Raw genomic sequence first — 56,292 nt, forward strand, 5'->3', positions numbered from 1 at the left:
TGCTGCGCAGAGCCCGCCAGCGCCACCCCGGTTTCGAGGCCCTGGGGGTCACCGAGCAGTGGCAGATCCTCGCCAGGCTGACCCGCCAGCCGACCCGCACCATCAGCCTGGCCTTGCGGCCACCTTCGCCCCAGCGCTTGTCCAAGGCCGAATTCACCCGTCAGGTGGCCCACCTGCAAACCATCAGGAATGCCCTATGAGCGAGCAAGACAGCGAACCGCTGAACCCCACAGGAGAACTTGAGCCAGCGCAGGCAGAGCCCGACCGTACTCAGCGTCAGCGCCAGCGGGCCAGTGCCCTCGCTCAGAGCCTGCGTCAGGAACTGCAAAAGGCTCTGATCGGCCAGAACGCCGTGATCGACGATGTGCTCACCGCGTTGCTGGCCGGCGGCCACGTGCTGATCGAAGGCGTTCCGGGTCTGGGCAAGACCCTGCTGGTACGCGCCTTGGCGCGCTGCTTCGGCGGCGACTTCGCGCGTATCCAGTTCACCCCCGACCTGATGCCCAGCGACGTGACCGGGCATGCCGTTTACGACCCGCAGAACGAACAGTTCAAGCTGCGCAAGGGGCCGATCTTCACCCACCTGCTGCTCGCCGACGAGATCAACCGGGCCCCGGCCAAGACCCAGGCGGCGCTGCTCGAAGCCATGCAGGAGCGCCAGGTGACCCTTGAGGGGCGGGCATTGCCCATCGCCCAGCCGTTCATGGTCCTGGCCACCCAGAACCCCATCGAGCAGGAAGGCACCTACCCCCTGCCGGAGGCCGAACTCGACCGCTTCATGCTCAAGCTGCATATCGACTACCCGCAGCCCCAGGAAGAACTGGAGATGGTGCGTCAGGTCAGCCGCTCCACCCGCGCCGACATGCTCGACGTGCAGCCCCTGCGCGTGATCATGCAGCCCCGTGAGGTCCAGGCGCTGCAACGCATCGCCAGCGAACTGCCCATCGACGAGCAGGTGCTTGAATACGCCGTCAGGCTCGCCCGGGCGACGCGCAACTGGCCAGGACTGACCCTGGGCGCCGGGCCACGGGCCTCGATCGCCCTGGTGCGCGGCGGACGAGCCCGGGCCTTGCTGCGCGGTGGCGAATTCGTCCTGCCCGATGACATCCGCCACTGTGCCCTGGCCGTCCTGCGCCACCGCGTACGCCTGGCCCCGGAGCTGGACATGGAAGGTCTGTCGGTTGACCAGGTCCTGCGCCAGCTGTTCGACCAGGTTCCGGCACCGCGCCTATGAAACAGCACCTGCGCCCCTGCCGTGCATTGCTGCGCTGGATCGGCGCGCTGGCCGCCGTGGCCCTGGTGCCAGGCGTACTCGGCGCGCTCGGCCGGGGTGTCCCGCCAGAACTGACGATCATCTACTGGTCGGCCCTGCTGGCGCTCATCGGCGTGGCACTGGTCGACGCCGCGTGGGTGATGCGCCTGCCGTCTCCACGGCTGCAGCGGCAACTGTCCGGCAGCCTGTCGCTGGGGCGCTGGAGCGACGTACACCTGACCCTGCAACACGACGCTGCGATCCCTCTGCAATTGCGGGTGTTCGATCATGCAACCGATGGCCTGGCCTTCGAGCACCTGCCGCAGCAGCTCAAGCTGGAGCCTGAGGAGCATGCGCAGCTGACCTGGCGCGTGCGCCCGCTACGCCGAGGTCGCTTCACCCTGGAGCGTTGCGAGGTGTGGATCCGCAGCCCGATGGGCCTGTGGGAAACCCGCCGTCTGCTGGCGCTGCCCGACGCCTTCAAGGTCTATCCGGACTTCGCCCGCCCCTACGACAACCCGCTGCAAGGCCTCGACACCTGGCTGAGCCGGGCCGGCGTGCGACAGCAGCCGCGTCGCGGCCTGGGCATGGAATTTCATCAATTGCGCGAATTTCGCGAGGGCGACAGCCTGCGTCAGATCGACTGGAAGGCCACGGCGCGTCATCGCACGCCCATTGCCCGGGAATACCAGGACGAACGCGACCAGCAGATCCTGTTCATGCTCGATTGCGGACGGCGCATGCGCAGTCAGGATGGCGAACGCTCGCATTTCGACCACGCCCTCAATGCCTGCCTGCTGCTCAGCCATGTCGCCCTGCGCCAGGGCGATGCGGTCGGCCTGTCGAGCTTCGCCGGCGACGCCGACCGGCATCTGGCTCCCGCCAAGGGGACCCAGCACATGAACCTGCTGCTCGATGCCGTCTGCGAACTGGACAGCACCCGGCGTCCGTCCGACTACAGCACGGCGGTAAAGGCACTGCTGACCAGGCAGAAACGCCGGGCACTGGTGATCATGGTCACCAACCTGCGAGATGAAGATGACGAGGACCTGCTGGCGGCGCTCAGGCAACTGGGCCAGCGCCAACGTGTGCTGGTGGCGAGCCTGCGCGAGGATGTGCTGGATCGGCTGCGCGGTGAACGGGTCGAACGCTACGAGCAGGCATTGACCTATTGCGCGACGGTGGATTTTCTCAATCAGCGTGGCAGCCTGCACGAGCGCCTCGAAGCACTCGGCGTGCCGGTGATCGATGCACGCCCACAGGACCTGGGCGTGCGGATGGTCAACCTCTACCTGAGCTGGAAAAGCGCCGGCGCCCTGTAGGTCCAGCCGCGCTGGTCAGGCCGAGGCTTCAAGTGGATAGAAGCTGAAGTAATGCTGCAGGCTGTGCATCAGTTCGAGGTACTCGACCGGCGCTTCCTGGAGATGAAAGCCTGAATCGTAGCAACCTGGCGTCACGTCCTCATGACACCACTGGCACGTGGCACTGACGTCGACCATGCGAAAGTCATCGGGCCCCTGCGGGACCTTCAGACGCAGGTCGAAACGGCCGCCAACCAACATCGGCAGGTCGCTGATCAGCATCAGTCCATCTTCGGACACATTGCCCAGACACCCCATGGGTCGGTCGGTATACCGATTGAAGACCTGGAGGTAGTACTGCAACTCGTGCCGCTTGATTCTTCTTTCTCTAAGCATGGCAGCGCCTTCCCCTTCAATGACTGCAGGCGGCTGGTGCACAAACGCTTCATCACGCAAGGCGACCACCACAACCCGCCGCACGAAAATCCCTGGATGCAGGGCTTTTCCGCCCCTTTCATTCCGTTAACAGAGAGACTAGCGCAATTTATACGTACATCCACCCGAACACACTACCAATCATCCAATCGGGTGTAACTAGCGTGATGCAGGAAAAGTGCGGGCGGGCTCGCGCGGCGGAAAATGCCCCAGTTGCGCCAGAGTGTCGAGACGCGCACGGGCCCTGAAGGCGTATTCGTTGCCGGGGTACTGATTGATGATGTACAGGTAGGTCTGCGCCGCATCCACGTACAGTTTCTGTTTTTCCAGGCATTGCCCGCGCAGCATCGAAACCTCGGGCTGCACGTAGCGCCGCGAGCGGCTCTGACGGTCGACCTTGGATAGCGCCAGCATCGCCGTATCGCAATCGCCACGGTCGTAAGCGCGGTAGGCTTCGTTGAGGTTGGAATTCATCGCCCAGCGGGTGCAGCCGCTGGCGGCGGCCAGCAGCACGACAAGCATCAAGATACGCATGAGTCATCTCCTGTTCTGTGCCTGATATCGGCGGCCAGCGCCATTTCTTCAATCCAGCCTGCTCAACGGCGCTCGGCCGATTGCCCTGTCCGATCGAGGCGAGGTAGTGCAAAGGAACAATGACTACAGAGCCAGAGAGGAGTAGCCTCTGGCTGCGCTTCAATCTAGGAGTTTGTGCATGACCGTTCGCCGCACCAAAATCGTCGCCACACTGGGCCCTGCGAGTAATTCACCGGAAGTCATCGAGCGTCTGATCCTCTCGGGTCTGGACGTTGCCCGCCTGAACTTCTCCCATGGCACCCCGGACGAGCACAAGGCTCGCGCCCGGCTGATCCGCGAGATCGCCGCCAAGCATGGCCGTTTCGTTGCCCTGTTGGGCGACCTGCAAGGTCCGAAGATCCGTATCGCCAAATTCACCAACAAGCGTATCGAGCTCAAGGTTGGCGACAAGTTCACCTTCTCCACCGCTCATCCCCTGACCGAAGGTAACCAGGAAATCGTCGGCATCGACTATCCGGACCTGGTCAAGGATTGCGGCGTGGGCGACATCCTGCTGCTGGACGACGGGCGCGTGGTCATGCGTGTCGACACCCAGACCGCCCACGAACTGCACTGCACCGTACAGGTCGGCGGCCCGCTGTCCGACCACAAGGGCATCAACCGCCTGGGTGGCGGCCTCACTGCACCGGCCCTGACCGAGAAAGACAAGCACGACATCAAGCTGGCGGCCGAGATGGACCTGGACTATCTGGCCGTGTCCTTCCCGCGTGACGCTTCCGACATGGAATACGCCCGCCAGCTGCGCGACGAGGCCGGCGGTACCGCCTGGCTGGTCGCCAAGATCGAGCGTGCCGAAGCCGTGGCCGACGATGAAGTGCTCGATGCCCTGATCCGCGCCAGCGACGCGGTGATGGTTGCCCGTGGCGACCTGGGTGTGGAAATCGGCGACGCCGAGCTGGTCGGCGTGCAGAAGAAAATCATTGCCCATGCCCGTACCCACAACAAGGCCGTGATCGTCGCCACGCAAATGATGGAGTCGATGATCACCAGCCCGATGCCGACCCGTGCCGAGGTTTCCGACGTGGCCAACGCCGTGCTGGACTACACCGACGCCGTGATGCTCTCGGCCGAGAGCGCCGCCGGTTCTTATCCGGTCGAAGCGGTCCAGGCCATGGCACGTATCTGCCTGGGTGCCGAACGCCATCCGACCGGCAAGAGCTCCAAGCACCGTCTGGGTGAAAGCTTCACCCGCTGCGACGAAAGCATCGCGCTGGCGGCCATGTACACCGCCAACCACTTCCCTGGCGTGAAGGCAATCATCGCCCTGACCGAAAGCGGCTACACCCCGCTGATCATGTCGCGCATCCGTTCTTCGGTGCCGATCTTCGCCTTCTCTCCGCACCGCGAAACCCAAGCCCGTGCGGCGATGTTCCGTGGCGTGTACACCATCCCCTTCGACCCGGCATCGCTGCCACCAGGGCAAGTCAGCCAGGCCGCCGTGGACGAGCTGCTGCAACGCGGCCTGATCGAACAGGGCGACTGGGTGATCCTCACCAAGGGTGACAGCTACCACACCATTGGTGGCACCAACGGCATGAAGATCCTGCACGTGGGCGATCCGCTGGTCTGATCCCGCGGTTGCTACGGCAAAGCCCCGGCGCGCAAGCGACCGGGGCTTTTTTCATTCAGGCGCAACAGCGTCGGGTGGAACCGGCTTCAGCCGGCAAGCCTTGCGCAACTGAAGTCGTTCAGATGCCTGCCGGCCGGCTGCCGAGAAACATATCGGTCAACACCCGGTTGCGCGGCACACCGGCCAGGTACAGGCTCTTGGCGAAGGTCTCGACGCTGTCCGGGCTGCCGCAGGCCAGCGCCACAGCCTGGCGCGCCAGCAGACGCAGCTCGCCCAGCGCCTCGCGCAGCGCCGGCGGAGTAACCAGCCTGACGTGCAGCGCCGCATGCTCGCCTGACAGGCGTGCCAGCTCATCGGCCAGGTAATGACCGGCAGCCTCATGGGCCAGATGCAGGATATGGATCGGCCCCTGGTGGCCCTCATGCAGGGCTTGGCGCAGAACACCCCACAGCGGCCCCAGCCCCGTACCGGCGGCCAACAGCAACAGAGGGCGCGCCTGCCAGTCCGGGTCGTAGTGCAGTGCCCCGCCGCGCAACTCACCCAGGCGCAACCGGTCACCGGCCTGCAGATTCCGTGCGACATCGCAGAAGGCGCCTGGCAGACGGCAATCGATGTGGAATTCGAGAAAATCGTCGCAGCCCGGCAGGCTGGCCAGCGAATAGGGCCGCGCCACCCCGCTCTCGGTCCACAGCACCTGATGCTGGCCGGCCCGGTAACGCTGCGGGCGCTCGGCCTGCAGGCGCAGGCGCAACACCTGGGCACCCAGCCAGTCGGCCGCGACCACCTGTGCCGGCAGGCCATCGTGCAGCGGGTCGAAGACCTCCAGGTCGAGGTCTTCCACCACGCGGCACTGGCAGGCCAGGCGCCAGCCCTGCTGGCGGCGTTCGGCGGCCAGCGCCTCGGGCTGGGCGTCCTGCGCTTCGCCCCGGGTGCAGCGCACCAGGCAGGCATGGCAACTGCCGGCCCGACAGCTATAGGGGATGGAAATACCGGCCTGGATCAGGGCATCGAGCAGGCCGTCGCCGGCGCTCACCGGCCAGTGACGGGTACCGACTCGCAGATGGGGCATCGAGAACTTCCTGGCGCCGCCTGTAGAAAATGACGCCGATTGTACAGGCTGGGCGACCGGGCAGGTTATACTGCCGCGCCTTTTGCGCCCGCTACGGCCCTTTCTGGTGCGAATCCAAGCGCTTCGCCAGAGCTTCGCCGAGTAGCGTCAACAATGTTCCCGTCCCTAAAGAGGAGCGCGCTGCATGACCGTGATCAAGCAAGACGACCTGATTCAGAGCGTGGCCGACGCCCTGCAGTTCATTTCCTACTACCACCCCGTGGACTTCATCCAGGCGATGCACGAAGCCTACCTGCGTGAAGAATCCCCGGCTGCTCGCGACTCCATCGCCCAGATCCTGATCAACTCGCGCATGTGCGCCACCGGCCATCGTCCGATCTGCCAGGACACCGGCATCGTCACCGTCTTCGTGCGCGTCGGTATGGACGTACGCTGGGATGGCGCGACCATGAGCCTGGACGACATGATCAACGAAGGCGTGCGTCGCGCCTACAACCTGCCCGAGAACGTCCTGCGCGCGTCGATCCTGGCCGACCCGGCCGGCAGCCGCAAGAACACCAAGGACAACACCCCGGCGGTCATCCACTACTCCATCGTGCCGGGCAACACCGTCGAGGTGGATGTCGCGGCCAAGGGCGGCGGTTCGGAAAACAAGTCGAAGATGGCCATGCTCAACCCATCCGACTCCATCGTCGACTGGGTCCTCAAGACCGTACCGACCATGGGTGCTGGCTGGTGCCCACCCGGCATGCTCGGCATCGGCATCGGCGGTACCGCCGAAAAGGCCGCTGTGATGGCCAAGGAAGTGTTGATGGAGTCCATCGACATCCATGAACTCAAGGCCCGTGGCCCGCAGAACCGTATCGAGGAACTGCGCCTGGAGCTGTTCGAGAAGGTCAACCAGCTGGGCATCGGCGCCCAGGGCCTGGGCGGCCTGACCACCGTGCTCGACGTGAAGATCATGGACTACCCGACCCACGCCGCCTCGCTGCCGGTGTGCATGATCCCCAACTGCGCGGCCACCCGTCACGCGCACTTCGTGCTCGACGGCTCCGGCCCGGCCGAACTGGAAGCGCCATCGCTGGACGCCTACCCGGAGATCGTCTGGGAAGCCGGCCCGTCGGCCCGCCGTGTCGACCTCGACACCCTGACGCCGGAAGAAGTGCAGAGCTGGCAGCCGGGCGAGACCATCCTGCTCAACGGCAAGATGCTCACCGGCCGCGACGCCGCGCACAAACGCATGGTCGAGATGCTCAACAAAGGCGAAAGCCTGCCGGTGGACCTCAAGGGTCGCTTCATCTACTACGTCGGCCCGGTCGATCCGGTCGGCGACGAAGTGGTTGGCCCGGCAGGTCCGACCACCGCGACACGGATGGACAAATTCACTCGCCAGATCCTCGAACAGACCGGCCTGCTGGGCATGATCGGCAAGTCCGAGCGCGGCCCGACCGCCATCGACGCGATCAAGGACCACAAGGCCGTGTACCTGATGGCCGTGGGCGGCGCTGCCTATCTGGTGGCCCAGGCGATCCGCAAGTCGAAGGTCGTGGCTTTCGCCGAGCTGGGCATGGAAGCGATCTACGAGTTCGAGGTCAAGGACATGCCGGTCACCGTTGCAGTGGACAGCAAGGGTGAGTCGGTGCACATCACCGGCCCGGCGATCTGGCAGAAGAAGATCAGCGACAGCCTGGCGGTGGAAGTTCAGTAACCCCAGGCGCTACAGGAAAAGCCCGGCCCGCCATGGCCGGGCTTTTTCATGTCTGGCCGTTGGTCGAGGCCTGTCATTTCTGCCAGTGGACGCTAGCCCCCTGGCGTCGCAGACTGAACCCGCAGTCGAGCGAAACCTGCCAGGGACGACAAGACCTTCTCCCCATGGCCAGGCCCGTCAGGCTATCGGGCATGACCGAGCAACAGGAACGTGCTGGCGACACTGATGGTGTTGCCGCGCTGAACGATCGCACAGGCCGAGCGCAGGCCTTGCCGTATCGATCGGAGCACGCGTGGCCATTGGCAATGCCGAGGGGAGAAGGCGCGCTTGTCTGCACTGCCGGCAATGACGTCCGCCAGGAACGGCATTGACCACGGTCTGATCGAACGGTATTGCGGGTAAAGCCGCCGTCGAACCCAATAGTGCCCCTTCCATAGGCACAAGCCTCAGCCCCTGCGATCCAGCAGGTTGACCACCAGCCTGTCCAGCCAGCCCCAGACCCGTTGCTTGACCCGCCGCCACAACGGTCGAGACTTCCAGTCGGCCAGGGTCACCTCGCGGCTGTGCGCGAAATCCTTGTCGAAACTGGCCACCACCTGCCCGGTAAGCTGCGGGTCGATGGCCTCCAGGTTGGCTTCCAGATTGAAGCGCAGGTTCCAGTGGTCGAAATTGCACGAGCCGATGCTGGTCCAGTCATCGATCAGCACCATCTTCAGGTGCAGGAAGCACGGCTGGAATTCGAAGATCTTCACCCCGGCGCGCAGCAACCGGGGGTAATAGCGATGCCCGGCGTAACGCACCGAAGGGTGATCGGTGCGCGGCCCGGTGAGCAGCAGGCGCACGTCGACACCACGCAGCGCCGCCTTGCGCAACGAACGGCGCACACGCCAGGTCGGCAGAAAATAAGGCGTAGCCAGCCAGATCCGCCGCTGCCCGCTGTTCAGCGCACGCACCAGCGATTGCAGAATGTCACGGTGCTGACGGGCATCGGCATACGCCACCCGGCCCAGACCTGAGCCGGCCACCGGGACCTTGGGCAAGTGAGTCAGGCCGAAATTGTCCTGAGGCCGCCAGGCGGTGCGCTGCTCGTTGACGTGGAACTGGCGATCGAACAAGGCCTGCCAGTCGATCACCAGCGGCCCGCGAATTTCTACCATCACCTCATGCCACTGGCTGACCGGCTTGTGCGGCTCCCAGAATTCATCGGTCACGCCGGTGCCGCCCACCACTGCCAGACGCTTGTCGACCAGCAGCAGTTTGCGGTGGTCGCGATACAGATTGCGCAGCCCACGTCGCCAACGGATCGGGTTGTAGTGACGCAGGATCACGCCGCTGTCGGTCAGCCGCTGTCTCAGCCGGGAGCCCAGGGCCTGGCTGCCATAACCATCAAATAGACAGCGCACGATCACCCCGCGCCGCGCCGCCGCCACCAACGCCGCCACCACCGCTTCGGCACAGTGCCCGGCCTCGACCAGGTACAGCTCCAGGTCGACCTGCTGTTCGGCGCCCTCGATGGCGGCCAGCATGCGCGGAAAGAACGCCGGGCCGTCGATCAGCAGTTCGAAGTGATTGTCTTCACGCCAGGGGAATATGGTGCCAGCCATGTTCAGCGGGCCAGGCCAAGACGCAACGCGGATCGAGCTGCGCGAGCGAGCTGATCGACCGCAAGACGAGTGACGTCCTGTACGAGTGAAACCCGTGCGGGCCAAGACGCCGTTCGCGGCTGCAACCGCGCCCACAGGTCACAGACGGCCAGAGCGAACAGTGTGGGGCCAGGGCGTTTGAGCATGCGATCTCCGCAAGGGCAGTGGGACGGCAAATCTATCCGCCTGTCAGACCACTGGCAAATCGCCCGGTTCGCTCAGGAGGGCGGTGGCAGCAAGCGGCAACCCTGACGTTCGCCCTGCCAGGCCGCCCGATGGCTGCGGCCCAGACCGCTGGCGGTCACGGTGCGGGTCGCTTCATCGTCGACCAGGCTGCTGGGCACATACTGCTTCACGTAGCCACGACAGTACTGCGCCGGATTGCCAGTGACGTAGCGGCACGAGCAGTACTCCTTGGCGGTATAGGCGCTGATGATGTCGGGGAAGGCCTGCAAGGCGGCTCGATGCAACCAGCCCCATACCAGCAGCACGGCAAGCACCAGCAGCAACAGGCTGCCCAGCGGGCGGCGACGCAGAAAGCTGTGGCGGCTCATGGTCGCGCTCCCGGACCGAAAGCGGCCAATACGTGCTGCAAGAGGTCAGCGTGGCGGTAACTGCCGTCACGGTCGTCGCCGTAACGCACGATCACCAGCCCGGCGCTGGGAATCACGAACAGCGCCTGGCCCCAGTGGCCCAACGCCGCGAAGGTATCGGCCGGCGCCTGCGGCCAGGGCCCTGGCGCGCCCGACGCCGTGCGGTTGAGCCACCAGTGGCCGCCGACCGTCTCATCGGTGGCATCGGCGTTACGCCCCGCGAAGGGGGTCAGCACGAAGTCCATCCAGGCCACCGGCAACAGCTGGCGGTCCTGCCAGCGCCCGCCGCGCTGCATGAGCAGGCCGATGCGGGCCAGGTCGCGGGCATTCAGATACAGATAGGACGACCCGACGAAGGTGCCGCTGGCGTCCGTCTCCCAGGTTGCGCTGCGAATGCCCAGCGGCTCGAACAACGCGGACCACGGATAGTCAGGATAAGCCGCTGCGCCGACCATGCCCTTGAGGGCCGCCGCCAGCACGTTGCTGTCGCCGCTGGAATAGCGCCAGGCGCTGCCTGCTGCCCAGGCACGCCTGTGCTCGGCGGTAAAGCGCGCCATATCCTGGTGGCCACGGGTGTAGAGCATGGCCACCACCGAGGAATTCAGCGGCGCGTACTCGTAATCCTCCTGCCAGTCGAGTCCTGAAGACCAGTGCAGCAGGTCGGCCAGGGTCACGTCCGGATGCGCCTTGAAGGGCTCGTAGAAGCGCGCCACCGGATCCTTGAGGGCAAAGCGACCTTCAGCGAAGGCCACGCCCAGTACGGTCGCCAGCACGCTCTTGCTCACCGACCAGGTCAGGTGCGGGGTGTCGCCACGGGTCGGCTCGGCATAGCGTTCGTAGACGATACGCCCGTCATGCACCACCAGCAGGGCATCGGTGCGCACGCCATTGCGCTGCGTCTCGTCACGCGGCGCAAAGGCATAGGCGTCCAGTGCCTGCAACGCCGCGGAGGGTGCGGCAGGCGCCTCGCGCCATTGGCTGGCGGGCCATTCTTCGGCCTGCACCACAAGGCTGCCCAGGCAGCAGGCCAGCCACAGACAGAACCGGGCGAAACGACGAGTCATGAAGGTTTTCCACGGCAGAGGTCGCCCAGCTTAACCGCATTGGATGACAGAACGGCGTCGTCAAGAGCCGGAAACCGCTGGTAACACAACCATCACCAAAGCGTCACGGGCATGACACGGCACCTCCCTAGCCTGCAGGTACAGCAATGCGCTTGGACCCATCATTCGACCGGCCCTGCTCGGCTGGCACCCGGAGAGTTCGCATGACCCAGATCGCCCGTATCCGTGACAACAGTTCCGAACGCCGTCTGCAGGCCGAGCGCCTGACCGGGCCGCGTGCCCTGCAGGAAGCTCAGGCACTGCGTTTCAGTGTATTCAGCGCAGAATTCAACGCACGCCTCAAAGGCGCCGAACTGGGTCTGGATATCGACGACTACGACGTGCACTGCATGCACATTGGTGTGCGTGATCTGAACACCGGGCGCCTGGTCGCCACCACCCGCCTGCTCGACCACAAGGCTGCCACCAGCCTGGGGCGCTTCTACAGCGAAGAAGAATTCAGCCTGCACGGCCTGGCGCACCTGCAAGGCCCGATCCTGGAGCTGGGGCGCACCTGCGTCGACCCGGCCTACCGCAACGGTGGCACCATCGCCGTGCTGTGGAGCGAGCTGGCCGAAGTGCTCAACGAAGGCGGCTACAGCTACCTGATGGGCTGCGCCAGCATTCCCATGCAGGACGGCGGCATCCAGGCCCACGCGATCATGCAGCGCCTGCGCGAACGCTACCTGTGCACCGAACATCTGCGCGCCGAACCGCGCACGCCACTGCCCAGCCTCGACGTGCCCGGCAACGTGATCTGCGAGATGCCCCCCCTGCTCAAGGCCTACATGCGCCTGGGCGCGAAGATCTGTGGCGAGCCTTGCTGGGACCAGGACTTCCAGGTCGCCGACGTGTTCATCCTGCTCAAGCGTGACGAGCTGTGCCCGCGCTACGCGCGCCACTTCAAGGCGGCGGTGTGATGAGCCGGCTGCGCAGTGTGCTGCGCGTGGCCAGGGTACTGCTGGTGATCGTTGCCGGTCTGGCGCTGGGCAGCCTGGTCGCGACCCTGGAACGCCTGCGACTCGGCGGCTCGATCGGCCTGCGCCAGCGCTGCAGCCGCTGGTTCATGGCACGCCTGAGCAACGCCCTGCCGTTTCGGGTAACGGTGCACGGCGAACTGCCGCGCGAACCGATGCTGTGGGTCTGCAACCACGTGTCCTGGACCGATATCCCCTTGCTGGGCCAGCTCACGCCGCTGTCGTTCCTGTCCAAGGCCGAAGTGCGCACCTGGCCCATTGCAGGCTGGCTGGCGCACAAGGCTGGCACCCTGTTCATCCGCCGCGGTGCCGGCGACAGCCGCCTGGTGCAACGCCAGATGGGCAACCTGCTGCAGCAGGGTCGTGCACTGCTGATCTTCCCGGAAGGCACCACCACCGACGGCCGCGCACTGCGTACCTTCCACGGTCGCCTGTTGTCCAGCGCCATCGACGCCGGTGTCGCCCTGCAACCGGTCGCCATCGAATACCGCCGCGACGGCGCGCCGGACAGCATCGCGCCATTCATCGGTGAGGATGACCTGCTCTCGCACATTCGTCGGCTGTTCGCTCATGAGCAGGGCGAGGTGCACATCCACCTGTTGGCCCCCATCGCCAGCAGTGGCAAGGAACGCGCCGCCCTGGCCTTTGAAGCGCAGGCGGCGGTTCAGCAGGCGCTGTTCGGCGCACTGCCGGAAAGCCCTGCGGTGCCAGAACCAGCCACGGCGGCATCACCCGCCAAGGCGGCCTGAGCGAAGTCCTGCAACACCGGATAGAAGGCCGCGAAGTCCTCGCTCAGCGGTTGGTACAGGCCAGGCAATTCCTGCATGGCCTGGAACAGCCCCTCGGGGCGTGACAGGCGCCGGGCGATACCACCCAGCGCTGCTTCAACCACCGAATACTCCTGATAGGACCCCAACCAGTCCTGCGCGACCATGCGCGGCGCCACCGCCGCCAGACGCTCAGGCAAGTCAGCCTGCGCCCGCAGTACGCGGTAGAAACGCTCGGTGAAAGCCTCCAGCGGCACTTGCGCATAGCAGTGCCAGTCCCTGGCCAGGCAGTGATCGAAGAACACGTCCAGCACGATCCCCGCATAGCGTCGGTTGCCCTGAGAAAAGCGCCCCAGCGCGGCCCGGGTCAAGGGATGCCGGTCAGTGAAGGCGTCGATGCGCCGGTGCAAGTGGATAGACGCCTCGACCTCTGGCGTAAAGCGCCCGGCCAGCGGTCCTTTGACGAAGTCGCCGTAGAGGCTGCCAAGCAATTGCGCGGGGCGTTGCCCGCCGAGATGAAGATGTGCGAGGTAGTTCATGCCCCCAAGCCTACGCCGGGAACAGCGGCCATGAAACCCATATCGTTATAACCCGATATATCGATTCGCTCTGTGCTCAGCACTTCTGGATATTTGTACATCGCGATATAGCGATATATCGTCAACCGCTCATCGTCCTATCGCGCAGCCTCCATCGAGAACGCCATGAACATCGACCTCGACGAAGTCATGAAAGCCCTGGCCCATCCGGTTCGCCGCGAAATCCTCGTCTGGCTGAAGAACCCCGAGGCCTGTTTTCCGGACCAGGAGCACTCGCTGGAACACGGCGTGTGCGCCGGAAAGATCGACCAGCGTACCGGGCTGTCTCAGTCCACCGTCTCGGCGCACCTGGCCACGCTGCAGCGTGCCGGGCTGATCACCAGCAAAAAAGTCGGCCAGTGGCACTTCTTCAGGCGCAACGAAGCCTGCATCCAGGCCTTCGTGCAAGCTCTGGTCGCCGAGCTGGACAACCGCGCATGACCTATCCAACCGGCCAGGCCGCCCTTCCCGGCGGCCTGGTCTTGCGTACCTCATGGGGCGACACGCACGCCCCGAACCGTCTCATCATCGAGGGTTTGTGACATGACCACACTGTTTGACCCGATCACCGTGGGTGACCTGGAACTGCCCAACCGCATCATCATGGCGCCGCTGACCCGCTGCCGCGCCGACGAAGGCCGGGTGCCCAACGCCATGATGGCCGAGTACTACGTACAGCGCGCCTCGGCGGGCCTGATCATCAGCGAAGCGACCTCGGTGACCCCGATGGGCGTCGGCTACCCGGACACCCCGGGCATCTGGTCCACCGACCAGGTGCGTGGCTGGAGCAACGTGACCAAGGCCGTGCATGGCGCCGGCGGACGTATCGTGCTGCAGCTTTGGCATGTCGGGCGCATCTCGCACCCCTCCTACCTCAACGGCGAGACCCCGGTAGCGCCAAGCGCGGTGAAGCCGGCCGGGCACGTCAGCCTGGTGCGCCCGCAGGCGGAGTTCCCGACCCCGCGAGCCCTGGAGCTGGCAGAGATCGGTGATGTCATCGAGGCCTACCGCAGCGGCGCCGAGAATGCCAAGGCAGCCGGTTTCGACGGCGTGGAAATCCACGCGGCCAACGGTTACCTGCTCGACCAGTTCTTGCAGACCAAGACCAACCAGCGCACCGACCGCTATGGCGGCTCGTTGGAAAACCGCGCCCGCCTGCTGCTGGAAGTGACCGACGCGGTCATCGACGTGTGGGGTGCCGGCCGGGTCGGTGTACACCTGGCACCACGCGCCGATGCCCATGACATGGGCGACGACAACCGAGCGGAGACCTTTGGCTACGTGGCCAGCGAGCTGGGCAAGCGCGGCATCGCCTTCATCTGCGCCCGCGAGCGGGAAGCCGATGACAGCCTCGGTCCGCAGTTGAAAAAGGCTTTCGGCGGCGTGTACATCGCCAACGAGAAATTCACCAAGGCCACGGCCAACGCCTGGCTGTCCAGCGGCAAGGCCGATGCGGTGGCCTTCGGTGTGCCTTACATCGCCAACCCGGACCTGCCCGAGCGGCTGGCCCAGGATGCACCGCTGAACGAGGCCGACCCGCAGACCTTCTATGGCAAAGGCCCGGTTGGCTACATCGACTATCCTCGGCTCTGATCCACGGCCAGCGGGCAGCCAACTCCAAGGCGCTGCCCGCCCTCTCAAGCGCTTGGCTTGCCCAGCGTCCCCAGTACATTGCCATCAGCATCGGTCACAGTGCCGTAGGCCATGACCCAGCGCCCATCCGGGTACTTGACCGTGCCGTCCGCCAGCCTCCAGGTTCCGTCTGGAAGCAGGCAACTGCCATCCGGGTATTCCACCGTTCCATCGGCACGCACATTGGTGCCGTCGGCCTGCTGCACGCTGCCATCAGGACGCTTCACTTCGGTTCCCTTGGCATTCGCCACGCTGCCATCCGGCCAGGTCACGGTACCGTCGGGATTGAAGACGCTGTGTAACGGGTGGATAAGGCTCAGTATGCCCGTAGCCGTGTTGACGATCGAAAGCACCTTTTCCAGACGCGACGGCGGCGGCACCGCTGGCAAACTGGCTGCGTCGATGAGTCGAGGCGTACCGGTAGCAATTGGCTTGGGTGGAACAGGGGCCAAGGAGGACCGCTTGGTTGGAACCGGCGGCACTGGCCGGCTTGGGACGACCGGCTTGTCCGGCCCCACCTTGGGCGGTTTGATTGGCCCCTTGCCGTTCTTCGGAGGCTTGCTGGCGATGCCGAGCGGGGCGGACGCCAGCCTGCTATCGAGCTCATCGACCGGGTGAAGGTCGGCTTTTGGGTCCTTGATTCCGTTCATGGTGACTCCTTCTGAGTGAATGAAGGAGTCCAGCCTAAACAACGCTCGAAGAGCCCATGAGCTACATATGTATCACAACGCACTTCACGAGGTGCTGCCGGGCCAGATCACTGCCCGGCGCCGACACGCTGCGACAGGGTCTGCATCTGGTTGGCAAGTGCATTGAGGTTGCGCGTCACCTGGCTGCGGAACGCGTCGAACTCGGCAGTGTTGGTCCCGGAAGGGGCCGCCGCCGGACGGTTTTCCTGCTCGCTCCTGAGCACCAGCAGGTCCTGTTGCAGGCGCTCGATATCGGCCGCCGGATTACCCTGCTTCTTCAGCGCGGCAACGTCGGCAGCCAGGCTCTTGAGCTGCGCATCGAACTTGCCCTGCTCGCCCTGTGCAGCCTTGATCTGCTCCGGCAATGCCGCCTTGAGCGCGGCCAGTTCAGCCTGCACGGCCTTGAGCTGCTCCTGGGTCTGGGCCAGCCCCGTGCGCTGTTCAGTGGCCTGTCCGCCCAGCTGCTCCAGGCGCTTGTCGAGGCTGCCCTGCTCGCCCTGGGCATTCTCCCGATGTTTTTCCTGCTCCTGCAGCTGCGCGTCGAGCAGGTCCAGGCGCTGCTTGAGGGCCTCGCCTTCGCGGCTCATGGCCTCGTTGGCGGTGACCTTGCCGGAAATGTCCTGCAGCCGGCCAGCGGCGTCCTCACTGATGCGCGCGAAGCTTTCCTGGGTCGCAACCAGTTGCTGTTCCATCAGCGAGATCTGCTGGAAGCTCCACCAGCCCAGGCCGCAAAAGGCGATGAACAAGGCACCGATCAAGGCCCACAGCGGTGCGGTGGTCGGGGCCTTGACCTTGACCACCGGCGTCTCGCGTGAGTACACCGTGGTGCGTTCCCGTGCCCCCCTGGTCGGCACCAGGTCGTCATCGTCGTCATCCCGGGCACTGAGGCTGGGGATGTCATCGATGTCGTCTTGTGGTTCGTTACGCATAAGCCATCCTTCAAAGAGGTTTTGTAAGAAACCTGGCAACCCGGCGCAGTGTAAAAGCCGGACATGACGCCAATGCCTGCGCCCAGGCTCGGTACTCGCGGATGTCGACCGCTGAGGACTACCGCGCCTGGTACATGTGCCCGGCCTTCCACCAGGCACAGAACTCGTCCAGCGCCGCCCACAGGCTGACCTGCGGCTCATAGCCCAGATAGTGCCGCGCCCGGGCGATATCGAGGGTGAAATCCTTGTTAAGCACCTGCACGCCGAGCCTCGACAGCGTCGGTTCGGGACGACCCGGCCAAAGCAGGCAGGCGGCCTCGTTGAGCATGGCCATGCCGTAGGTCAGGCCGAACGGTCTGTAACGCCTGACCTGCGGCAACTGCATCTGGCGCATCACGTAGTTGATCGCATCCCAGATCGGCACTGGCTGGCCATTGCTGATGTTGTAGACCTGCCCCAACGCCTCGTCACCCACCTGAACGCTGCGCAGCAAGGCCTGATTCAGGTTGGCCATGCTGGTGAAATCGACACGGTTCAAGCCGTTGCCCACGATCGCCAGGCGGCGCTTTTCCTGCAGCCTGAGCAAGCGGGGGAAGATACTGCGATCCCCCGCGCCCGTCACCATTTGCGGACGCAACGCAATGACCTCCAGGCCGAACTCCTGCGCGCCGAACACTTTCTGCTCGGCCAGGTACTTGGTCTGCGCGTAGGCATTGGCAAAACGCCGGGGTACCTGGTCTTCGCGCACGTCGAGCCGCGAACGACCGTCGAAATACACCGACGGCGACGACAGATAGACCAGCCGCCGGACCTTCTGTTTCAGACAGGCTTCGACGACGTTTTCGGTGAGCTGCACATTGGCTTGCAGGAAATCCTGGCGACGCCCCCAGAATCCCACCGCGCCGGCGCAATGCACCACGGTATCGACATCGCTGCACAAGGCACGAACCCGATCGGCGTCGGCCAGGTCGGCCGCCATGCACTGCGCACCGCGCAGGGCCAGGGGCTCCAGCGCTTCGCCGCGCCGGGCAGTGACCCGCACGTCGAATCCGCGCTCCAGGGCGTAGCGCGCGAAGCGCCCGCCAATGAAGCCGCTCGCGCCAGTGACCAGAATCTTCATTTACTCATCCTTCAACACAGACCACGACACAGCCTGAAGACGCTTGGTTCTATCCTCAGGGCACCAGCCACTGCGCGGCCTGCTGGGCCAAGTGACTGGTCAGGCGGTTCAACAGCTGGCCACCATTGCGCCAATGATGCCAGTACAGGGGCACCTCGATGCAGTGCCCCGGCAAAAGATCGCGCAGGGTACCGTTGTGCAGTTGATCGCGCACCTGCAGATCCGGTACCAGCCCCCAGCCCAGACCGGCCTCCAGCATACGCACGAAGCCCTCGGAAGACGGGCACAGGTGGTGCTCGAAACTTTCGTGCAGGCCGAGTGACGCCAGGTAGCGATGCTGCAAGGTGTCATCCGGGCCGAACACCAGCACCGGTACGCGATTGAGCCGCGTCGCGTCCACTCCCTGCGGAAAATGCCGGGCGATGAATGTCGGGCTGGCCAGGGCGAGGTAGCGCATCGCCCCCAGGCGCAGGCTGCGCGCTCCGGACACCGGCCGTTCGCTGGCACACACGCAGGCGGCGACCTCACCGGCACGCATGCGCCGCAAGCCGACTTCCTGGTCTTCCACCACCAGGTCCAGCAGCAGGCGATGGTCGATGCAGAAGTCTCCAACCGCGCCCGCCCACCAGGTGGCCAGGCTGTCGGCGTTGAGCGCGATACGCAGCCGGTCAGGCAGCCCCTCTTCATCCAGGCTCGGCACCTGGCCCTGCAGGTCGCGTTCGAGCAGACGCACCTGCTGCACATGGTTGAGCAGCCGCTGGCCGATCTCGGTCGGGCCTGGCGGCGTGGAGCGCACCAGCACCGGCTGGCCCACGCGCGCTTCGAGCAGCTTGATGCGCTGCGACACCGCCGACTGGGAAATGCCCAGCACTTGGGCGGCACGTTCGAAGCCGACCTGTTCGACGACGGCCGCCAGCGCGGAAAGCAGCTTGTAATCGAACATCAGTTTTCCTAATGAGCAATGAGTAAGATTGATTTTTCTTATACAGGCAAGCAGCCCAGAATCGCTAGCCATTACTTCGACGCGGATGTTCCTCTCATGTGGCAAAGCTATGTAAACGGTCTGTTGGTGGCCTTCGGCCTGATCATGGCCATCGGTGCGCAAAACGCCTTCGTGTTGTCCCAGGGGCTGCGCCGCGAACACCATGTCTCGGTGGCCGCGCTGTGCATTCTCTGTGACGCGGTGCTGGTGGCCCTGGGTGTGTTCGGCCTGGCCAGCCTGCTGCTGCAGAACCCGACCCTGCTGGCCATCGCACGCTGGGGCGGCGTGCTGTTTCTGAGCTGGTACGGCATCCAGGCACTGCGCCGCGCCTGCGCCCGGCAGAGCCTGGAAAACAGCGCCACCCAGGGCGCACGCTCGCGCCGCGCGGTGCTGCTCAGTGCCCTGGCGGTGACCCTGCTCAACCCGCACGTGTACCTCGACACCGTGCTGCTGATCGGCTCACTGGGCGCCCAGCAGAGCATGCCGGGCGCCTATGTGGCAGGGGCCGCCAGCGCCTCGATGCTGTGGTTCTGTCTGCTGGCCTTCGGCGCGGCCTGGCTGGCCCCGTGGCTGGCCCGACCGACCACCTGGCGGCTGGTCGACCTGATGGTCGCGGTGATGATGTTCAGCATCGCGGTGCAACTGATGCGCGGCGTCTGATTACGTCATGCCACGTTCATCCAGCGCCGCGGAACCTCTATTCCATACAGTTGTTACGTGGTTAACCCGCAGACCCGGTGCTATGATCCGGGACCTGTGCCGCATAGAGAGTGGAAAACTCCCGGCGCACTGCTGTTTTGGATGGCCGCACCGTGAGCGGCCCCGCGACGAACGCATAGACCTGAAAGGAGATGAACCATGGCTTTTGAATTGCCGCCACTGCCCTACGCCAAAGATGCACTGGTACCGCACATTTCCCCGGAAACCCTGGAATACCATCACGACAAGCACCACAACACCTACGTCGTGAACCTGAACAACCTGGTGCCGGGTACCGAGTTCGAAGGCAAGTCCCTGGAAGAAATCATCAAGACCTCTTCGGGCGGCATCTTCAACAACGCAGCTCAGGTCTGGAACCACACCTTCTACTGGAACTGCCTGTCGCCAAACGGTGGCGGCCAGCCAACCGGTGCCCTGGCCGATGCCATCAACGCTGCGTTCGGTTCCTTCGACAAGTTCAAGGAAGAGTTCAGCAAGGTCACCATCGCCACCTTCGGTTCCGGCTGGGGCTGGCTGGTCAAGAAAGCTGACGGCTCCCTGGCCCTGGCCAGCACCATCGGCGCCGGCAACCCGCTGACCAGCGGCGACACCCCGCTGCTGACCTGCGACGTCTGGGAACACGCCTACTACATCGACTACCGCAACCTGCGTCCGAAGTACGTCGAGGCGTTCTGGAACCTGGTCAACTGGGACTTCGTGGCTCAGCAATACGCAGCCTGATCCCCGTTTCCAACAAGAAACCCGGCCATTGCCGGGTTTTTTGTTGCCTGCCAAAACCCTCGGGGCGGTGCAGCAACCCCGGGGCCTGGCTGAAAGTCCCCGGCTTGAGCGGCCGGGCAAAACGCCCGGCAAACCCGCGCAAAGTTTCGCATTGCCCGGCCACAAATGAGCTTCAATAAAGCGATAGCGAAGCAATATCGCTTTTTGTATCGTGCAGGTTCCTGCTCAAGTTCCTCCCCTGTGCGTCCGACACAGTGACATGCACCTGCCTGCGCAGGCAGGCAGCAACGGCCTGGCATATCAGGCCGGCACAGGGAGGCAGGCGATTCGAAGGGTTGTCGATGACGTCAAGGTTCCCGAAACGGATTAAGGAATGACCTCTTGAAGCTGGAACTCAGAAACAGTCTGTCGGTGAAACTGCTGCGCGTCGTCCTGCTCTGCGCGCTGGTCGTCGGCGTGGCATTGAGTTGCGCGCAGATCATCTTCGATGCCTACAAGACCCGCCAGGCCGTGGCCGCCGATGCCGGTCGTATCCTCGACATGTTCCGCGACCCGTCCACCCAGGCGGTGTACAGCCTTGACCGGGAAATGGGCATGCAGGTCATCGAGGGGCTGTTCCAGGACGCCTCGGTACGCCAGGCCTCCATTGGCCATCCCAACGAGACCGTGCTGGCGGAAAAGGAACGCCCACTGGAAACCTCCGGCAGTCGCTGGCTGACTGACCTGATTCTGGGCCAGGAACGCAGCTTCACCACACAACTGACCGGCCGCCCCCCCTACAACGAATATTACGGCGACCTGCGCATCACTCTGGACACCGCGCATTATGGCGAAAGCTTCCTGATGAGCGCGCTGATCATTTTCATTTCCGGCACCCTGCGCGCCCTGGCCATGGGCCTGGTGCTGTACCTGGTGTATCACTGGATGCTCACCAAGCCGCTGTCGAAGATCATCGAGTCGCTGACCGAGATCAACCCCGACCGCCCTAGCGAACATCAGTTGCCGCGCCTGAAGGGTCATGAGAAGAACGAGCTGGGTCTGTGGATCGATACCGCCAACCAGTTACTGGCGTCCATCGAGCGCAACACCCACCTGCGCCACGAAGCCGAAAGCAGCCTGCAGCGCATGGCCCAGTACGACTTCCTCACCGGCCTGCCCAACCGCCAGCAATTGCAGGAACAGCTGGACAAGATTCTCGACGAGGCCGGACGCCTGCAGCGGCGAGTCGCCGTACTGTGCGTGGGCCTGGATGACTTCAAGGGCATCAACGAGCAGTTCAGCTACCAGGCGGGTGACCAACTGCTGCTGGCCCTGGCCGACCGCTTGCGGGTCCACAGTGGCCGGCTCGGTGCCCTGGCGCGCCTGGGCGGCGATCAGTTCGCACTGGTGCAGGCCGACATCGAGCAGCCCTACGAAACCGCCGAACTGGCGCAGAACATCCTCGACGACCTGGAAGCCCCCTTCGCCCTGGAGCAGCATGAGATCCGTCTGCGCGCCACCATCGGCATCACCCTGTTCCCCGAAGATGGCGACAGCACCGAGAAGCTGCTGCAAAAGGCCGAACAGACCATGACGCTGGCCAAGAGCCGCTCGCGCAACCGTTACCAGTTCTATATCGCCAGCGTCGACAGCGAGATGCGCCGGCGCCGTGAACTGGAGAAGGAACTGCGTGAGGCGCTGCCACGTAACCAACTGTTCCTGGTCTACCAGCCACAGGTCAGCTACCGCGACCATGCCGTAATGGGCGTAGAGGCGCTGATCCGCTGGAAACATCCTGAGCACGGCCTGGTGCCGCCCGACGTGTTCATTCCCCTTGCCGAACAGAATGGCACCATCATCGCCATCGGCGAATGGGTGCTCGACCAGGCCTGCCGACAGTTGCGCGAGTGGCACGACCAAGGCTTCAGCGAACTGCGCATGGCCGTGAACCTGTCGACCGTACAGCTGCACCACACCGAGCTGCCGAGGGTGGTCAACAACCTGCTGCAGATCTACCGCCTGCCGCCGCGCAGCCTGGAACTGGAAGTCACCGAGACCGGCCTGATGGAAGACATCAGCACCGCAGCCCAGCACCTGCTGAGCCTGCGTCGCTCGGGGGCGCTGATCGCCATCGACGACTTCGGCACCGGCTATTCGTCATTGAGCTACCTCAAGAGCCTGCCGCTGGACAAGATCAAGATCGACAAGAGCTTCGTCCAGGACCTCATCGTCGATGACGACGACGCAACCATCGTGCGGGCCATCATCCAGCTCGGCAAGAGCCTGGGCATGCAGGTGATCGCCGAAGGCGTGGAAACCGCCGAACAGGAAGCCTATGTGATTTCCGAAGGCTGTCACGAAGGCCAGGGCTATTTCTACAGCAAGCCGCTGCCGGGTCGGGAATTGCTGGCCTACCTGAAGCAGGCCAAGCGTCGCAGCGCGGCCACGCTATAACCTCGTCGGCACTCGCCGCCCGGCTTCCAAGGGCTGCTGCCGGGGTCCCTTCGAAAACTCCAGTTACATCCGACGATGATCGGCTCCTGCGTTTAAAGGCGTTATGCCTTTACATCGAATGCAAATCTTTCGCATCATGTCGCAGTTTTTTCGGGCGCCTGGCGCCATCACCCCTTCCTAGACGCAGGATTTCGTCATGATTCGTATGCCTCTGGCATCCGCCAGTCTGCTGGCCATCGCTATCTCCCTCGCCGGTTGCGGCGAAGGCAAGGACAAGGCTGCCGCTCCGGCACCCGCCTCCACCCCGGCCCCTGCTGCCGCCCCAGCGGCGCCGGCCCCCGCCGCAGGCGCCACCACCAGCACCGGTCAATTGGATGAAGCCGCCGCCAAGGCCGTGGTCGCCAACTACAGCAGCATGGTCTATGCCGTATTCAGCGATGCCCACGATGCAGCCAAGAAGCTGCAGACTGCGGTAGACGAGTTCCTCGCCACCCCGAACGACAAGACCCTCAAGGCTGCCCGCGATGCCTGGCTGGCCGCGCGCATTCCTTACATGCAGAGCGAAGTGTTCCGCTTCGGCAATACCATCATCGACGACTGGGAAGGTCAGGTTAATGCCTGGCCGCTGGACGAAGGCCTGATCGACTATGTCGCCAAGGACTACCAGCACGCTCTGGGCAACCCGGGCGCCACCGCCAACATCATCGCCAACACCGAGATCCAGGTGGGCGAAGACAAGGTCGACGTCAAGGAAATCACGCCTGAGAAACTGGCCAGCCTCAACGAGCTGGGCGGTTCGGAAGCCAACGTCGCGACCGGCTATCACGCCATCGAGTTCCTGCTGTGGGGCCAGGACCTGCACGGCAACGGCCCGGGTGCCGGCGAGCGCCCGGCCAGCGATTACCTCGAAGGCGCCGGCGCCACCGGAGGTCACAACGACCGTCGTCGTGCCTACCTGAAAGCCGTCACCGAGCTGCTGGTCAGTGACCTGGAAGAAATGGTCGACAACTGGAAACCAGGTGTGGCCGACAACTACCGCGCCAGCCTGGAGGCCGAGTCGGGCGAAAGCGGCCTGCGCAAGATGCTCTTCGGCATGGGCAGCCTGTCGCTCGGCGAACTGGCCGGCGAACGCATGAAAGTCGCCCTGGAAGCCAACTCCAGCGAAGACGAGCACGACTGCTTCAGCGACAACACGCACAACTCGCACTACTACAACGGCCTAGGCATCCGTAACGTCTACCTGGGTGAATACACCCGCACCGACGGCACCAAGATCAGCGGCCCGAGCCTGTCGTCGCTGGTGGCCAAGGCCGATGCGGCCACCGACGCCACCCTGCGCGCCGACCTGGACAGCACCCAGGCCAAGCTGCAGGTACTGGTCGACCGCGCCAACAAAGGCGAGCACTTCGACCAACTGATCGCTGCGGGCAACACCGAAGGCAACCAAGTGGTGCGCGACGCCATCGGTGCCCTGGTCAAGCAGACCGGTGCCATCGAGCAGGCCGCTGGCAAGCTGGGCATCACCGACCTGAACCCTGACAACGCCGATCACGATTTCTGATCCGGCCCAGGCAGGTGTGCCATCCAATGCCGGTCAGTACGCTGACCGGCATTTTTCTGCGCCGGGATCGTTCATCCGGAGGGGGCAAGGATTGTGCAAGTCCAACCCTGAGCAATTCGTAACAACAGGTTGCACAGCCTCTGCTGAACGATAATCCCTCTTATTCCAGATCCGCAGGGCTGTTAAGCTGCTCGCCCTGAATTTCGGCTGTTGCAGACCCCGTATGACCCCGTCGCTGCGTATCCCCCTCAGTCTTCTGCTCGCCTTGCTCCTGAGCGGATGCGATGACGCCCCGCGCTTTACCAAAGCCGAACCCGGCGAAGCGCTCTCGGGCGGCAGTGCTACGGTGCAGCGACGCGACCAGAACGCCTTCGCCCTGCCCTCGGCAAATCTGCCGCCGGTGCGCCGCGTGGATTTCAGCGTAGGCAACAGTTTCTTCCGCAACCCCTGGGTCATCGCCCCGTCCACCACCACCGCGCGCGATGGCCTGGGCCCGTTGTTCAACACCAACGCCTGCCAGAACTGTCATATCCGGGATGGTCGCGGGCATCCGCCCGAGCCAGGTGACAACAATGCCGTATCGATGCTGGTACGTTTGTCGATTCCCGGTGGCGAGGCTTCGGCGCAGGCTCTGCAGCGCATCGGCGTAGTGCCCGAGCCGGTGTACGGCACGCAACTGCAGGACATGGCGATTCCGGGCGTCGTTCCGGAAGGCAAGGTGCGGGTCGAGTACGACCCGCTGGTGATGCGTTTTCGCGACGGCACCGAGGTGGAACTGCGCCAGCCGACGCTGCGCATCACCCACCTGGGCTATGGCCCGCTGCATCCGGAAACCCGGGTCTCGGCGCGCATCGCCCCGCCGATGATCGGCCTGGGGCTGCTGGAGGCCATTCCCGAGACGGCGATCCTGGCCAACGCCGACCCGGACGACAAGAACGACGACGGCATTTCCGGACGCCCCAACTGGGTCTGGGATGAGGCTCGCCAGCAGGTCGACCTTGGGCGTTTCGGCTGGAAAGCCGGCCAGCCCAGCCTCAACCAGCAGAACGCCCACGCCTTCGCCGGCGACATGGGGCTGACCACCCACCTGCTGCCCCACGACGACTGCACATCGGCGCAGACGGCCTGCCAGCAGGCGCCCAATGGCAATGGCCCGGACGGCGAACCGGAGGTCAGCGACAACATCCTGCGCCTGGTCGAGTTCTATACCCGCAACCTCGGCGTGCCGGCGCGCCGTGCGGTCGACGACCCGCAGGTACTGGCCGGCAAGAGCCTGTTCTTCAAGGCCGGTTGCAACCAGTGCCACACGCCGCAGTTCACCACCCGCAGCGACGCCGCCGAACCGGAACTGGCCAATCAGGTCATTCGCCCCTATACCGACCTGCTGCTGCACGACATGGGTGAAGGCCTGGCCGACAACCGCAGCGAGTTCCAGGCCAATGGCCGGGAATGGCGCACGCCGCCCCTGTGGGGGCTGGGCCTGACCCAGGCGGTCAGCGGACATACCCAGTTGCTGCATGATGGCCGGGCGCGCAATGTACTGGAGGCAATCCTCTGGCATGGCGGCGAAGCGCAGGCCGCGCAGCGGCAGGTGCTGGCGTTCGATGCCGAACAGCGCGCGGCCTTGCTGAGCTTCCTCAATTCATTATGATTGCCTGCCCTTAACCAAGGAGCCCGAGATGTTCCGTCCCAAGCTGTTGTTCACCAGCCTCGCCGCCCTGGCGCTGGGCGCCTGTACCCCCGCCGATCCGCAGGCCGTGACCTCGGCGGCGATCGCCAAACAGGTGATCCTGCCTACCTACAGCCGCTGGGTAGAGGCGGACCGGCAACTGGCGGCCAGCGCCTTGGCGTTCTGCGAAGGCAAGACCGACCTGCAGACCGCTCGTGCGGACTTCCTCAAGGCACAGAAGACCTGGGCCGAGCTGCAGCCTCTGCTGATCGGGCCACTGGCCGAGAGCAATCGTGCCTGGCAGGTCCAGTTCTGGCCGGACAAGAAAAACCTGGTGGGCCGTCAGGTCGAGCAACTGGTGGCGGCGCAGCCTTCGATCAGCGTCGAGGAACTGACCAAGGCCAGCGTCGTGGTCCAGGGTCTGTCGGCCTACGAATACATTCTCTTCGACGCCGACATCGACATGGCCAATGCCCAGCAGAAGGCCCGCTATTGCCCGCTGCTGACCGCCATCGGTGCACGCCAGAAGCTGCTCGCCGAAGAAATCCTCAACAGCTGGAACAGCAACGACGGCATGCTGGCGCAGTTGAGCAAGTTCCCCAACAACCGGTATGCCGACTCCCATGAGGCGATCGCCGAGCTGCTTCGCGTACAGGTCACCGCCTTGGATACGCTCAAGAAGAAACTGGGTACGCCGCTGGGCCGCCAGTCCAAGGGCGTACCACAGCCATTCCAGGCTGACTCCTGGCGCAGCCAGTCATCGCTCAGCAGCCTGCAGGCCAGCTTGGCGAGTGCCGAGACCGTGTGGGCAGGTGTCGACAACAAGGGCCTACGCAGCCTCCTGCCCGCCGAGCAGAAGCCCCTGGCCGACAAGATCGACGCGGCCTACGCCAACAGTCGCAAGCTGTTGGCCGAACTCAAGCCGCCGCTGGCCGACCTGCTGGCCAGCGAAGCCGGGCGCCAGCAGCTCAATGCGTTCTATGACAGCCTGAATGCCGTCCACCGCCTGCATGAGGGCGAGCTGGCCAAGGCACTGGGCATTCAGTTGGGCTTCAATGCCAACGACGGCGACTGATCGGAGGAAGAGCAGATGATGCTGCGACGTCAGGCCCTGGCTCTGGGCAGCCTGCTGCTGAGTGCGTTCACGCTGGGCGGCTGGAGTCTGTTCCGCCACAAGGACAGCGGCCCACTGCTGCTATCGGCGCGTGACGATGCCGATGGCAAGCACTACGCCGTGGGCTATCGACTGGACGGCAAGCAGGTGTTCGCCACCGAGGTCGCCCAACGTTGCCATGACATCATCAACCATCCTGAACTGCCGCTGGCGGTATTCATCGCGCGGCGTCCGGGCACGCAGAGCTACCTCATCGACCTGCGTAGCGGCCAGTTGCTGCAGACCATCGAGTCGCAACCCGACCGGCACTTCTATGGGCATGCGGTGATTCACAAGGATGGGGAATGGCTATACGCCACGGAGAATGACACCCGCGACCCAGGGCGCGGTGTACTGGGGGTGTATCGCTTCGTCGATCAGCGTCTGGAACATGCAGGTGAAATTCCGACCCATGGTATCGGGCCGCATCAGGTGTCGTGGATGCCGGACGGCGAAACCCTGATCGTCGCCAATGGCGGGATTCGCACCGAGGCCGAAAGCCGGGTGGAGATGAACCTCGATGCCATGGAGCCGAGCCTGGTGCTGATGAAGCGCGACGGTACGCTGTTGAGCAAGGAACTCCTGAGCCAACAGATGAACAGCGTGCGTCACCTGGCGGTGGCCAGCGACGGCACCATCGTGGCGGGACAGCAGTTCATGGGCGACTCGACGACCCTGGCCGAGCTGCTGGCGATCAAGCGCCCGGGCCAGCCATTCCAGGCGTTTGCGGTGGCCGAAGAGCAGCTGCGCAGCATGAACCACTATACGGCAAGCGTCGCCATTCATGACGAGCTGCGCCTGGTGGCCTTGACCGCCCCCAGGGCCAACCGGTTCTTCATCTGGGATCTGGACAGCGCAGCCTTGAAACTGGACGCCTCCATGCCGGACTGCGCCGGCGTCGGTGCGGTGGCCGACGGGTTTGTGGTGACCTCTGGCCAGGGTCGCTGCCGCTTCTACGACTGCCGCCAGGCAAGCCTGCAGCCCAAACCACTGGAGCTGCCCAGCGCATTCTGGGACAACCACCTGCATCTGGCCTGATGGGTCTGCACCGGCTCAGGGGGCCTGCACCAGCTCTTCTGCCCTGATTCGCTCGATCACGCTGCGGGCCCGCGCCTGGCAAGCCTGCGGCGGGGCTTCATGCAGGTGCCTGTCCAGCTCAGGATCGCGCACGCAGCGAGCCTCTTCGGTGGCCAGGCGACTGGCCATTTCTTCCTGATGCTGGCGGATGGTGTCGAGGGTGTCGGCAATCACTTGCAATTGGGCGACCGGCTCGCGGCGTGATGAGGCGGGGCCTGTCGCTCCCTGTCGAAGGATATCGGCCCCCCGCATGAGCTCGGCCTGTTTCTTGAGGGCGCGTAAACGGCTTTCATTGACCTCCAGTGCATGGCGCAGGTGTTCCACACTTCTGGAGTACTCACGGGCGACGCGGGTTTCTTCCATCAACAGGACTTCCTGCTCGGCGATTTCACCGGCGACCTGCAGCGCTCGTTCATCTTCAGAGCGGTCGAGTGACTGGCGAAGTTCATCGGTGAGCGTCCTCAGTCGCCTCTGGGTCTGATGCACTTCCCTGCCGGCCAGGATATTCTTCGCCATCAGGTTGGCCAGGCTGGATCGCCCTGTCTCGACCAGCGCCTCGACCTCAAGCAGCTCGTGGTCCAGCACCCGCCAGGCCTGGTAGACCACGGTATCTTCGGCGGCATCCTGCAGGCCGCCACGCAAGGCAATCAGCAGTTTCGTCCATGTGGGACCCATCGCAATTCTTCCTTCTTTTATGGCGATTTTCTGAAAGCGTTCGTATTGAAATACGGGGCAAGGAAAAAGATGGCATAGGTAACTAACTGAATATGCAAGAAACAGCGTTTACATATGTAGGAGTATTCCTCAGATTTTGAAGTTATCCATTCACCCAGCCCTTCGAAGATCAGGCTTGTAATAAAGCCGCCAGAGGCCGAATATCGCCAAATACCTGCAGGAGTTCATGCCGGTTTCTTTCCAGGGAAGTGACGCATGCTACGCCGCCGTATCCTGATCATGCTCGGGCTGGTACTGCTCGGTGTGCTGTTGCTCGCCGGCTACAAGGCCCTCTCGATCTATCGGCAGATCCAGCAGTTCAGCGCGCCCAAGCCGCCGGTCAGCGTGGCGGTGGCCACCGCGCGCGAACAACCCTGGCAAGCGCGGCTACCGGCCATCGGCACGCTCAAGGCCTTTCAGGGCGTCGAGCTGAGCCTTGAAGTCGCCGGCACGGTCAAGACGATCCAGTTCGAGTCGGGGCAGCCGGTGCGCGCCGGCCAGCCATTGCTGCAACTGGACAGCGATGTGGAGCGCGCCCAGCTGGCGACTGCCGAGGCAGACCTGGGTCTGGCCCGTGTCGAATATGGCCGCGGCAGCCGCCTGGTGGGCGATCAGGCCATCTCGCGGGGAGATTTCGACCGGCTCGCCGCCCAACAGCAGAAGTCTGCCGCCACCGTCAATCAGCTCAAGGCCGCGCTGGCCAAGAAGCAGATCCTCGCGCCCTTCGACGGCACCATCGGCATTCGCCAGGTGGACGTCGGCGCCTATCTGGCCAGTGGCACGGTCATCGCCACCCTGCAGGACCTGAGCAGCCTCTACCTCGACTTCAACGTGCCCGAGCAGAGCGTACCGCAGCTCGCCATCGGCCAGCCCGTACTGGCCGACGTTGCGGCATGGCCCGGACAGTCATTCGAAGGGCGCATCAGCGCGATCAATCCAAAGGTCGACGAAACCACCCGCAACGTGCAGGTTCGCGCGACCCTGCCCAACCCGGAACGACGCTTGCTGCCGGGCATGTTCGCCAGCCTGCAGGTGCAATTGCCCGGCAACGCTTCGCGTGTCCTGGTGCCTGAAACAGCCATTACCTACACCCTGTATGGCAACTCGGTGTACGTCGTCGTCGCCAGCCACGATGAGCAGGGCCAGGCGCAGATGAACGCCGAGGGCCAACCGCGCTGGCAGGTCGAGCGGCGCTCCGTGGAAACTGGCGAGCGACGCGATGGCCAGGTGATCATTCTCAAGGGCATCAAGGCCGGCGAGGTGGTGGTCAGCGGAGGCCAGTTGAAGCTCGACCAGGGCACCGAGGTCAAGCCGCTGGCCGACCCGACCCTTCCGGCCGCATCGGCCGGCCAGCCTGACGCCGGTTGAGCAGGTCATCCGCCATGGCCTTTACCGACCTGTTCATTCGCCGCCCGGTGCTGGCCACCGTGGTCAGCCTGCTGATCGTGCTGCTGGGCCTGCAGGCCTTCGGCAAGCTGAGCATCCGCCAGTACCCGCAGATGGAAAACGCGCTGATCACCGTCACCACCGCCTATCCCGGTGCCAATGCGGAAACCATCCAGGGCTACATCACCCAGCCCTTGCAACAGAGCCTGGCCAGCGCCGAAGGCATCGACTACATGACCTCGGTGAGCCGCCAGAATTTCTCGGTCATTTCCGTCTATGCGCGCATCGGCGCCGACAGCGACCGCCTGTACACGCAACTGCTGGCCAAGGCCAACGAGGTCAAGAACGAGCTGCCACAGGCCGCCGAAGACCCGGTACTGAGCAAGGAAGCCGCCGATGCCTCGGCGCTGATGTACATCAGCTTCTACAGCCCGCAATTGAGCAACCCGCAGATTACCGATTACCTGTCGCGGGTGATCCAGCCCAAGCTGGCCACCCTGCCCGGCATGGCCGAAGCGCAGATTCTCGGCAACCAGGTATTCGCCATGCGCCTGTGGCTCGACCCGGTGCGACTGGCCGGCTTCGGCCTCACCGCTGCCGACGTCACCGACGCGGTGCGTCGGCAGAACTTCCTGTCCGCCGCTGGTGAGGTCAAGGGCGAGTACGTGGTGACCAGCATCAATGCCGCCACCGAACTCAAGTCCGCCGAGGCCTTCGCCAACATTCCGGTGAAGGTCCAGGGTGACAGCCGGGTGCTGCTCGGCGACGTGGCGCGTGTCGAGATGGGCGCCGAGAACTACAACACCATCAGCTCCTTCGACGGCACGCCGTCGGTGTACATCGGCATCAAGAGCACGCCCAGCGCCAACCCGCTGGAGGTCATCAAGGAAGTGCGGCGGGTGATGCCGGAGATCGAAAGCCAGCTGCCACCAGGCCTGAAGGTGTCGATCGCCTACGACGCCACGTTGTTCATCCAGGCCTCCATCAATGAAGTGATCAAGACCCTGGCCGAGGCGGTACTGATCGTCATAGTCGTGGTGTTCCTGTTCCTCGGTGCCCTGCGCTCGGTACTGATCCCGGTGGTAACCATCCCGCTGTCGATGATCGGCGTACTGTTCTTCATGCAGTTGATGGGCTATTCGATCAACCTGCTGACCCTGTTGGCCATGGTCCTGGCCATCGGCCTGGTGGTGGACGACGCCATCGTCGTAGTGGAGAACATCCATCGCCACATCGAACAGGGCCAACGCCCGTTCGACGCAGCCTTGCAGGGTGCCAGGGAAATCGCCATGCCGGTGGTGTCGATGACCGTGACCCTGGCTGCGGTATACGCCCCCATCGGCTTCCTGCAAGGCCTGACCGGCGCGCTGTTCAAGGAATTCGCCCTGACCCTGGCGGGCGCGGTGGTGATTTCCGGCATCGTGGCCCTGACCCTCTCGCCGATGATGTGCGCCCTGCTGCTGCGACACGACAAGGCCCAAGGGGGGCTGGCCGCGCGCCTGGACCGGCTTTTCGACGGTCTGAAACGCCGGTACCAGCGCCTGCTGCACGGCACCCTGGAAACCCGCCCGGTGGTGCTGCTGTTCGGCGTTATCGTGCTGTGCCTGATTCCGGTGCTGCTGATGTTCAGCCGCTCGGAACTGGCGCCGGACGAAGACCAGGGCATCGTGTTCATGATGTCCACCTCACCGCAGACCACCAGCCTGGATTACATGAATGCCTACACCGATCAGTTCACCAAGGTGTTCAGGACCTTCCCGGAGTACTACTCCTCTTTCCAGATCAACGGCTTCAACGGCGTACAGACCGGCGTGGGCGGCTTTCTGCTCAAGCCCTGGGGCGAGCGCCAGCGCAGCCAGATGCAGATCCTTCCCGAAGTCCAGGCCAGGCTCGATGAAATACCCGGCCTGCAGATCTTCGGTTTCAACCTGCCGTCATTGCCGGGCACCGGTGAAGGCCTGCCATTCCAGTTCGTGATCAACAGCACCGGGGATTACCCCGCGCTGCTGGAGCTGGCCGAAAGGGTACGCAAGCGCGCCATGGCATCGGGCAAGTTCGCCTTCATGAGCGTCGACCTGGCGTTCGACAAGCCGGAGATCGTAGTCGACATCGACCGCGCCAAGGCGGCGCAGATGGGCGTCTCGATGCAAGACCTGGGCGGCACCCTGGCGACCCTGCTGGGCGAGTCGGAAATCAACCGCTTCAGCATCGACGGGCGCAGCTACAAGGTGATCGCCCAGGTGGAGCGCGCCTACCGCGACAACCCCGCCTGGCTGAACCGCTATTACGTCAGGAACGACCAGGGCAAGCTGCTGCCGCTGTCGACGCTGATCAGCGTCAGCGATCGGGCACGGCCACGCCAGCTCAACCAGTTCCAGCAACTGAACTCGGCGATCATCCAGGGCTTTCCCATCGCCAGCATGGGCGAAGCCATCGACACGGTGCGCACCATCGCGCAGGAGGAGGCACCCGCCGGCTTCGCCTTCGACTACGCCGGGGCCTCGCGGCAGTACGTGCAGGAAGGCAGCACGCTGTGGCTGACCTTCGCCCTGGCCTTGGCGATCATCTTCCTGGTGCTGGCGGCCCAGTTCGAAAGCTTCCGCGCTCCATTGGTGATTCTGGTGACCGTCCCGTTGTCGATCTGCGGCGCCCTGCTGCCGATGTTCCTCGGCGTGTCGAGCATGAACATCTATACCCAGGTTGGTTTGGTGACACTGATCGGGTTGATCAGCAAGCATGGCATCCTGATCGTGGAATTCGCCAATGGCCTGCGTCGGCAAGGCCTGGAGGCCAGGGAGGCAGTCGAACAGGCCGCCGCGATTCGCCTGCGCCCGGTGTTGATGACCACCGCAGCCATGGTGTTCGGCATGCTGCCGCTGATCTTCGCCAGCGGCGCCGGCGCGGTGAGCCGCTTCGACATCGGTATCGTCATCGCCACCGGCATGTCGGTGGGCACCTTGTTCACCCTGTTCGTGCTGCCTTGCGTGTATACCCTGCTGGCACCGAAAGCCGGAACTCGGTAAAAGCCCTGAAACGAAAAGGCCCCGGTATCGAAACCGGGGCCTTCATGTCAGGTGTGTCATTCAGCGTCGCACTCCCGTGCCCTGGGCCAGACTGTAGAGAAACAGCAGCAGGTCGTGGTCCGGCTGCGTCACCTGCTGGACCTTGGCCACCTTGGGCAAGGGACAATGCCCCTCGCCATGCGGCGTGCTCAGCACTTTGGTGGAGGGCTGCTCCCAGGCTGCAACTGCCATCGTCGTGGTGGCCAGGGCCGCGACGAGAAACAAACCTCGAGCCATTTCTAGTTTCATTAGCCTAACCCTTTGAGAGCGCTGCCAAACGCCGTCTGGTAAAAGTAGATCAACTTGTTCCAGTCAGCGACACTGAATGACGAATGGCGGCGCAATTGCTTCATGTCGTGCAGGGCAGCACCACGAGCGGTCAGACGTCGGCGGCCTTTTTCCAAGTCCAGCAAGGCCACCTGTGGCTGTGCCTGGTCACCCTGGCCGGTGACTTTCACGAATACATGCTTGCTGTACAGGCAGCTGTGCTGCCAGCGGCCGCGGTGCATGCGTGCCAGGGTCTCGCCGATGGCCTGTAGCAGGCGCTCGTGCACGGCCTCGCCGTAGCGCTCACGACCGCCACCGGCGTACCAATTGTCTATTTCTTCGAAGCCTTCGAGATTGGCCGTCACCAACAGAGCGCGCCATTGCTGACGTTCGTCACGTTCGGCGCCGCAATAGATGATTTCCGGCACCCGCACGCCCAGCCGGCGCAGGCCTTCAAGTGCATCGCGCTCACGCAGCACCGTCGGCCTGCCGAAGGGATGCAGCCAGCTACGGTACACATGGCCGATCTGGCGCTTGACATAAAGCAGCCCGCCGTCCTCGGCGCGAACACGCTGCACGCCGCTTTCTCCGCCACGCCGCACGTTGGGTGCCTCGACCCAGTCGCCCTGCAGCTGCCAGAACTGCCCGAAATCGTCGTTGCTTGTGTTCAGTGTCGCCTGCGCCGTCATTGACTGCCCATCCTGGTTATTGTTTGCGTAGCAGATAGACTCGCCACATCGCATATTTCGGCAGGAAGTCCAGGTGCTTCTGGATGCTGAATCCTGCCGCTTCGAATTCCTGCTCAACCGTTGCAGCCGGTAACACAAAACGGTTCTGGTAACTTTCGGCCCCACCGGACACCGGCTGCTCGCCCTGGCGCCGACGCTCAAGACGCTTGCGCTTCCAGGCCTTGAAGTTGCCATCGACCCATAGCGACACGATCACGCTGTCGCGGCTAACCCGTTGAAACTCACGCAGTAACGCCATCCGGTGTTCGGCCTGACCAATATGGTGCAGCAGGCGCATGCAGAAGATGCTGTCGACCGAATGGTCGGGCAGATCAATGGCAAAGGCAGAAGTTTGCAAAGTACGTACCCGTTGCACCACTTCGTCCGCCTGGCCCTGCCGAGCGGTCCTGAGCATGTCGGCCGAGTTGTCGGCGCCGATGATCATTCGGGTAGGGTGTTCAGCCAGCAACGGCCAGAAACGCCCGGCGCCGCAGGGCAAATCCAGCACCACACCGGGATCCCCGGCCAGTTGCAGCGCCTTGCGAGCCAGTTGCTCGTCCCGCTGATGGGACAGCCGACGCCAGAGACCGTTCCGATGTTTTTCAAGATATTGCCGCGCGTGGTCACGGTCGTATTTGTTGGAAAACTCCAGTTCGATACGCTTGCTCATGAGGGCTCTCCGCTTCAGATGCCTTCACGATAGGTGAACGGCCGTCCGCTTCAGGTCATGCACTCGTGAAAAAAACGTCGTCGAACGCGAGAGAATGTTTCCAGCAATTTCAAGGCGTTAGAAAGATCTTACAGACATATCCGAGACGGACAAGCGCGTCGCGAGCAAGATACGCACGCGTCAGGAGGGCGTTACGGTTCAACAGTGGGCCGGTTGCCCGGCCACCCTGTTCAGCGCTCGTTGCCAGTGGGGGCCAGGTTGACTTCGAAACGGCAGCCGTTGGGCTCCATGGGGCTGAGACTGACGGTCCAGCCCTGGTTGACGCAGATGCGCTGTACCAGCGAAAGCCCCAGCCCCAGACCTTCGCCACGCTGCTCGTTGCCGCGCACGAACGGCTCGAACATGGCCTCGCGCTTTTCTTCGGGAATGCCCACGCCACTGTCTTCGACGACGAAGCCTCGACCATGAAGTGTCAGAGCGATGAAACCCTGGTCGGTGTAATGCAGGGCATTGCGTAGCAGGTTGCCCATCACCGCCAGCAGGAAGGTCGCGTTGTAGCGGATTTCCGACGCCTGGTCGTCCTCGGCCGGCTTGTAGATCAGCTCCAGGCCCTTGCTCTCGATGGGGCCGCGCCACTGCGCAATCAGCTGCTCGGCGACCCCGGTCAGGGTGGCCTTGGGGGTCATGGTCGGGTCTTCGCGCTGAGTGCGGGCAAGCATCAGGAAGGTCTGCACCAGGTCGCGCATTTCCTCGCAGGCCCGTGCGATGCGCTCCACCTGACGCCGAGCCCGCTGGTCCAGTGCCGGATTCTCAAGCAGCAGCTCGCAAGAGCTGGCCAGGACCATCAGTGGCGTACGCAGCTCATGGCTGACGTCGCTGGTGAACATGCGCTCGCGGGTCAGCGCCTGGCGCAGGCGCCCCAGAGTGGCGTCGAAGGCCACCGCCAGTTCGCCCACTTCGTCGGCGGCATAATCCGGCGCCAAGGGCGGTGCCAGGCCCAGCAACTGGTCACGATGGCGCACCTGGCGGGCCAGGCGCACCACCGGCGCCATGACCCGACGAGCGAGAATCCAGCCCAGGAACACTGCCAGGGCCAGGGCCAGGACGAAGCCCACCAGCACCACGGCGAACAGCAGCCGCTCGCGCTCTTCGAAATCGCTCTGGTCCTGCAGCAACGCATAGTGACGACCGTCGACCACCTCGATCATTGCGTGATAGGACAGCGGTCCGCGAAACACCTCGTGAAAGCCCGGCTCCAGGTGGCGGATATCCGGGGGCAGGTCGAAGTCGCCTGGGCCATTGCTGAAGTAGAACAACTGGTCCTGCTTGGGACGGTGGCTCCAGTCGCTGACGCTTTCAGCCAGCAGCAGGCGATTAAGGTCACCGCCCAGGCCCGCTGATATGAGTTTCTCTTCGATAAAGTGCACAGTGGAAATGATGCCGACGGCGAACGAGCCGGCCACCAGTGCGCTCATCAGCGCAAAGGCGATGATGATCCGCTGTGCGAGACTCTGCTTAAACTCCATCCCGGCCCTCGGCCAATCGATAGCCCACACCATGCACGGTGTGCAGCAGCGCCTTGGGGAATGGCTTGTCGATCACCTGGCGCAACTGGTGCACGTGGCTGCGCAGGCTGTCGCTGTCCGGGCAGTCATCGCCCCACAGTGCCTCTTCGAGGATTTCCCGACGCAGCACGTGTGGGCTCTTCTGCATCAGCACTGCCAGCAGCTTCAGACCCACCGGGTTGAGCTTGAGCATGCGCCCGTCGCGCGTGACCTCCAGGGTGTCGAGGTCATAGACCAGGTCGGCCACCTGCAGGGTGCGCCGCCCGCCCCCCTGGGCGCGACGCAGCACGGCTTCGATACGCGCGGCCAGCTCCGACAGGGCAAAGGGTTTGAGCAGGTAGTCATCGGCGCCGGAACGGAAGCCCTGCAGGCGATCGTCGAGCTGATCGCGGGCAGTGAGCATGATCACCGGCGTGTCGCGCCGCGCATCTTCGCGCAGACGCTTGCACAGCGTATAACCGTCGATGCCGGGCAGCATGATGTCCAGCACGATGAGGTCGTAATGTTCGGTGGCGGCCAGATGCAGGCCGGACAGACCATCCTGCGCGCAATCGACCGTATAACCCTTCATGCCCAGGTAATCGGCCAGGTTCGCCAGGATATCGCGGTTGTCTTCGACCAGAAGAATTCGCATAGGACTCTCCGCATGCAATTGGGGCTGGCGCAGCTTAGGGGTTGAAGCAGTGGCCGCGCAAGCCGCGTCCCTGCACTCGTTCAGACCATGGAAGGCAGGCAATGCCTCCCGATGAAGCACGTACTGCGCAAAGCGCATCTGCCTCATAAATGAAGAACCCCGCACGAGGCGGGGTTCTTCGGGTGAAGCAAAGAGGCTGGGGCCAGCTTACATCATGCCGCCCATGCCACCCATGCCGCCCATGTCAGGCATGCCACCAGCAGCCGGCTTCTCTTCCGGGATGTCGGCGATCATCGCTTCGGTGGTGATCATCAGGCTGGCGATCGAGGAAGCGGCCTGCAGTGCCGAACGGGTCACTTTGGCTGGGTCCAGGATGCCCAGTTCGATCATGTCGCCGTACTCACCGGTAGCGGCGTTGTAACCGAAGTTACCCGAACCTTGCTTGACCTTCTCGACCACGACGCTTGGCTCGTCGCCAGCGTTGGCCACGATCTGACGCAGTGGGCCTTCGACCGCACGACGCAGCAGAGCGATACCGACGTTCTGGTCAGCGTTGTCGCCTTTCAGACCTTCGATGGCCTGCAGGGAACGAACCAGAGCTACGCCACCGCCAGGCACCACGCCTTCTTCGACGGCTGCGCGGGTTGCGTGCAGGGCGTCTTCAACGCGGGCTTTCTTCTCTTTCATTTCGACTTCGGAACCGGCGCCGACCTTGATCACCGCAACACCGCCGGACAGCTTGGCCAGACGCTCTTGCAGTTTCTCTTTGTCGTAGTCGGAGCTGGTGTCGCCGATCTGCTGACGGATCTGGGCGATACGCGCGTCGATGTCGGACTTGTTGCCTGCACCGTCGATGATGGTGGTGTTTTCCTTGTTCAGCACGACGCGCTTGGCGTTACCCAGGTGCTCCAGGGTAGTGCTTTCCAGGCTCAGGCCGATTTCTTCGGAAATCACGGTACCGCCGGTCAGGACAGCGATGTCCTGCAGCATGGCCTTGCGGCGGTCGCCGAAGCCAGGTGCCTTGACCGCAGCGACCTTGACGATGCCGCGCATGTTGTTGACTACCAGAGTCGCCAGCGCTTCGCCTTCGACGTCTTCAGCGATGATCAGCAGTGGACGGCCGGCTTTGGCAACGGCTTCCAGGACTGGCAGCATTTCGCGGATGTTGGAGATCTTCTTGTCGACCAGCAGCAGCAGCGGGCTGTCCAGCTCGGCCACCATGGTGTCCGGCTTGTTGATGAAGTAAGGAGACAGGTAGCCACGGTCGAACTGCATGCCTTCAACAACAGACAGTTCGTTTTCCAGGCCCGAACCTTCTTCAACGGTGATCACACCGTCTTTGGTCACTTTTTCCATCGCTTCGGCAATGATGTCGCCGATGGAGCTGTCGGAGTTGGCCGAGATGGTGCCGACCTGGGCGATGGCCTTGGTGTCGGTGCATGGCTTGGACAGCGACTTCAGCTGGCTGACGATGGCCGCAGTGGCCTTGTCGATGCCGCGCTTGAGGTCCATTGGGTTCATGCCGGCGGCAACGGCCTTCAGGCCTTCGTTGACGATGGCCTGGGCCAGAACGGTCGCAGTGGTGGTACCGTCACCGGCGTCGTCGTTGGCACGGGAAGCCACGTCCTTGACCAGTTGCGCGCCCATGTTCTCGAAGCGGTCTTTCAGCTCGATTTCCTTGGCGACGGAAACGCCGTCCTTGGTGATCAGAGGAGCACCGAAGCTCTTCTCGATGATCACGTTACGGCCTTTCGGGCCCAGGGTGGCTTTTACTGCGTCAGCCAGGGTGTTGACACCCGAGAGCATTTTCTTGCGGCCGGCATCGCCGAATTTAACTTCTTTAGCAGCCATGATCGATATTCCTTAAATACTGTGTAGTAGCGGGAAATTGAGCGGGAAGGACTCAGCCTTCGATGACGGCGAGGATCTCGCTCTCGTTCATCACCAGCAGGTCTTCGCCGTCTACTTTCACGGTGTTGCTGCCGGAGTAAGGGCCAAATACCACTTTGTCGCCCACTTTCACGGTCAGCGCACGGACTTCACCGTTGTCCAGAACACGGCCGGCACCTACAGCGACGACTTCGCCACGGTTCGGCTTCTCGGCGGCCGAGCCTGGCAGCACGATGCCGCCGGCAGTTTTCGTTTCTTCTTCGCTGCGACGGATTACGACGCGGTCATGCAGAGGACGAAGCTTCATTGTCGATCTCCTGATTTTGTTGGTACGTCCGGTGAAGGGCACCGGCGAGTTGTTAATCCGGCCTGGCCGGTTACGGTTCGGCATGCGAACCGCAGAAAACGGTCTGGCAGTGCGCCAGAAACCTTGCGGTGACCCATACATGAGGGCGCCCGATTTGATTACAAGGGCGGCGCAAAAAAATTTTTACCCGGCCCTCAAACGCCTACGGCACCCGAAGGTGCCGTAGGCCTGCCCAGTGCTGGTCATTTGTCGCGGTGTTCGAACTCGCCTTCGATGACTTCAGGTTCGCGGGTCGGCTGATGGATGGCCTCCGGGCGTCCGGTCCCAGGATGCTGATGGGTGCGCAGGTCATCGGCGAAAGCGCGCTGGCGCATGGCCTGCTCTTCGGCGCGCTGACGCAGCTTGCCAATCAGCAGGCGGCGGGTCACCGGCAGCAGGCAGAGCACGCCCAGCACGTCACTGATGAAACCTGGCAGCAGCAACAGGCCGCCACCGACCGCCATGCTCAATCCTTCGAGCATCTGCTGCGCAGGCAGCTCGCCTCGCGCCAGACTTTCGCGGGCACTCAGTGCGGTGGCCAGCCCGGCCACGCGCATCACCAACAGGCCGAGCATCGAGGTGGTCAGCACCAGCAGGAAGGTCCACAGGAAGCCTATGGACATGCCGACTTTCACCAGAACGAACAGCTCAAGCACGGGAAACAGGAGAAACAGCAGTAAAAAAGCACGCATCGAGTTTTTTCCTCTACGGAAGAACGCCTTCCAGTAGACCCTAAGTGATGTCGGAAAGTCGTTAAATCAAGCCTGAGTACCGTCACGGGCAGGCCAATGTGTTGCGCGCGCCAGATGGACCAAGGCTTCGCGGACCTGTGTCGGGGTATTACAGGGCTCCGGGAAGGCCAGCCAGTGCAGCGAGTCGCCAATGCGCAGGTGCATGCCTTCGCTGTCGATGCCGACCATCCTCGGCGTGGCGCTCTGCGCCAGACCGGCGAGTTTCACGTAATGCGCCAGGGCCTCGGCGTGATCCTGGTTCATGTGCTCGACCATGGAGGTTTCGCTGGAGCCGAAGAAAGGATTGGCCAACGCCACGTCATCAAGCCACTGGATGGACCCGACGCCTGCGATATAGCGGTAGCGCACCGGGGTCAGCACCCAGAAATCGAAGTCGTAGTCTTTATGGTGGTTCCGCGAATCGGGGAAATACCGGTAATAGCGCTGTGCTGCCAGCTCCACGGCAGCCGGGTCGGCAAGCCTGTGCCCTTCGGCCATCAAGGTGATGCGCCCCAGCGTCTGGATGTTCGCCGCTTCGCGCTCGCCGACCAGCAGCGAACACTTGGGGTCCTGCTGCAGGTTATGAGTGTGCTGGGCGATACGGCTGATGAGGATCAGCGGCCTGCCCTGCCCGTCCAGGCAATAAGGCACGACCGAACCGAATGGAAAGCCCGGCATCGACATCGAGTGCGTGGCCAGCGCACCGCGGTATTCGCGCAGCAGCAGTTCACGGGCCGACCGGGTGGCTTGGACGCTCATCTTGACTCCCTCGTTAGTGTTTTTGCCGAGGCCATGGCCAGACCCGGCCGGGCGCTGCTATACCTGTAGCGGTCTGCGGCGTAGTGCTGCACCCACGGCAGCAGCCTCTACAACCAGTGAGCACGCTTATGGAACTGAAAGGCAAGTTAATCATTATCACCGGCGGATGCCAGGGACTCGGCCTGGCCATGGCCCACGACCTGGCCGGACGCGGCGCCAACCTGGCGCTGATGGACCTCGACCAGACCCGCCTCGACAGCGCGGTGGCCAGTTGCAAGGCACTGGGCATCCAGGCTCGCGGTTATGTCTGCAATGTGGCCGATGAAGCGCAGGTGGTCGACGCCGTGGCACGTATTGCGGCGGATTTCGGCCCGATTCACGGGCTGATCAACAATGCCGGCATCCTGCGCGACGGCATGCTGGTCAAGGTCAAGGACGGGCAGATCAGCACCATGAGCCTGGCACAGTGGCAGTCGGTGATCGACGTCAACCTGACCGGCGTGTTCCTGTGCACCCGGGAAGTTGCGGCGACCATGGTCGAGCAGAAGAGCCAGGGAGCGATCATCAACATCTCGTCGATCTCGCGGGCCGGCAATATCGGGCAGACCAACTATGCGGCGTCCAAGGCCGGTGTGGTGGCGGCTACCGTGACCTGGGCGAGGGAACTGGCGCGCTTCGGCATTCGTGTCGCGGCCATCGCCCCCGGTTTCATCGAGACGGAAATGACCGGCAGCATGAAGCCCGAGGCGCTGGAAAAGATGACCTCGGCAATTCCCCTGAAACGCATGGGCAAGCCCGAGGAAATCGCCCGCTCGGTGGCGTTCATCCTGGAGAACGATTACTTCAGCGGCCGGGTACTGGAGGTGGACGGCGCGATGCGCCTGTAGCCGGCTCGGATCGCTGCTCAACGAATACAGTTAGGTTAGGCGGTGGGAGCGAGCTTGCTCGCGAAGGCGGCGCCGCGTTCACAGCAGACTTAGCGACTTTGCCCGCTTTTCCCGAGCAAGCTCGCCCCCACAAGGGCCAGCGCGCGCCTGCTTGAGGCGGAGTCGACCTGGGCAACCAGTCGAACCCGCTCCGCCATGACGGGAGCGGGCCTGTTTGCTGGAAGAGGTTTACCAGGTCACGCCAAAGCCGGCGGTGTAGCGGGTCTTGTTGATGTCGCCATCATTGGAACCGCTGATGATGTCACGCTCGGCCTTGACGTTGAGCGAGGCCCAGTCGGTGACCTTGTAGCGCAGGCCTACCTCGACATCCAGTGAGTAGTCGGCGACATCGCTGAGCGGCTTGCCCAGCTCGCCGTTGGTGAAGAACTCGAACTTCTTGCCCACCAGGTAACGGTTGTAGTCCCAGGTACCGGCGACGGAATAGAAGTTGGTCTTCTGCCCGTTGGAGAATTCGTAGTCGGTACGGTTGAGCAGGCCACCCACCTTGAATGCGCCCAGCTCGTCATCCCAGAACTGATAACCCGGACCGGTACCCACGGTACGCTCACGGCTCAGGTCCTCGACTTTGTCACGCTTGTAGTTGATCCGTCCGTCCCAGTAGAACTTGTCGGTAAGGAAGTAATCCAGCGAGTACTCGGCGCTCCAGTCGTCGGTGGTGACCACGTCGTCCTGGGTTTCGCGGTTGTACTGGCCCTTGGCATTGTGCCGCCAGCGGTCGTGTCGGGCCGACGTCTTGAACGACAGGTTGTAGTCGTCGGAATCTCTCTCGGCGCGCTGGAAATCCAGCGCGGCATCGATGTTGCCCTTCCACACCAGGTCGGTAATGACCGGCTTGGGCTTGACGATCTGCTGGATGCTGGCCATTTCGACGGTCTTGGGTGCATCGCCATTGGCCAGCACCACCTTGCCGTCATCGCTGGGCTGCAGCGACTTGGCGACTTCGCCGGTGTACTGGTTCTGCTTGACCAGCAGCGGTTCCTTGCTTTCCAGGGTCTTGATCTTGCTCCAATCCAGCGGAATGGCTCCACCGTAGTCGGTCTGCAGCAGCAGCTTGCCACCGTCGAACAGTTTGATGGTGCCGGTCAGGCGGTCGCCGTTCTTCAGCCAGACGGTGTCGGCGAGCAAGGGCATGGAGGCGGTGGATACAGCGAGGCACAACAGGGTTCTGGACAACATAAGCAACTACAAGGCTGTGTTTGACGAAAATTCAGGCATCATTCGGCAGAATTCATCCCGAATACGAAACCGCAGGCGCGAGCTTCACAGACCACGGGAATACGCTGTAGTTCATTCACGGTCCCGCTCAGCCCCTGCATCGCCTCCGGAAAAACCCCAGTCTTGAGCGCTTCAGACACTCCTGCCGAGCCATCACCCGCCGAGGCGCGGCGCATGGCCCTGTACATGACCCTGGAACAGATCCCCCCAGGGTATGTCACCAGTTATGGTGAGCTGGCCCAGATGGCCGGCCTGGGCCGTGCAGCGCGCTGGGTGGGTCGGACCCTGAGCCAGCTCCCGGAAGGCTCTACCCTGCCCTGGCACCGGGTGATCGGCGCCGGCGGTCGCATCAGCCTGCCGGCCGGCAGCCCCTCCGGTGATGAGCAGCGCGCCCGCTTGCGCGCCGAAGGCATAACCGTCCGTAACAATCGTGTGGATATGCTACGCCATGGCTGGCGTCCCCTATGGCACAGAGGTTAGAGTGCGCCCTTTGTTTTTCGTTACCTGAGGCAGTCACCAGCTCATGCCCCGTAAAACCTGGCGCGCCGCGCTCGCCGCTTATGCCAGCCCGTCGACGCTCGTGTTGCTGCTGCTCGGCTTTGCCGCCGGCCTGCCTTATATGCTCGTGTTTTCCACTCTGTCGGTCTGGTTGCGTGAAGCGGGCGTGGCGCGTGAAACCATCGGCTACGCCAGCCTGATCGGCCTGGCCTATGCCTTCAAATGGGTATGGTCGCCGTTGCTCGACCAGTGGCGCCTGCCGGGCCTGGGCATGCTCGGCCGCCGTCGTTCCTGGCTGGTGCTGTCCCAGGTGCTGGTCATCCTCGGGCTGGTCGGCATGGGCTTCTGCGACCCGCAGCAGCACCTCTCCTGGCTGATCGCCATTGCCGTGGTGGTGGCCTTCGCTTCCGCGACCCAGGACATCGCCATCGATGCCTACCGTCTGGAAATTGCCCAGGACACCCAGCAGGCGGCATTGGCGGCCAGCTACATGTCCGGCTATCGGGTCGCTGCCCTGCTGTCTACCGCCGGGGCGCTGTATTTCGCCGAAGGCTTCGGCTCCACCGGCTTCGCCTACAAGCATTCGGCCTGGACCGGCACCTACGTGCTGTTCGGGGTGATGATGCTGCCGGCGCTGATCACCACGCTGATCATGCGCGAACCGCCGGTGCCCCTGCGCACACAGCTGTCGGCGGCGCGCTATGGGTTCATCCACCAACTGGCCTCGGTGTTCGTGCTGATCGTCCTGCTGGTCTCGGTCCCCGCCCTCTTCACCCAGCTGTACAACACCGACTTCGCCAGCGTGCTGTTCGGCGACGTCAGCTGGCTGACCCTGCTGCTCGAAGACCGCGCCTTCCTGCGCGCCATCCTCTATGCCGTGCTGACCAGCGCTTGCCTGTCGTCCATGGGGCGCCGCGGCCTGGCGCCGGTGCTGACGCCGGTCAACGATTTCATCATGCGCTATCGGTGGCAGGCCTTGCTGCTGCTGGGCCTGATCGCCACCTATCGAATGTCCGATACGGTGATGGGGGTGATGGCCAACGTGTTCTATATCGACCAGGGCTTCACCAAGGACCAGATCGCCAGTGTCAGCAAGATCTTCGGCCTGGTCATGACCCTGGTCGGTGCCGGAGTCGGGGGCCTGCTGATCGTGCGCTTCGGCATCATGCCGATCCTGTTCATCGGCGGCTTCGCTTCGGCGGCCACCAACATCCTGTTCCTGATGCTGGCCGACATGGGGCCGAACCTGCAGATGCTGGTGGTGACCATCTCGCTGGACAACTTCAGTTCCGGCATGGCCACCTCGGCCTTCGTCGCCTACCTGTCGAGCCTGACCAACCTGCGTTTCTCGGCCACCCAGTACGCCCTGCTCAGCTCGATCATGCTGCTGCTGCCGCGGCTGATCGGCGGTTACTCAGGGGTGATGGTAGAGAAGCTCGGCTACCACAATTTCTTCCTGATCACCGCCCTGCTTGGGGTGCCGACGCTGATCATGATCATTCTGCAGTGGAACCGGGAAATCCGGCATCCCGAGCCGCCACCGCAAGCCCCGGCAGCGGTCGAGAAGCCTGAGGCCTGATAGGCTCATCGCGCTGGATCGGCTTCAGCAGCAAGCCCGTGGCGGCTGAAGCCCTGTAGACCCGGTGCGCTGATCAGCCCTGGGCCGCTTCCTTGTTCATCTGCACCACCTGCTGCTGGTACTGGATCTCGATGCCGGCCGCCTTCAGGCGGTCGCGGGCTTCGAGATTGAACTTCGACAGCACGTCGCCCAGGTCACCGGTCTTGGTCCACACCCGCAGCTGCAGCACCACGGCGTTGTCGCCCAGCGCGCTGACCACCGCCTGGGGCGCCGGGTCCTTGAGCACCCGAGGGTCATCGGCCATGTCCAGCAGCACTTGCAGGGCCTGCCTGAGGTCAGCGTCGTAGCCCACCTTGACGTCGAACACGGCCTTGCGGGTCGGCTGACGGTTGGTATTGGTGATGATGCCGTTGGACAGCACGCCATTGGGCACGATCACCGTGCGGTTGTCGCCGGTACGCAGGATGGTGTGGAAGATCTGAATGTTGTCCACAGTCCCGGACATGCTCTGGAACTCGATCCAGTCGCCGATGCGAAACGGACGAAACAGCAGGATCAGCACGCCCCCGGCGAAATTCGACAGGCTGCCTTGCAGGGCCAGGCCGATGGCCAGGCCGGCCGCACCGATGGCAGCGACGAACGAGGTGGTCTCGACACCGATCATCGAAGCCACGCTGATCAGCAGCAGCACCTTAAGGATGATATTCGCCAGGGTACTGACGAAGCCCTGCAGGGCCTGGTCGGCGTTACGCAGTGCCAGCAGCGCGCCAAGCTTGTTGGTCACCCGGTTGATCAGCCACCAGCCGATGCTCAGGGTTACCAGGGCCAGCAGCACCCGGCTGCTGTATTGCATGATCAGCGGAATCCACGACTGGGAAACCCGCCACAGCTGATCGACTTCAGCATTCAAATCCATCTTCTACTCCTAGGTGCCTTTGGATCGCCAACGACGAAACCACTCGCGTTCTGAAGAAGCGAGTCACTTCGCGGGGCTACAGGAAGGTCGGACGCATCCGGGCCGGCGGGGTTCCGCAGGCCCGGCTCGCGGCCGCGAAATCAGTCGCGGAAGTTGTTGTATTGCAGCGGCAGCTCGGCGTCGTAGGCACGCAGCAAGGCAATGGCGTCCTGCAGGTCGTCACGCTTTTTGCCGGTGATGCGCACCTGCTCGCCCTGGATGGCGGCCTGGACCTTGAGCTTGGAGTCCTTGACGTGGGCGACGATCTTCTTCGCCAGATCCTTGTCGATGCCTTCACGCAGATTGGCTTCCTGCTTCATCACCTTGCCGGACGCGTAGGGCTCTTTGACTTCCAGGCATTTGACGTCGATCTTGCGCTTGACCAGGGCCAGCTTGAGGATCTCGATCATCGCCTCGAGCTGGAACTCGGCCTCGGCAGTCAGGGTAATGGCCAGGTCCTTTTCCTTGAACTCGAAGGAACCCTTGCCTTTGAGGTCATAACGGCGATCCAGCTCCTTGATCGCATTGTCGACGGCATTCGTGACTTCGTGTTTATCCAATTCGGACACTACGTCGAACGAGGGCATGTATTTTCTCCAGATGAACGGCGCGCAAGAGTGACTTTTGGGCGCGCATGACTTGACGGTACGAAAGAGCGCTCATTATAACGGCACTTTTACCGCCGTTACTGCGAGCTTCGTCCGCATGCGCTCATCTTACCCCGCCACGCCTGGCCTCTGGCCGTGAGCACCTGGCACATCCTCGGCGTCGGCAGCCTGGGCAGCCTGTGGGCCATACGCCTGGCCCGCGCCGGCCTACCGGTGCGCCTGATCCTGCGCAACGCCGAGCGCCTGCAGGACTACCAACGCCAGGGCAGTTGCCTGAGCCTGCTCAGCCACGCGGACTGCCAACGCCAGGCGTTGCCAGCGCAGCTCATCGACAGCGCCGAGCCCATCGAACGCCTGTTGGTGGCCTGCAAGGCCTACGATGCGCCACAGGCGGTCGCCAGCCTGGCGACACGCCTGGCTCCCGGAGCACAGGTCATCCTGCTGCAGAACGGCCTTGGCAGCCAGGAGGCGGTGGCGGCGTGCATCCCGGCGGCGCGCTGCGTATTCGCGTCCAGCACCGAAGGCGCGTTCCGCGAGTCGGCCTGGCAGGTGCGCTTCGCCGGACATGGCTTCACCTGGCTCGGCGACGCCCAGGCGCAGACTCCACCGCAGCCCCTGCTGGACGACCTGCACAGCGCCGGCATTCCCCACCAATGGACCCCGGACATCCTCACCCGCCTGTGGCGCAAGCTGGCGCTCAATTGTGCGATCAACCCGCTGACGGTCCTGCATGACTGCCGCAACGGCGGCCTGCTTGAACACCCTTGCGAAGTCGCCACGCTGTGTGACGAGCTGGCCGGCCTGCTGCAACACTGCGGTCAGACGAGCGCCGCCGAGGCGCTGCACGACGAGGTCCAGCGGGTCATCCAGGCCACGGCCGCGAACTATTCGTCGATGTACCAGGATGTCGCACAAGGCCGACGCACCGAGATCAGCTACCTGCTCGGCCATGCCTGCGCTGCGGCAGCCCGCCACCAGTATCCGGTGCCGCACCTGAGGGCGACGCTCACGCGTCTGCAGCAGCATCTGGCAGGCAAGGGTTTGCGAACCGACTAGGCCGCGCTAACCTGCCGGCTCAAGCCTCAGCGGTGTGACCCTTCATGTCCTTGCGTCAGCGACTCGACAACCTGCCCGTGGGCCAGAAGCTGCTGGCCGCCCTCCTGGTCTTGCTGACCACCGTCTTGCTGGTGGCCAACCTGACCTTCATCAGCGCCGCGTACTACATCTCCCAGGAGGCCATGGCGCCCCAGGCGCTGCAGACCATCGGCCGGCTGATCAGCAGCGCCTACCTCAATGAACGCGCGCTGAACTCGCCCGCCGACGCCCAGGCCCTGCTGCACGAACTCAAGAGCTACGGCCCGCTGCGCGCAGCGGCAGTCTACGACAACGACGGCACGCGCCTGGCCCAGTTGCAGCAAGGGCAGGACCTGGAGCTGCCGCATCACTACAAGGACATCGAAGGCTGGCGCCTCACCGAGTTCCGCAACACCCAGGTGATTCCGGTGCCCAAGGGCGAGCAATCCCCCGGCCATCTGCTGCTGGTGGCCAGCAGCGAGCTGCCGCCAGCGTTCTACAGCGGCACCCTGACCGCCAGCCTGGGCATTCTGGTGTTCAGCATTCTGCTGTGGGTGGTGGTCGCCCGACAGATCCGCCGGCTGATCACCGAGCCGATCTACCAGCTCGAAGAGCTGTCCCGGCAGGTCACCCGCGAAGAGAACTACGCCCTGCGCGTGCGCACCGGCAACAAGGACGAGATCGGCAGCCTGGCCTCGGCGTTCAACACCATGCTGGCGCGTATCGAAGCCCGCGAGCAGCAGCTCAAGCGCGCCCGCGACGAATCCCAGGAAGCCTACGACCAGGCTCGCGGGCTGGCCGAAGAAACACGTCGCACCAACCGCAAGCTGGAGCTGGAAGTGCAGGTGCGCAGCAAGATCGAGAAGAAGCTCACCGGCTTTCAGAACTACCTCAACAGCATCATCGACTCGATGCCCTCGGCCATGATCGCCCTGGACGAACAGCTGTACGTCACCCAATGGAATCAGGAGGCCAGCACCCTGTCGGGCACCACGCTGGACGAGGCGCTCAACCAGCCGATCTTTCTCGCCTTCGAGCCGATGCGCAGCTTCATGCCCGAACTCAAGCAGACGGTGGAACAGCACCGCGTCACGCACATCGAGCGGGTCACCTGGATCAAGCATGATGTGCCCCGCCATTACGCGATGACCTTTTACCCGCTGGTGGGCGATGCCGGGCGCGGGGTGGTGATCCGCATCGACGACATCACCCAGCGCATCTCCCTGGAAGAGATGATGGTGCAGTCGGAAAAGATGCTCTCGGTGGGTGGCCTGGCCGCCGGCATGGCCCACGAGATCAACAACCCGCTGGGGGCGATCCTGCACAACGTGCAGAACATCCGCCGCCGCCTTTCCCCCGAGCTGCCCAAGAACCTGGAACAGGCACAGAGCGACGGAATCGACCTGGAGCGGGTCAACCGCTACCTGGCCGGCCGCGGCGTGCCGCAACTGCTCGACGGTATCCAGCAGGCTGGCGGGCGGGCCGCCAAGATCGTCAGCCACATGCTCAACTTCAGCCGCCTGAGCACTCGGCAACTGTCGCCCTGCGACCTGCCGGCGCTGATCGACCAGGCCCTGGAAATCGCCAGCAACGACTTCGACCTTACGGTCGGCTTCGACTTCAAGGGCCAGAACATCGTGCGCCAGTTCGACCCGGAACTGGGTCCGGTGCCGTGCATCGCCAACGAGCTGGAGCAGGTGCTGCTCAACCTGCTGAAGAACGCCGCACAGGCCATTCACCAGCGCGAGGACGACAGCGAACCGGGACGCATCACTCTGCGCACCCGTCTCAACCCGCCTTGGGCGGAGATCCAGGTCGAAGACAACGGCATCGGCATGTCGGAAACCGTGCGCAAGCGCACCTTCGAGCCGTTTTTCACCACCAAGGAAATCGGTCAGGGCACCGGGCTCGGGCTGTCGGTGTCGTACTTCATCATCACCAATAACCACAAGGGGCAGATGGAGGTGCAATCGGCCGTCGGCATGGGCACCTGCTTCACCCTGCGCCTGCCGCTGGAAGCCCCGGCGGTGGAAGTGCCCCAGCAAACCATCAGCACACATTGAACAGGAGCCAGCCATGGGCTTTCGTCTGTCGAAGATCTACACACGCCAGGGAGACAGCGGCGAAACCGGCCTCGGCGATGGCCGCCGAGTGCCCAAGGACCACCCGCGCATCGAAGCCATAGGCGAGGTCGATACCCTCAACAGCCAGCTGGGGCTGCTGCTTGCCGGCCTCGCTGAACAGGCTGTGCAGCACCCCGCGCTGCACGAGATCATCGAGGTTCTAGCGCCCTGCCAGCACCGCCTGTTCGATCTTGGCGGCGAGCTGGCGATGCCGACCTATCAGGCCCTGAACGCCAGCGAGATCGAACGCCTGGAAGCGGCCATCGACCGCTGGAACGAAGAGCTGGGCCCGCTGGAAAACTTCATCCTGCCCGGAGGCTCGCAACTGGTGGCCCAGGCCCACGTGTGCCGCAGCCTGGCGCGCGGTGCCGAACGCCGCTGCCAGCAGCTCAATGCCATCGAACCCCTGCAAGGTGTCGGGCTGGCCTACATCAACCGGCTATCGGACCTGCTGTTCGTCGCCGCGCGCCTGATCGGCCGCCGCCAGGGCATCGCGGAAATCCTCTGGCAACCGGCGGCCAAACCGGCGTCTTGAGCGACGCCTGGCTTTTGGCTACGCAACGGGTAGAAAGGGCTTGCGCGCAGCCACCTCAAGTTCACGGCAGAGGCGGTGAACTTGCCAGCCATTTAGCGGCTGAAGCTCTACAGGTGAATCTCAGCCAGCCGGCCAGAAGGCGCGGATGCCGGCCACGCCTTGGGCGCCGTACTCCCAGGCCTGCTGCAACTGCTGCGGGCCGACACCGCCGAGCAGGAACACCGGCTGGGTGAAACCGCCGATTAGCTGCGCCGCCTGTTCCCAGCCCAGCGGCGACGCGTCAGGGTGGGTCTGGGTCGGCTGGACCGGCGACAGGGTCACGAAATCAACGCCCATCTGCTCGGCCAGGGCCAATTCCTCGGCGTTGTGGCAGGAAGCTGCCAGCCAGCGCTCGGCGGGGAATGGTCGCCCCTTGGGCGCGTACTTGCGTAGCTGTTCGGCGGTCAGGTGCCAACCGGCCGAGGGGAAGTCGCCCAGCCACTCCAACGGCCCCTTGAGCATCAACTGCGCCTTGCCGGCACACAGCCCTACGGCATCCACCGCCAGATCGCGGTAGGCAGGGTCGTAGCCCCCCGGTGCACGCAGCTGGATCAGCTTGGCGCCCTGGGCAATGGCTTTCTGCATGCCACGCAGCAGTTCACCGTTCTCCAGGCCATCCGGGGTGATGAGGTACTCGCCGGGCAGCCGCGCAGCGGCCACGATCGGCCGGTTGGCGGCGGGGAATTCGTAGTCGGGCAATTCACGGCCGGTGACCCAGGCCAGCGGCTGGCCTTCGGCGCCATGCGGCTCACCGCCGAATGCCGAAACCTCCCAGACATCCAGCAGCACGTGCTTGTCGGGATAGTCATGCTGCACCTTGATCAGCGGGCGCGCCGCCTCGACCTGGATGCCCAACTCTTCCTGCAGCTCACGCCCCAGCGCCACGCGAGGGGCCTCGCCCTCCTCGACCTTGCCGCCGGGAAACTCCCAGAGCCCGCCCTGATGCTGGGTGTCGGCACGCCGGGCAATGAGAATACGGCCATCCTGGCCACGGATCACGGCGGCCACTACGTGTATGCGTTTCACGGTTCAAGTTCCTCCTGACCGCCTGCCGACAGTGCGGGAAGACAGGCGGACGTCGCGAATTCAATTGGGCCCCGGCTGTTGCGCAGATACCGGGGCCGCGCAGACCTCAGGTCCGGTATTCGGCGTTGATCTTCACGTACTCGTGGGACAGGTCGGTGGTCCAGATGGTCTCGCTGCAATCACCACGACCCAGTTCGATACGGATGGTGATTTCCTCGCGAGCCATGACTTCGGCGCCCTGGGCCTCGGTGTAGCTGGCGGCACGGCCACCCTTGCTGGCGATGCAGACTTCGCCAAGGAACACGTCGATCTTGCTCACGTCCAGTTCTGGCACGCCGGCACGGCCCACGGCGGCCAGGATACGGCCCCAGTTCGGGTCGGAGGCGAACAGCGCGGTCTTGATCAGCGGCGAGTGGGCCACGGCGTAACCGACGTCCAGGCACTCCTGATGATTGCCACCGCCGTTGACTTCGACGGTGACGAACTTGGTCGCGCCTTCGCCGTCACGCACGATGGCCTGGGCCACTTCCATGCACACTTCGAACACGGCTTTCTTCAAGGCCTCGAACAGCGCCCCCTTGGCTTCGGTCACTTCCGGGACATTGGCCTGGCCAGTGGCGATGAGCATGCAGCAGTCGTTGGTCGAGGTGTCGCCATCGATGGTGATGCGGTTGAACGACTTGTTGGCGCCGTCGCGGATCAGGTCCTGCAGCACGTTCTGGGAAACCTTGGCGTCGGTGGCGATGTAGCCGAGCATGGTGGCCATGTTCGGACGGATCATGCCGGCGCCCTTGCTGATGCCGGTGACGGTGACGGTCACGCCATCGTGCTGAAACTGGCGGCTGGCCCCCTTGGGCAGGGTGTCGGTGGTCATGATGCCGGTGGCCGCAGCGGCCCAGTTGTCTTCCGAGAGGTCGTCGAGGGCGGCCTGCAGGGCGCCTTCGATCTTCTCGACCGGCAGAGGCTCGCCGATAACCCCGGTGGAGAACGGCAGCACCGCGTCAGCGGCTACGCCGGTCAGCTGGGCCAGCGCGTCACAGGTGCGCTTGGCCGCAGCCAGGCCCGGCTCGCCGGTACCGGCGTTGGCATTGCCGGTGTTGGTCAGCAGGTAGCGCACGGTGCCCTGTACGCGCTGCTTGGCGAGGATCACCGGCGCCGCACAGAAAGCGTTGAGGGTGAATACGCCCGCCACGCTGGAGCCTTCGGCACAGCGCATGACCACTACATCCTTGCGCCCGGGGCGCTTGATACCGGCCGAGGCGATACCCAGTTCGAAACCGGGCACCGGGTGCAATGTAGGCAAAGGACCAAGACCAACAGCCATGCGTGCGCTCCTTGAGCTCTCTGTGCGCCGTCCGCCCATCGGTACGGCGCTCGATAATGGTAAAACGCCGCGACGGCGGGGCCGGTCGCGGCGTGGGTGTCAACGGCCTGGACTCAGCTGATCTGGCCGTGGCAATGCTTGAACTTCTTGCCCGAACCGCACCAGCACAGCTCGTTGCGGCCCAGCTTCTGGTCGTTGCGCACCGGTGCGGAGGCCACGGCGACTTCGCCTTCCTCCTCGGTGGCAGCTGCCTGCTCCAGGCCGGGGGCCTCGGCATGCTGGAATTGCATGCGCTGGGCCAGCTCTTCGGCTTCACGACGCAGACGCGCTTCTTCTTCCTCGGGGTCTTCGCGACGCACCTGGACATGAGACAGGACGCGGATGGTGTCGCGCTTGATCGAGTCGAGCAGCTCTTGGAACAGCGTGAAGGATTCGCGCTTGTACTCCTGCTTCGGGTTCTTCTGCGCGTAGCCACGCAGGTGGATACCGTGGCGCAGATGATCCATGGTCGACAGGTGGTCTTTCCACAGGTCGTCCAGCACGCGCAGCAGGATCTGCTTCTCGAACGTGCGCAGCGCCTCGGCACTGGCCTGTTCTTCCTTCTCGTTGTAGGCCGCCAGCAGCTCCTGCAAGAGCTTCTCGCGCAGGGTTTCCTCGTGCAGGTGGTCGTCTTCGTCGAGCCACTGCTGGACCGGCAGACGCACGCCGAAGTCCGACAGCAGGGAGGCCTCCAGGCCGGCGACGTCCCACTGCTCGGGCAGCGACTGTGGCGGAATGTGCTGGCTGATGAGGTTGTTCAGCACTTCTTCGCGGAACTCGGCGATGGTGTCGCCGATGTTGGTGGCTGCCAGCAGGCTGTTGCGCATGTGGTAGATCACCTTGCGCTGCTCGTTGGCGACATCGTCGAATTCCAGCAGTTGCTTACGAATGTCGAAGTTGCGGCCTTCGACCTTGCGCTGCGCCTTCTCGATGGCGTTGGTGACCATGCGGTGCTCGATGGCTTCGCCGGACTGCATGCCCAGGGCCTTCATGAAGTTCTTCACCCGGTCGGAGGCGAAGATGCGCATCAGGCTGTCTTCCAGCGACAGGTAGAAGCGGCTCGAACCCGGGTCGCCCTGACGGCCGGCACGGCCACGCAGCTGGTTGTCGATACGCCGCGATTCGTGGCGCTCGGAGGCGATCACGTGCAGGCCGCCGGACTCGATGACCTGCTGGTGACGCTTCTGCCAGTCGGCCTTGATCTGCGCGATCTGCTCGGGGGTGGGGTTCTCCAGGCCGGCGACTTCGACTTCCCAGTTGCCGCCCAGCAGAATGTCGGTACCGCGACCGGCCATGTTGGTGGCGATGGTCAGCGCACCGGGACGGCCCGCCTGGGCGATGATCTCGGCTTCCTTTTCGTGGAACTTGGCGTTGAGGACCTTGTGGTCGATGCCTTCCTTGCGCAGCAGGGCCGACATGTGCTCGGAGGTCTCGATGGTCGCGGTCCCCACCAGCACCGGACGGTTCTCCGCCACGCAGGCCTTGATGTCAGCAATGATGGCCGCGTACTTCTCTTCGGCGGTCAGGTACACCAGATCGTTGAAGTCCTTGCGCGCCAGTGGCTTGTTCGGCGGGATGACCATCACTTCCAGGTTGTAGATCTGCTGGAATTCGAAGGCTTCGGTGTCGGCGGTACCGGTCATGCCGGACAGCTTGGTGTACAGACGGAAGTAGTTCTGGAAGGTGGTCGAAGCCAGGGTCTGGCTTTCGGCCTGGATGTTGAGGTGTTCCTTGGCCTCGATGGCCTGGTGCAGGCCCTCGGACAGGCGACGGCCGGGCATGGTACGGCCGGTGTGCTCGTCGACCAGCAGCACCTGGCCGTCCTGGACGATGTACTCGACGTTGCGGTTGAACAGTTTGTGCGCACGCAGGCCGGCATAGACGTGGGTCAGCAGGCCCAGGTTGTGCGCCGAGTAGAGGCTCTCGCCCTCGGCCAGCAGGCCGGCTTCGGTGAGCATTTCCTCGATGAACTGGTGCCCGGCTTCGTTGAGTTCGACCTGGCGGGCCTTCTCGTCGATGGTGAAGTGGCCAGCCTGGGTGACTTCGCCTTCCACAGCCTCGATGTGCTGCTGCAGCTTGGGAATCAGGCGGTTGATCTCGGTGTACAGCCGCGAGCTGTCTTCGGCCTGGCCGGAGATGATCAGCGGTGTACGGGCCTCGTCGATGAGGATGGAGTCGACTTCGTCGATGACCGCGAAGTTGAGTTCACGCTGGAACTTGTCTTCCAGGCTGAACGCCATGTTGTCGCGCAGGTAGTCGAAACCGAATTCGTTGTTGGTGCCGTAGGTGATGTCGGCGGCATAGGCGGCGCGCTTCTCTTCCGGCGGCTGGAAGGGCGAGACGATGCCGACGGTCAGGCCGAGGAATTCGTACAGCGGACGCATCCAGTTGGCGTCGCGGCGGGCCAGGTAATCGTTGACCGTGACCACGTGCACGCCCTTGCCGGACAGCGCATTGAGGTACACCGCCAGGGTACCCACGAGGGTCTTGCCCTCACCGGTACGCATCTCGGCGATCTTGCCCTCGTGCAGGGTCATACCGCCGATCAGCTGGACGTCGAAGTGACGCATGCCCATGACCCGCTTACCGGCCTCACGGGCCACGGCGAAGGCTTCTGGAAGCAGTTGGTCGAGGGTTTCGCCTTTGGCTATGCGGGCTTTGAACTCTTCGGTCTTGGCGCGCAGCTGCTCGTCCGAAAGGGCCACCATTTGCTCTTCGAAGGCATTGACGATCTGTACCGTCTTGAGCATGCGCTTGACTTCACGCTCGTTCTTGCTTCCAAAAAGTTTTTTTAACAAAGGCGCAAACATATCGACAGGATCTTCCACACATAGGAATGGAGGGCGGCCCCGTGAGTCGCCCGTGCGGCCCTCATGGCCGCATGCGAACGAGCATTCTACCCGGAAACGATGGTGAGGAAAGTGGCGTTAATCCACGATGCTGGCACAGCGCTGTAAGGGGGCACGGTCACAATGGGGTCTTTTTGCCCGACTTCAACCCTGATAAACATGAAACTTGCCTGCCTGGTCGCGAGGGACACAGCCCTGGCGAGCCTGGCGACACTTTCTGATAACATTGGCCCGCTCCAGCAACCCGACTTCCCAAGGCAGCCTCGTCATGGCCTTTCGCCCCCTCGATGCCCGCTCCCCCGCCGCCCTGCTGCGCGATGCCCGGCCATTGCGGGCGATCTTCCGCCAGGCCGAACGACTAAGCCACTTGCAGAAACTGCTGGAGAGCCAGTTGCAACCGGCTGCGCGAGAACACTGCCGGGTCGCGTCTTGGCGCGAGGGCTGCCTGCTGCTG

52 protein-coding genes (2 of these 52 cut by a window edge) are annotated in these 56,292 nt (G+C 63.8%); 25 read left to right on the forward strand and 27 right to left on the reverse strand.

Going from position 1 to position 56,292, the window contains the following annotated elements; genetic code table 11:
- The 3 genes in view from QZ497_RS10310 to QZ497_RS10320 are tightly spaced (at most 8 nt apart) and all read left to right on the forward strand, a layout consistent with a single transcriptional unit that may run on beyond the window.
- A protein-coding gene (locus tag QZ497_RS10310) for a DUF4350 domain-containing protein (RefSeq protein ID WP_295473931.1) crosses the window boundary here: on the forward strand, positions 1-200 show its 3' end. 1,000 nt of this gene lie to the left of the window's left edge; 200 of the gene's 1,200 nt are visible here — the last part of the coding sequence; its start codon lies off the left edge, out of view; its stop codon occupies positions 198-200.
- Positions 197-1,234, forward strand: coding sequence for a MoxR family ATPase (locus QZ497_RS10315; RefSeq protein ID WP_295473934.1), 1,038 nt, complete (start codon positions 197-199; stop codon positions 1,232-1,234). Before QZ497_RS10310 ends, QZ497_RS10315 begins: the two co-directional genes overlap by 4 nt.
- An 8-nt stretch (positions 1,235-1,242) precedes the next feature.
- Entirely contained in the window at positions 1,243-2,574 is a 1,332-nt protein-coding gene (locus QZ497_RS10320) for a DUF58 domain-containing protein (RefSeq protein ID WP_295474315.1), read from the forward strand.
- A 15-nt stretch (positions 2,575-2,589) separates the two neighbouring features.
- Here the strand turns inward: QZ497_RS10320 and QZ497_RS10325 are convergent, their stop codons facing one another.
- Both QZ497_RS10325 and QZ497_RS10330 read right to left on the reverse strand, forming a co-directional pair.
- Positions 2,590-2,949: a PilZ domain-containing protein gene (locus QZ497_RS10325; RefSeq protein ID WP_295474317.1), complete on the reverse strand. Its 360-nt coding sequence runs from the start codon at positions 2,947-2,949 to the stop codon at positions 2,590-2,592.
- Positions 2,950-3,147: 198 nt separating this feature from the next.
- Positions 3,148-3,522: a tetratricopeptide repeat protein gene (locus QZ497_RS10330; protein WP_295473936.1), complete on the reverse strand. Its 375-nt coding sequence runs from the start codon at positions 3,520-3,522 to the stop codon at positions 3,148-3,150.
- A 178-nt stretch (positions 3,523-3,700) separates the two neighbouring features.
- On the opposite strand from QZ497_RS10330, the gene pyk reads away from it, so the two are divergent.
- Positions 3,701-5,152 (forward strand): pyruvate kinase, encoded by a 1,452-nt coding sequence (pyk, locus tag QZ497_RS10335; RefSeq protein WP_295473938.1) that lies wholly within the window; start codon positions 3,701-3,703, stop codon positions 5,150-5,152.
- A 118-nt stretch (positions 5,153-5,270) separates the two neighbouring features.
- Here the strand turns inward: pyk and QZ497_RS10340 are convergent, their stop codons facing one another.
- Entirely contained in the window at positions 5,271-6,221 is a 951-nt protein-coding gene (locus tag QZ497_RS10340) for an iron-sulfur-binding ferredoxin reductase (RefSeq protein ID WP_295473941.1), read from the reverse strand.
- A gap of 184 nt (positions 6,222-6,405) precedes the next feature.
- On the opposite strand from QZ497_RS10340, the gene QZ497_RS10345 reads away from it, so the two are divergent.
- Positions 6,406-7,929, forward strand: coding sequence for a fumarate hydratase (locus QZ497_RS10345; RefSeq protein WP_295473944.1), 1,524 nt, complete (start codon positions 6,406-6,408; stop codon positions 7,927-7,929).
- A gap of 446 nt (positions 7,930-8,375) precedes the next feature.
- Here the strand turns inward: QZ497_RS10345 and QZ497_RS10350 are convergent, their stop codons facing one another.
- The 3 genes from QZ497_RS10350 to QZ497_RS10360 all read right to left on the reverse strand — a co-directional run bounded on the left by QZ497_RS10350 (position 8,376) and on the right by QZ497_RS10360 (position 11,229).
- Positions 8,376-9,533 (reverse strand): phosphatidylserine/phosphatidylglycerophosphate/cardiolipin synthase family protein, encoded by a 1,158-nt coding sequence (locus tag QZ497_RS10350; RefSeq protein ID WP_295473947.1) that lies wholly within the window; start codon positions 9,531-9,533, stop codon positions 8,376-8,378.
- A 257-nt stretch (positions 9,534-9,790) separates the two neighbouring features.
- The gene (locus QZ497_RS10355; RefSeq protein WP_295473949.1) at positions 9,791-10,126 is read right to left on the reverse strand and encodes an amidase; all 336 of its coding nucleotides are present in this window, start codon (positions 10,124-10,126) and stop codon (positions 9,791-9,793) included.
- A complete protein-coding gene (locus QZ497_RS10360) occupies positions 10,123-11,229 on the reverse strand; it encodes a serine hydrolase (RefSeq protein WP_295473951.1) in 1,107 nt (368 codons plus the stop codon). Before QZ497_RS10360 ends, QZ497_RS10355 begins: the two co-directional genes overlap by 4 nt.
- A gap of 203 nt (positions 11,230-11,432) precedes the next feature.
- On the opposite strand from QZ497_RS10360, the gene olsB reads away from it, so the two are divergent.
- Both olsB and QZ497_RS10370 read left to right on the forward strand, forming a co-directional pair.
- A complete protein-coding gene (olsB, locus tag QZ497_RS10365; protein WP_295473954.1) occupies positions 11,433-12,188 on the forward strand; it encodes an L-ornithine N(alpha)-acyltransferase in 756 nt (251 codons plus the stop codon).
- Positions 12,188-12,994 carry a 1-acyl-sn-glycerol-3-phosphate acyltransferase gene (locus tag QZ497_RS10370; RefSeq protein ID WP_295473956.1) on the forward strand — a complete coding sequence of 269 codons (807 nt, stop codon included), beginning with the start codon at positions 12,188-12,190 and terminating at the stop codon, positions 12,992-12,994. The genes olsB and QZ497_RS10370 overlap by 1 nt, the downstream gene beginning before the upstream one ends.
- On the opposite strand, the gene QZ497_RS10375 is transcribed toward QZ497_RS10370, so the two are convergent.
- The gene (locus QZ497_RS10375; protein WP_295473959.1) at positions 12,910-13,551 is read right to left on the reverse strand and encodes an ACP phosphodiesterase; all 642 of its coding nucleotides are present in this window, start codon (positions 13,549-13,551) and stop codon (positions 12,910-12,912) included. The genes QZ497_RS10370 and QZ497_RS10375 overlap by 85 nt on opposite strands.
- A gap of 165 nt (positions 13,552-13,716) precedes the next feature.
- Between QZ497_RS10375 and QZ497_RS10380 the strand changes: the two genes are divergently transcribed.
- Entirely contained in the window at positions 13,717-14,031 is a 315-nt protein-coding gene (locus tag QZ497_RS10380) for a helix-turn-helix transcriptional regulator (RefSeq protein ID WP_295473962.1), read from the forward strand.
- 102 nt (positions 14,032-14,133) lie between these two features.
- Positions 14,134-15,183, forward strand: coding sequence for an alkene reductase (locus QZ497_RS10385; RefSeq protein ID WP_295473965.1), 1,050 nt, complete (start codon positions 14,134-14,136; stop codon positions 15,181-15,183).
- 44 nt (positions 15,184-15,227) lie between these two features.
- On the opposite strand, the gene QZ497_RS10390 is transcribed toward QZ497_RS10385, so the two are convergent.
- The 4 genes from QZ497_RS10390 to QZ497_RS10405 form a co-directional block, all read right to left on the reverse strand.
- Positions 15,228-15,872 (reverse strand): hypothetical protein, encoded by a 645-nt coding sequence (locus QZ497_RS10390; protein ID WP_295473968.1) that lies wholly within the window; start codon positions 15,870-15,872, stop codon positions 15,228-15,230.
- Positions 15,873-15,979: 107 nt separating this feature from the next.
- On the reverse strand, positions 15,980-16,840 hold the full coding sequence (locus QZ497_RS10395) for an ATPase (RefSeq protein WP_295473971.1): 861 nt from the start codon (positions 16,838-16,840) through the stop codon (positions 15,980-15,982).
- Positions 16,841-16,958: 118 nt separating this feature from the next.
- The gene (locus QZ497_RS10400) at positions 16,959-17,960 is read right to left on the reverse strand and encodes an NAD(P)-dependent oxidoreductase (protein WP_295473974.1); all 1,002 of its coding nucleotides are present in this window, start codon (positions 17,958-17,960) and stop codon (positions 16,959-16,961) included.
- A 55-nt stretch (positions 17,961-18,015) separates the two neighbouring features.
- Positions 18,016-18,903 carry a LysR family transcriptional regulator ArgP gene (locus QZ497_RS10405; RefSeq protein WP_295473976.1) on the reverse strand — a complete coding sequence of 296 codons (888 nt, stop codon included), beginning with the start codon at positions 18,901-18,903 and terminating at the stop codon, positions 18,016-18,018.
- 96 nt (positions 18,904-18,999) lie between these two features.
- Here QZ497_RS10405 and QZ497_RS10410 point away from each other — a divergent pair, with 96 nt between their 5' ends.
- The 7 genes from QZ497_RS10410 to QZ497_RS10440 all read left to right on the forward strand — a co-directional run bounded on the left by QZ497_RS10410 (position 19,000) and on the right by QZ497_RS10440 (position 28,236).
- Complete coding sequence (locus tag QZ497_RS10410) at positions 19,000-19,602, forward strand: LysE/ArgO family amino acid transporter (RefSeq protein ID WP_295473979.1); 603 nt, start codon at positions 19,000-19,002, stop codon at positions 19,600-19,602.
- Between the two features lie 198 nt (positions 19,603-19,800).
- The gene (locus QZ497_RS10415) at positions 19,801-20,382 is read left to right on the forward strand and encodes a Fe-Mn family superoxide dismutase (RefSeq protein ID WP_295473982.1); all 582 of its coding nucleotides are present in this window, start codon (positions 19,801-19,803) and stop codon (positions 20,380-20,382) included.
- Positions 20,383-20,763: 381 nt separating this feature from the next.
- Positions 20,764-22,815 (forward strand): bifunctional diguanylate cyclase/phosphodiesterase, encoded by a 2,052-nt coding sequence (locus QZ497_RS10420; protein ID WP_295473985.1) that lies wholly within the window; start codon positions 20,764-20,766, stop codon positions 22,813-22,815.
- 196 nt (positions 22,816-23,011) lie between these two features.
- Positions 23,012-24,376, forward strand: a complete 1,365-nt coding sequence (locus QZ497_RS10425) for an imelysin family protein (protein WP_295473989.1) — start codon at positions 23,012-23,014, stop codon at positions 24,374-24,376.
- A gap of 223 nt (positions 24,377-24,599) precedes the next feature.
- Positions 24,600-26,027 (forward strand): di-heme oxidoredictase family protein, encoded by a 1,428-nt coding sequence (locus tag QZ497_RS10430; protein WP_295473992.1) that lies wholly within the window; start codon positions 24,600-24,602, stop codon positions 26,025-26,027.
- 28 nt (positions 26,028-26,055) lie between these two features.
- On the forward strand, positions 26,056-27,120 hold the full coding sequence (locus QZ497_RS10435; protein ID WP_295473994.1) for an imelysin family protein: 1,065 nt from the start codon (positions 26,056-26,058) through the stop codon (positions 27,118-27,120).
- An 18-nt stretch (positions 27,121-27,138) separates the two neighbouring features.
- On the forward strand, positions 27,139-28,236 hold the full coding sequence (locus QZ497_RS10440) for a DUF1513 domain-containing protein (protein ID WP_295474320.1): 1,098 nt from the start codon (positions 27,139-27,141) through the stop codon (positions 28,234-28,236).
- Between the two features lie 15 nt (positions 28,237-28,251).
- On the opposite strand, the gene QZ497_RS10445 is transcribed toward QZ497_RS10440, so the two are convergent.
- A complete protein-coding gene (locus tag QZ497_RS10445) occupies positions 28,252-28,950 on the reverse strand; it encodes a hypothetical protein (protein ID WP_295473997.1) in 699 nt (232 codons plus the stop codon).
- 255 nt (positions 28,951-29,205) lie between these two features.
- Here QZ497_RS10445 and QZ497_RS10450 point away from each other — a divergent pair, with 255 nt between their 5' ends.
- Entirely contained in the window at positions 29,206-30,357 is a 1,152-nt protein-coding gene (locus QZ497_RS10450) for an efflux RND transporter periplasmic adaptor subunit (protein WP_295473999.1), read from the forward strand.
- Between the two features lie 14 nt (positions 30,358-30,371).
- Complete coding sequence (locus QZ497_RS10455; protein WP_295474001.1) at positions 30,372-33,398, forward strand: multidrug efflux RND transporter permease subunit; 3,027 nt, start codon at positions 30,372-30,374, stop codon at positions 33,396-33,398.
- Positions 33,399-33,458: 60 nt separating this feature from the next.
- Here QZ497_RS10455 and QZ497_RS10460 read toward each other — a convergent pair whose 3' ends face one another.
- From QZ497_RS10460 to QZ497_RS10500, 9 genes are all read right to left on the reverse strand, one after another.
- Complete coding sequence (locus tag QZ497_RS10460) at positions 33,459-33,686, reverse strand: hypothetical protein (RefSeq protein ID WP_295474003.1); 228 nt, start codon at positions 33,684-33,686, stop codon at positions 33,459-33,461.
- Positions 33,686-34,393 (reverse strand): lipopolysaccharide kinase InaA family protein, encoded by a 708-nt coding sequence (locus QZ497_RS10465; protein WP_295474006.1) that lies wholly within the window; start codon positions 34,391-34,393, stop codon positions 33,686-33,688. The genes QZ497_RS10460 and QZ497_RS10465 overlap by 1 nt, the downstream gene beginning before the upstream one ends.
- A gap of 16 nt (positions 34,394-34,409) precedes the next feature.
- Complete coding sequence (locus QZ497_RS10470; RefSeq protein ID WP_295474008.1) at positions 34,410-35,102, reverse strand: class I SAM-dependent methyltransferase; 693 nt, start codon at positions 35,100-35,102, stop codon at positions 34,410-34,412.
- A 230-nt stretch (positions 35,103-35,332) separates the two neighbouring features.
- Positions 35,333-36,628, reverse strand: coding sequence for a HAMP domain-containing sensor histidine kinase (locus QZ497_RS10475; protein ID WP_295474010.1), 1,296 nt, complete (start codon positions 36,626-36,628; stop codon positions 35,333-35,335).
- Complete coding sequence (gene colR, locus QZ497_RS10480; protein WP_295474012.1) at positions 36,618-37,301, reverse strand: two-component system response regulator ColR; 684 nt, start codon at positions 37,299-37,301, stop codon at positions 36,618-36,620. Before colR ends, QZ497_RS10475 begins: the two co-directional genes overlap by 11 nt.
- Positions 37,302-37,508: 207 nt before the next feature.
- A complete protein-coding gene (groL, locus tag QZ497_RS10485) occupies positions 37,509-39,152 on the reverse strand; it encodes a chaperonin GroEL (RefSeq protein WP_295474015.1) in 1,644 nt (547 codons plus the stop codon).
- A gap of 52 nt (positions 39,153-39,204) precedes the next feature.
- A complete protein-coding gene (locus tag QZ497_RS10490) occupies positions 39,205-39,498 on the reverse strand; it encodes a co-chaperone GroES (protein ID WP_295474018.1) in 294 nt (97 codons plus the stop codon).
- Between the two features lie 242 nt (positions 39,499-39,740).
- Entirely contained in the window at positions 39,741-40,229 is a 489-nt protein-coding gene (locus QZ497_RS10495) for an FxsA family protein (protein ID WP_295474021.1), read from the reverse strand.
- Positions 40,230-40,295: 66 nt separating this feature from the next.
- Positions 40,296-41,027, reverse strand: coding sequence for a DUF2470 domain-containing protein (locus tag QZ497_RS10500; RefSeq protein WP_295474024.1), 732 nt, complete (start codon positions 41,025-41,027; stop codon positions 40,296-40,298).
- Positions 41,028-41,155: 128 nt separating this feature from the next.
- On the opposite strand from QZ497_RS10500, the gene QZ497_RS10505 reads away from it, so the two are divergent.
- On the forward strand, positions 41,156-41,914 hold the full coding sequence (locus tag QZ497_RS10505) for an SDR family oxidoreductase (protein WP_295474026.1): 759 nt from the start codon (positions 41,156-41,158) through the stop codon (positions 41,912-41,914).
- A gap of 228 nt (positions 41,915-42,142) precedes the next feature.
- On the opposite strand, the gene QZ497_RS10510 is transcribed toward QZ497_RS10505, so the two are convergent.
- Positions 42,143-43,150 carry a DUF481 domain-containing protein gene (locus QZ497_RS10510; RefSeq protein ID WP_295474028.1) on the reverse strand — a complete coding sequence of 336 codons (1,008 nt, stop codon included), beginning with the start codon at positions 43,148-43,150 and terminating at the stop codon, positions 42,143-42,145.
- A 213-nt stretch (positions 43,151-43,363) separates the two neighbouring features.
- On the opposite strand from QZ497_RS10510, the gene QZ497_RS10515 reads away from it, so the two are divergent.
- Positions 43,364-43,669, forward strand: a complete 306-nt coding sequence (locus QZ497_RS10515) for an MGMT family protein (RefSeq protein WP_295474323.1) — start codon at positions 43,364-43,366, stop codon at positions 43,667-43,669.
- Positions 43,670-43,712: 43 nt separating this feature from the next.
- Positions 43,713-45,266, forward strand: coding sequence for an AmpG family muropeptide MFS transporter (locus tag QZ497_RS10520; protein ID WP_295474030.1), 1,554 nt, complete (start codon positions 43,713-43,715; stop codon positions 45,264-45,266).
- A gap of 73 nt (positions 45,267-45,339) precedes the next feature.
- On the opposite strand, the gene QZ497_RS10525 is transcribed toward QZ497_RS10520, so the two are convergent.
- Together QZ497_RS10525 and QZ497_RS10530 are read right to left on the reverse strand one after the other, a co-directional pair.
- Positions 45,340-46,182 (reverse strand): mechanosensitive ion channel family protein, encoded by an 843-nt coding sequence (locus QZ497_RS10525; protein ID WP_295474033.1) that lies wholly within the window; start codon positions 46,180-46,182, stop codon positions 45,340-45,342.
- A gap of 140 nt (positions 46,183-46,322) precedes the next feature.
- A complete protein-coding gene (locus QZ497_RS10530; protein ID WP_295474036.1) occupies positions 46,323-46,808 on the reverse strand; it encodes a YajQ family cyclic di-GMP-binding protein in 486 nt (161 codons plus the stop codon).
- Positions 46,809-46,958: 150 nt separating this feature from the next.
- On the opposite strand from QZ497_RS10530, the gene QZ497_RS10535 reads away from it, so the two are divergent.
- From QZ497_RS10535 to QZ497_RS10545, 3 genes are read left to right on the forward strand one after another with little or no spacing between them, the layout of a single operon-like run.
- Positions 46,959-47,885: a putative 2-dehydropantoate 2-reductase gene (locus QZ497_RS10535; protein WP_295474326.1), complete on the forward strand. Its 927-nt coding sequence runs from the start codon at positions 46,959-46,961 to the stop codon at positions 47,883-47,885.
- A 44-nt stretch (positions 47,886-47,929) separates the two neighbouring features.
- Positions 47,930-49,966 carry an ATP-binding protein gene (locus QZ497_RS10540; protein WP_295474039.1) on the forward strand — a complete coding sequence of 679 codons (2,037 nt, stop codon included), beginning with the start codon at positions 47,930-47,932 and terminating at the stop codon, positions 49,964-49,966.
- A gap of 13 nt (positions 49,967-49,979) precedes the next feature.
- Complete coding sequence (locus QZ497_RS10545) at positions 49,980-50,561, forward strand: cob(I)yrinic acid a,c-diamide adenosyltransferase (protein ID WP_295474042.1); 582 nt, start codon at positions 49,980-49,982, stop codon at positions 50,559-50,561.
- Positions 50,562-50,681: 120 nt separating this feature from the next.
- On the opposite strand, the gene QZ497_RS10550 is transcribed toward QZ497_RS10545, so the two are convergent.
- The 3 genes from QZ497_RS10550 to secA all read right to left on the reverse strand — a co-directional run bounded on the left by QZ497_RS10550 (position 50,682) and on the right by secA (position 55,799).
- A complete protein-coding gene (locus tag QZ497_RS10550) occupies positions 50,682-51,626 on the reverse strand; it encodes a Nudix family hydrolase (protein ID WP_295474045.1) in 945 nt (314 codons plus the stop codon).
- Between the two features lie 106 nt (positions 51,627-51,732).
- Complete coding sequence (gene argJ, locus QZ497_RS10555) at positions 51,733-52,950, reverse strand: bifunctional glutamate N-acetyltransferase/amino-acid acetyltransferase ArgJ (RefSeq protein WP_295474047.1); 1,218 nt, start codon at positions 52,948-52,950, stop codon at positions 51,733-51,735.
- Between the two features lie 113 nt (positions 52,951-53,063).
- Positions 53,064-55,799, reverse strand: coding sequence for a preprotein translocase subunit SecA (gene secA / locus QZ497_RS10560; protein WP_295474050.1), 2,736 nt, complete (start codon positions 55,797-55,799; stop codon positions 53,064-53,066).
- 307 nt (positions 55,800-56,106) lie between these two features.
- Between secA and QZ497_RS10565 the strand changes: the two genes are divergently transcribed.
- Positions 56,107-56,292 carry the start of a DciA family protein gene (locus QZ497_RS10565; protein WP_295474053.1) on the forward strand. The gene runs 270 nt beyond the window's last position, so 186 of the gene's 456 nt are visible here — the first part of the coding sequence; it begins with the start codon at positions 56,107-56,109; the stop codon falls past the right edge of the window.

The organism is uncultured Pseudomonas sp. (assembly GCF_913777995.1).
Lineage (GTDB): Bacteria > Pseudomonadota > Gammaproteobacteria > Pseudomonadales > Pseudomonadaceae > Aquipseudomonas.

Bases quoted from the DNA above. Each gene is read 5' to 3' on its own strand.
- QZ497_RS10530 (WP_295474036.1), bottom strand. From the start codon at position 46,808: ATGCCCTCGTTCGACGTAGTGTCCGAATTGGATAAACACGAAGTCACG.
- groL (WP_295474015.1), bottom strand. From the start codon at position 39,152: ATGGCTGCTAAAGAAGTTAAATTCGGCGATGCCGGCCGCAAGAAAATG.
- pyk (WP_295473938.1), top strand. From the start codon at position 3,701: ATGACCGTTCGCCGCACCAAAATCGTCGCCACACTGGGCCCTGCGAGT.
- QZ497_RS10520 (WP_295474030.1), top strand. From the start codon at position 43,713: ATGCCCCGTAAAACCTGGCGCGCCGCGCTCGCCGCTTATGCCAGCCCG.
- QZ497_RS10395 (WP_295473971.1), bottom strand. From the start codon at position 16,840: ATGCGTAACGAACCACAAGACGACATCGATGACATCCCCAGCCTCAGT.
- QZ497_RS10430 (WP_295473992.1), top strand. From the start codon at position 24,600: ATGACCCCGTCGCTGCGTATCCCCCTCAGTCTTCTGCTCGCCTTGCTC.
- QZ497_RS10415 (WP_295473982.1), top strand. From the start codon at position 19,801: ATGGCTTTTGAATTGCCGCCACTGCCCTACGCCAAAGATGCACTGGTA.
- argJ (WP_295474047.1), bottom strand. From the start codon at position 52,950: ATGGCTGTTGGTCTTGGTCCTTTGCCTACATTGCACCCGGTGCCCGGT.
- QZ497_RS10355 (WP_295473949.1), bottom strand. From the start codon at position 10,126: ATGAGCCGCCACAGCTTTCTGCGTCGCCGCCCGCTGGGCAGCCTGTTG.
- QZ497_RS10465 (WP_295474006.1), bottom strand. From the start codon at position 34,393: ATGACGGCGCAGGCGACACTGAACACAAGCAACGACGATTTCGGGCAG.
- QZ497_RS10400 (WP_295473974.1), bottom strand. From the start codon at position 17,960: ATGAAGATTCTGGTCACTGGCGCGAGCGGCTTCATTGGCGGGCGCTTC.
- QZ497_RS10410 (WP_295473979.1), top strand. From the start codon at position 19,000: ATGTGGCAAAGCTATGTAAACGGTCTGTTGGTGGCCTTCGGCCTGATC.
- QZ497_RS10545 (WP_295474042.1), top strand. From the start codon at position 49,980: ATGGGCTTTCGTCTGTCGAAGATCTACACACGCCAGGGAGACAGCGGC.
- olsB (WP_295473954.1), top strand. From the start codon at position 11,433: ATGACCCAGATCGCCCGTATCCGTGACAACAGTTCCGAACGCCGTCTG.
- QZ497_RS10325 (WP_295474317.1), bottom strand. From the start codon at position 2,949: ATGCTTAGAGAAAGAAGAATCAAGCGGCACGAGTTGCAGTACTACCTC.
- QZ497_RS10345 (WP_295473944.1), top strand. From the start codon at position 6,406: ATGACCGTGATCAAGCAAGACGACCTGATTCAGAGCGTGGCCGACGCC.
- QZ497_RS10435 (WP_295473994.1), top strand. From the start codon at position 26,056: ATGTTCCGTCCCAAGCTGTTGTTCACCAGCCTCGCCGCCCTGGCGCTG.
- QZ497_RS10525 (WP_295474033.1), bottom strand. From the start codon at position 46,182: ATGGATTTGAATGCTGAAGTCGATCAGCTGTGGCGGGTTTCCCAGTCG.
- secA (WP_295474050.1), bottom strand. From the start codon at position 55,799: ATGTTTGCGCCTTTGTTAAAAAAACTTTTTGGAAGCAAGAACGAGCGT.
- QZ497_RS10340 (WP_295473941.1), bottom strand. From the start codon at position 6,221: ATGCCCCATCTGCGAGTCGGTACCCGTCACTGGCCGGTGAGCGCCGGC.
- QZ497_RS10450 (WP_295473999.1), top strand. From the start codon at position 29,206: ATGCTACGCCGCCGTATCCTGATCATGCTCGGGCTGGTACTGCTCGGT.
- QZ497_RS10440 (WP_295474320.1), top strand. From the start codon at position 27,139: ATGCTGCGACGTCAGGCCCTGGCTCTGGGCAGCCTGCTGCTGAGTGCG.
- QZ497_RS10490 (WP_295474018.1), bottom strand. From the start codon at position 39,498: ATGAAGCTTCGTCCTCTGCATGACCGCGTCGTAATCCGTCGCAGCGAA.
- QZ497_RS10350 (WP_295473947.1), bottom strand. From the start codon at position 9,533: ATGGCTGGCACCATATTCCCCTGGCGTGAAGACAATCACTTCGAACTG.
- QZ497_RS10505 (WP_295474026.1), top strand. From the start codon at position 41,156: ATGGAACTGAAAGGCAAGTTAATCATTATCACCGGCGGATGCCAGGGA.
- QZ497_RS10445 (WP_295473997.1), bottom strand. From the start codon at position 28,950: ATGGGTCCCACATGGACGAAACTGCTGATTGCCTTGCGTGGCGGCCTG.
- QZ497_RS10330 (WP_295473936.1), bottom strand. From the start codon at position 3,522: ATGCGTATCTTGATGCTTGTCGTGCTGCTGGCCGCCGCCAGCGGCTGC.
- QZ497_RS10455 (WP_295474001.1), top strand. From the start codon at position 30,372: ATGGCCTTTACCGACCTGTTCATTCGCCGCCCGGTGCTGGCCACCGTG.
- QZ497_RS10475 (WP_295474010.1), bottom strand. From the start codon at position 36,628: ATGGAGTTTAAGCAGAGTCTCGCACAGCGGATCATCATCGCCTTTGCG.
- QZ497_RS10515 (WP_295474323.1), top strand. From the start codon at position 43,364: ATGGCCCTGTACATGACCCTGGAACAGATCCCCCCAGGGTATGTCACC.
- QZ497_RS10375 (WP_295473959.1), bottom strand. From the start codon at position 13,551: ATGAACTACCTCGCACATCTTCATCTCGGCGGGCAACGCCCCGCGCAA.
- QZ497_RS10380 (WP_295473962.1), top strand. From the start codon at position 13,717: ATGAACATCGACCTCGACGAAGTCATGAAAGCCCTGGCCCATCCGGTT.
- QZ497_RS10425 (WP_295473989.1), top strand. From the start codon at position 23,012: ATGATTCGTATGCCTCTGGCATCCGCCAGTCTGCTGGCCATCGCTATC.
- QZ497_RS10405 (WP_295473976.1), bottom strand. From the start codon at position 18,903: ATGTTCGATTACAAGCTGCTTTCCGCGCTGGCGGCCGTCGTCGAACAG.
- QZ497_RS10360 (WP_295473951.1), bottom strand. From the start codon at position 11,229: ATGACTCGTCGTTTCGCCCGGTTCTGTCTGTGGCTGGCCTGCTGCCTG.
- QZ497_RS10510 (WP_295474028.1), bottom strand. From the start codon at position 43,150: ATGTTGTCCAGAACCCTGTTGTGCCTCGCTGTATCCACCGCCTCCATG.
- QZ497_RS10500 (WP_295474024.1), bottom strand. From the start codon at position 41,027: ATGAGCGTCCAAGCCACCCGGTCGGCCCGTGAACTGCTGCTGCGCGAA.
- QZ497_RS10540 (WP_295474039.1), top strand. From the start codon at position 47,930: ATGTCCTTGCGTCAGCGACTCGACAACCTGCCCGTGGGCCAGAAGCTG.
- QZ497_RS10495 (WP_295474021.1), bottom strand. From the start codon at position 40,229: ATGCGTGCTTTTTTACTGCTGTTTCTCCTGTTTCCCGTGCTTGAGCTG.
- QZ497_RS10470 (WP_295474008.1), bottom strand. From the start codon at position 35,102: ATGAGCAAGCGTATCGAACTGGAGTTTTCCAACAAATACGACCGTGAC.
- QZ497_RS10370 (WP_295473956.1), top strand. From the start codon at position 12,188: ATGAGCCGGCTGCGCAGTGTGCTGCGCGTGGCCAGGGTACTGCTGGTG.
- QZ497_RS10460 (WP_295474003.1), bottom strand. From the start codon at position 33,686: ATGAAACTAGAAATGGCTCGAGGTTTGTTTCTCGTCGCGGCCCTGGCC.
- QZ497_RS10390 (WP_295473968.1), bottom strand. From the start codon at position 15,872: ATGAACGGAATCAAGGACCCAAAAGCCGACCTTCACCCGGTCGATGAG.
- QZ497_RS10385 (WP_295473965.1), top strand. From the start codon at position 14,134: ATGACCACACTGTTTGACCCGATCACCGTGGGTGACCTGGAACTGCCC.
- colR (WP_295474012.1), bottom strand. From the start codon at position 37,301: ATGCGAATTCTTCTGGTCGAAGACAACCGCGATATCCTGGCGAACCTG.
- QZ497_RS10315 (WP_295473934.1), top strand. From the start codon at position 197: ATGAGCGAGCAAGACAGCGAACCGCTGAACCCCACAGGAGAACTTGAG.